Source organism: uncultured Caldilinea sp. (genome assembly GCF_937128415.1).
Lineage (GTDB): Bacteria > Chloroflexota > Anaerolineae > Caldilineales > Caldilineaceae > Caldilinea.
Map to the genome: position 1 here is coordinate 20,001 of NZ_CAKZMJ010000096.1, position 57,671 is coordinate 77,671.

The following is a 57,671-nucleotide window of genomic DNA, read 5'->3' on the forward strand; positions in this document are numbered from 1 at the left end:
CTAGGAAGGCTTATGGAAAAGATTGACTTCTCAACTCAAGGATCGTCGAGACGGCGTTTGCTTTCATGGGCGAGAGGGAGGGTGCACGCAGAGCGCTCGAAGCCCAGGCTGGATAGAGTCCAATGGTGTGTGCTGAAGCCTTCGTGCACCCTCTGAAATTACTCCACGAGCTCGTAAGTGATTTGAAGCTGCATGGTGATCCGCAATTGGCCGGGTTGCACCGGCGGCGCGCCACCACCGCCCAGTCCTAGCTGAAACGCGCTGATCGAATTGCCGTAAAAGCCGCCGCCGCTGCCGATGACCTCGCTGATGCTCAGAATTCTGCCCACCTTGACGCCGGTGAGGGCGGCCAGCTCCTCGGCATTGGCTTTGGCGCTTTCTACGGCCAGTTTGCGCGCTTCCGAGCGTGCAGCCGTCGCATCCTCGAGGAGGAATTCCACGCCATAGATATTGTTGGCGCCCGCCTTGATCGCAGCGTCGAGCACCTCGCCGACTTTGTCGAGGTCTCGAATGATCACGGTCACGGAGTTGCTGACGCGATACTGCACTTCTTCCTCGTTCTGCGGGCCGCCAAAGTAGCGCTCGGCGAAAACATTGAAGCTGCCCGTCTGGATGTCCTTCTCGTCGATGCCCAGCTCCTTCAACGTCGTCAACAGGGCGTCGACGATGCGGCTATTTTCACCGGCAGCCTCCTCGACCGAAGGCCGCACCACTTCAACGCCGATATTGGTGCGCGCCACGTTCGGCTCGACGCTGACGACGCCTTCGCCGACGACGGTGATCGTGCGCGCGGCTGCGCCGCCAGCCTCCTGAGCGCTCACCGCCGGCGTCTGCAATTGACCGGCGCCTAACCACGCGCCTCCCAGGATCAACGCCGTCGCCAGCGTCGCCGCCAACATTCGATGGATCACTTTCCCACGCATAGGCTCTCTCATACTCACTGTCCTTTCACTTTGGATTGGTTAGCGTACAGCATCAAATCGCCGTCGCCCAAGAGGACGAGAAAGCCTCGGAAAAAGTTCCGTCCCCGCTGTAAAGCATCTGTCCGTCGCCCAGAGCGATTCGTCGGTGCTATTGATTTGCGCGCTTCCCCTCTACGGACGCCCCCTGTCTTTCATCTCGGCGTAACGGCCGCGTATTCCGGCCAGGCCAAAACAAACCCCAACTTTTCTTGGAGGAGACGCTGAAAATCTTGCAGATGGTTCGGCGCATTGCGCACCTGCCGGGGAGTCGATCCGCAGTTGAGCGCGTACGCAGCCACCGCGCCCGCCGCCTCGCCGATGTTCCATTCCACCGGATGCAGGCGATAACAGCCGTTGGTGATGTGCGTGACGCCGAGATTTTTGCACGCCGGCAGCAAGTTCTCCACGCGAACAGGCAACAGCGCGCCGAGCGGAATCTGGAACGGATAGCTGCTGATGTCCACGTAGGTGCGCAGGCCAGTGCTTGGATGCAGGTCGATGCGATAGCTGCCGACGCCTACGCTGTCGAAGAAGCGCTCGGCGCGATCCAGGCCGGCCGCTCTCCGCTGTTCGACGCCGACATGCTCTTCGAGCACGGTGAACTCAGCTTGAATGCGCCGCGCCTCGCGCACGTAGACATGTTTGGCGAGGCCGTCGCTCGTGCCGACGACGTCATGGCGCAGGCGCAGCCCCGGATAGCCGTAGCCGCCGTCGTGGCGAGGCGCCTCTGTCTGCATCCAGTAGAGAAAGGAAAGGCTCAGCTGACGACACTCCTCCAGGTGCTCCGCCTTTTCTTCGGCGCTGACGCCGACCAGCGGCCCCAGCCAGTAGTCGATCTGCGGCCAGTTGACCAGGGTGATGTCGCTTGGATAGACGCCTTCCAGGAAATGTCTGCGATAGAGGATGCGGCGATAGTGCCAGAAGTCGTCGCCGTCGAGGCGGTCGGTGGGGCCGTCGAAGATGGCGCGATGGCGCGTTTGCAGCGTGATCGGGTGCACGTCGAGCCAGCCAAGCTGTTTGCCGGGCCAGAAGTCGGCCTGATAGGTGCGCCAGAAATCATACATGGCCGGACGCTCGATGACATGCTCTTCGCCGGGGAGGTAGTCGACGGCGAAGCACCAGGTCACCGCCTGTTGGTCGAGCGGGTTCGGCTCGCCGGGCAAAGCATGCAGCTCGCCGGTCTGCGCCTGGCTTTCGGCGCCGATGACATGCTCAATCTGGCCCAGTTCCAGCAGGTCGCCCAGCTCGGTGGCGTCCAACACGTAGGAGGCCTGACAGACGATCGACTCGCCCGTGTTCTCGTCGAGCAGCGTTACGCCGGCGACAGAATCGCCGTCCATCTCGACGGCCACCGGTCGATGGCGCAGCAGCACATCGAGTTGGCGGCTGGCGCGGTAGGGCGCCAGCAGTTCGTCGATGGCGGCGAGCGCCACGCGCGGCTCATGGCAGAGTGGGCTGACGTTGCCCTGTCCAGGGTTGAGATTGACGTTGTTGCGCGCTTCGAGGGTGAGCGGATAGTTGCGGCGGTAATAATCGCGGATTTTGGCGCGCAGCAGGCGGTACGAAGCTGTGCAGCCGGTGGACTCGATCCAGGGATGCTCATCGGGCGGCACCGCCTGCGCCGTCAGCTGGCCGCCCAGCCAGTCGGTCTCTTCGGTGAGGATCACGCTGCGCCCCAGGCGCAGCGCCGCCAGCGCAGCCGCCACGCCGCCCAGGCCGCCGCCAACGATCAGGATGTCGGTTCTTCGCTCTTTCATGGGAGATTGTTAACGACCTGTTAGTACGACGTTCGCACCCTGATAACAATCGGTCTCTATACTACAGCTAGCACGAAATTCGAATGGGGAGCCGGGTTTCGTGTGATCAATCTCTTCTCCAAACCACACCTCTTCGGGAGCCTCACCTCATTCCCGGCGGGAGCTCAGTCCGTATTGGTTAGCTACGGACTGAGCTTTCTGTTTGTGGCGACAGACGACCGACCGCAAGGGGCTCAAAACCTCACGGGTGAGAGGATTAGCGCTGTTCGAGGGCGATAGGGCGCCCCTCTGGATCACGCGCGTGACAGACCAACACGCCGGGCGCAGCCTCGAAAGGCGCTCCCACTTCGACGCCGCGTGCAATCAAAGCGCGGCGCGCCGCTTCAATGTCCATGACGGCGAAGACGATCATCGGTGTGTCTTCGCCGAGTCGTCGCTCGCCGCCGCTGTGCAAGGCCAGCCTGACGGCGCCGGCGTCGAAGACAACCCAACTCTCGGCGCTGTAGTCCTCTGTATCGGTCGGCTCCAACACCTCCAGGCCCAATTGGTCACGGTAGAAATGCACCATCGCCCCCATGTCCTGGACATAGAGAATCACCTCTAGCAGGCCGGCGAGCACCGGCTCTTCTTTGGCCAGCACCGCGTCCGGATCAACGGCCCCTTCCAGCTGTTCGATCAGGCGCACCAGGTCGGTGCGCGTGACGACGCCGACGACCTCCCCCTCGTCCAACACAGGCAGCAGCGTCACCTTCGGATCGAGCATCAGCTCCATCGCCTCTTCCAATGGGGTGTCCGGGGTCACCGTGGGTACGTCCGGTTCAACCATATCGCCAGCGGTGACGGCCATCGTATGGCGCAGTTGCTCGCGATAGTGGCGATGCTCTTCGAGATTGAGAGGGATATACCCCGAAAGCACGGCAAAGTAGCGCGGCTCGCGGATCGGCGCATTGCGCAAAATCAGGTCATGGTCGGTGACGACGCCGACGAGCCTGCCGGCCTCGTCCAGCACCGGCATGCCACTGATGTCATGGGCGCGCAAAAGGCGGGCGACTTCGGGAATTTTGGTGTCCGTGCGCACGGTAATGGCAGGGCTGGACATAATATCACGAACCAACATGCGTTGCCTCCATTGCAATAGGACGTCGATCGCGTAGGGTGAATCGACGCATCGAATAAAGCCTGCCTGCTAAGCAATCATGAACCTTCCATCTTTGTAGAACAACTCGCCGTCCACCCAGATTTCACTGTCCCTACGCATGTCGCAGATGAAATCCCAGTGGATGCTCGAATCGTTGCGACTGCCGGTTTCCGGATAGCCGGCGCCGAGCGCAATATGGATGGTCCCGCCGATCTTTTCATCGAACAGGATGTTTTTGGTGAAGCGTTGAATGCGGTCGTTCGTCCCGATGGCGAACTCGCCTAGATACCGGGCGCCGGGGTCGCTGTCGAGTTGGCTGAGAAGGTACGCCTCGTTCTTGGCCGCTTTGGCCGACGCCACCCTCCCTTGCGCAAAGGTGAACTCCACGCCCTCCACCTCGCGCCCTCCGCGGATGGCGGGATAGCGAAAGCGAATCCAACCTTCCACCGACTCTTCGACCGGCCCGGTGAAGATTTCGCCGCTGGGCATGTTGCGTTTGCCGTCGCTGTTGATGAACGTGCGCCCGGCAATCGAGAGGCGCAGATCGACGTCCGGCCCGTGCACAATCACCTCAGATTTACCGGCCAGCCAGTCGACCAGGCGCTGCTGCCGATCGTGCATGGCCTGCCAGGCGGCGATAGGGTCCGGCTGATCGACGAAGGTGGCGGCGTAGACGAACGCTTCGAACTCGCGCAGGCTCATGTCCGCTTCCTGCGCCAGCGCCGGACAGGGGAAGTTGGTCAACACCCAACGGTGCGCTCCTTCGGCCGAGCGACGACGATAGTGATCCAAGATCGGTTTCTGCGCCTGTTGATGGAGGCGCTGCGCCTGCGGATCGACGCCGGTCAGCGCACGCGTGTTGGAGGGTGCGCGCACGACGATGCGCGCATCGACGCGTTCGGCCATCAACGCGTCGAGTGGAGAAAGCCAGCGCAGTTGCGGTTCTGCGGCCTGACGATAAAAGACATCCTCGAGCGTTTCGTCTCGATACAACACCGTAGGATGGGCGCCTGCCTCCAATAGGGAGGCGTAAATTCGCTCGACCAGCGGTTGTGCAGCCAGGTCGCTTTGAATCGCCACCCAGTCGCCGGGACGCGCAGAAACGCAATAATTGACCAGCAACCGGGCCAGACCATCGATGCGCGGATCGGACACAGTCGATTCCCCCTGAAAAGCTGACATGCAACGATGCGATTATACTCAATCGCAAAAGGGGCGGAAAATCACGGAGTTCCTTAAGCCTGTTGCACCGTTGAGCGTTCCGGCAATTGACACAAGAGGATGGGCGTGCCAAAATCTTCATTCATGTTTGCAAGCCATTTTGGCGACAGCTAAAAACATTTGAAACTTGACGCAACGAAAATCAAAAGGACCGCAATCGCATGTCTTTTCGAACGCCTGATTGGGTGAAACACGCCGTTTTTTACCAGATTTTTCCCGACCGCTTTGCGCGCAGCCCGCGCCTGGTGCACACGCCTGGGATTCAGTTCAAGCCATGGGGCTCGCCGCCGGAGGAGCAGGGGTTCCAGGGCGGCGACCTGCTCGGCGTCGTTGACAAACTCGACTATTTGCAGGAGCTTGGCGTCAACGCCATCTACCTTAATCCGATCTTCGCCTCCGCCTCCAACCATCGCTATCACACCTACGACTACATGCAGGTGGACCCCTTGCTGGGTGGCAATCGAGCGCTGCGAGAACTGCTGGACGCGGCGCACGCTCGCAACATGTACGTCGTGCTGGACGGCGTCTTCAACCATGCCAGCCGCGGCTTCTGGGCCTTCCATCATATCCTGGAATGCGGCGGCGACTCCCCCTACATCGACTGGTTCATCGTGCGCGGCTGGCCGTTGCGCCCCTACGAACACAGCGCCGAGAAGCCCCACAACTATGACGCCTGGTGGGACCTGCCCGCCCTGCCGAAGTTCAACATCAAGAACCCCGGCGTGCGCAAATACCTGCTCGACGTCGCCCGCTACTGGATCGACTCTGGCATCGACGGCTGGCGGTTGGATGTGCCGGAGGAGATCAACGACGCCGAATTCTGGCGCGCCTTTCGCGCCACCGTCAAGGAAGGCAACCCCGACGCCTACATCGTCGGCGAAATCTGGCACGAAGCGCGCGAGTGGCTGGCCGGCGATCGCTTCGACGCTGTCATGAACTACGTTTTCAGCCGGCTGGCGCTCGGCTTTTTCGGCGCCGAGACGCTGCGCACCGACTACAAACCAGGCGGCTACACGCTGGTGACGCTCGACGCCGGCGACCTCGCCGCCGGCGTCCATCACATGCTGAGCATCTATTCCTGGGAAGTGGCGCAGGCGCAGTTGAATCTGCTGGACAGCCATGACACCGCCCGCACCTTGTGGACGGTGGGGGGCGACGAAAGTACATTGCGGCTGTGCACGCTCTTTCAGATGACGATGCCAGGCGCGCCCTGCATCTATTACGGCGATGAAATTGGCATGACCGGCGCCACCGACCCCTTCTGCCGCGGGGCGTTTCCCTGGCATGACACCGGGCAATGGAACTATGAGCTGCTTGACTTCTTCAAGCGCGCCATCCGGCTGCGCCGTCAGCACGCCGTCCTGCGCACCGGCGCTTACGAGACGATCTACGCTGCCCACGGCGTCTTCGGCTTTGTGCGTTCGCTCGGATCGCGCCACGCCGTTGTGCTTTTCAACCGAAACCGCGAGGCGCAGCAGATCGACCTGACGCTGCCGGCGCATCTTCCCACCAACAGTCGCTTTTCGGCGATTTGGAATCAGGGCGAGTACACAGCCCTGGATGGCAGACTCCATGGCGTGAAGATTCCACCGCGCGAGGCCCTCGTATTGCTCAACGAGCTGGAATTCGCCCCCCTGCCTGGCTGATCGACCCCGGGGCGTCAACACAGTTTGGCAAATGACTTCGCAGTAGGCTATACTGCGTAAAAGCCATTTTCCTCTTGTCCATTCAATCGCAGCGTCTTGTCCTGCGTTCTCTCCAGCCTGTGGCGGCAGGATGCAACCCCATCCCCCTGGTGACTCTGGGATGATGGACGACCCCACCGACGCGCTGGACATTTCAGATGGCGGCTCTCGATGTTCGCTCGAGAACGCGCAGCGTAAACGTCATTCTGAACCCCAAATTCGTTGTCCTGATGGAGGTGTTTTATGACAACTGAATATGATGTTCGTTGTAGCAGACTAACCAAGTTTGTATTGTGTGCGTTGCTCTTCATCATGGTCGGCGGCGGGGCGTTGTGGTGGGCGCACCTGGTCTATGCCCAAGATGCGCCGACGGTGACGCCTGCCCAGAGCGATTCACCGGACATCCTCGGCGGCCGCGAGGCGCAGCCCGGCGCCTGGCCGTGGCAGGTCGCCTTATTGCGGCGTCTGGAACCGAACCCATTTTTGGGGCAATTTTGTGGAGGAACGTTGATCGCCGAAGACTGGGTGTTGACCGCCGCCCACTGCGTCGAGGGCGTCGAGCCGTATTTCATTGACGTCCTCGTCGGCGCGCACCGCCTGTCCGATAGCGGGGTGCGCATTCCCATCGCTATGCTCATTCTCAATCCCGACTACGATCCATTTCGAAGCGAGAATGACCTGGCGTTGATCCGTCTGTCCACGCCGGTCACGTACACGCCGATTGCGCTTTACACAACCACCCCCGGCGAGACTGAGTTTGACTATATGCGCGGCGCCGTGATCGGCTGGGGCGCCAAAGACACAGCCTGGTGGCGAGGAAACGTCTACCCAGATGCGCTGCGCGAGGTCGCTTTGCCCCTGGTGGATCATGAAAAATGTGCGCGCAACCTCTGGTGGGATGGAGCGATCACCGAAAACATGATCTGCGCCGGCTACGAGACGCTGACGATGGGCGCCTGTTACGGCGACAGCGGCGGCCCGCTCATGGTGCAGCGCGCCGACGCCTCATGGGCGCAGATCGGGATCGTCAGTTGGGGGCCGTCCAATTGCATCGATGTAGGACGTTATGACGTTTTCACCCGCGTCTCCAAATTTACAGAGTGGATCGCGACCTGTATGAGCCAGCCGGATGCACTTTCCTGTCGCGGCGGAGACACCTTCGAGCCGGACAACGGGCCAGACACAGCCCAGCAGTTGGACGGGCCGATCTCAGCGCAGATGCACACTTTCCATGAGATGGGAGACCAGGACTGGATTCGCTTCAACGTTGAGGAGGGCAAGGAGTACCTTTTCCTCACCGCCCGCATGACCGAGACCGTTCCATTCATCAAGACGGTGATTTGGCTGTTCGGCGAAGATGGACGCACTCCAATCACCTACACAGAGACTCCGCCGGACGCCTGGTGGTGGGGAACCTGGGAGGAAACCCCTGTTCAAACGTCGGCGCAGCTGGTCTGGAAGGCGGACCGCACAGGGCCGATCTACGCCAGCATAGAACTCTTGCCGGCCTTTGTCGGACAGGTGTACAGTTCCAACACGCGCTACTGGCTGACGGTGGGCAAGCGTCACTCGAGCTTCATGCCGTTATTGTATGGGGCGGAGCAGCCGCCGCCAGAACCACAGTGCCTGGATGAGCTTGGCAACCCAGTCCCATGTCCTACGCCCCCTCCGCCGGGGTTTCCGTGGCGCCTTCCGAAATGAAAGGAAGGGGTGCAATCGGCTCTCTTCTAGCGGCTGTTCTGAAGAGACTCAACGCGGAGGCGCAAAGAGGCAAAGGCGCAAAGCAAGCGTTCGTGAGGACCTTGGCAGATTTTCATCGTCTGGAGCGTCGCCAACTTTCCCGGAAGTTTTAAGCCTCCGGGAAGGTTGGCGATGGACTGACCAGTTCCGGATGGCGACGCAGCGTTTTTCTATGCCTCCACTCTTCCACTCTCCACGGCCGCCTTCAGCTCCATCCGATGCTCATAGACCTTGCGGATGGCCGCCACTGCCTGGTCGACGCCTTCCCTGCCGGCGCGAAAGACCGACTCCGGCAGCTGAACCGCCTCTTGCTCGTAAGCGCGCGTGGCCACCGGGAATTGCATCTTTGCAAAGTCGAAATACTCCGAATAGGCGGTGGGCACAGCCAGACGCGAAAGGGATGGCTGGAAAAGTTCGTAGCGATGCATCGGCGGATAGCCCAAGCCGACATCGAGCCCTTCGGCTTCAAGCGCTGCGCACAGCACATCGTGATGAAAGCCCCACACCTCCGGGTCGATGGCGAAGATGTACAGATAGACCGAGCGCCGCGTGATGCGTGGGTCGGGGCGCAGCACGCGCACGCCTGGAATTTCGCTCAGCGCTTCGTCCATATAGGCGGCCATCGCCTCGCGGCGCCGCGTCTGCTCCGGCAGGCGCTCGAGTTGCGCCAGCGCCAGCGCAGCGTGCAGCTCGCTGCTGCGGAAGTTGGCACCCAGTGTGGTCACTTCGCTGCGCCCCTCCGCAGGGCGCCCACAGTTGACGATGCTTGCGGCTGCGTCGGCCAGCTCTTTCGTCTTGCAGATCAGCACGCCGCCCTCGCCCGAGGTCAACAGCTTCGACGACTGCAGGCTGAAGGAGCCAAAGTGCCCGATCGTGCCTGCGCCTTGTCCTTTCCACTGCATACCGTGCACGTGCGCGCAATCCTCGATCACAATGAGGTTATGGCGCTCGGCGATCTCCATCATGGCGTCCATATCCGCCATCAACGAGCCGACGTGCACCGGAATGATGGCGCGCGTGCGCGGGGTGATGGCCGCCTCGACGGCTTTCGGATCGATGCAGTAGGTATTGGGGTCGATGTCGACGATGACGGGGATTGCGCCGGCGGCCATCGGCGCTACAGCGGTGGCTTGAAAGGTGTAGGCGGGCACGATCACTTCATCGCCCCAACCCACGCCTGCTGCGCGCAGCGCGATCTCCATCGTCACCGTGCCGTTGAACGCCATGATCGCATATTGCCCGCCCTGGAATTCGAGAAACTTCTCGAGAAACGCCTTCGTGCGCGGCCCCGGGTAAGGAAATCCGCCCCATCGTCCCGAGCGAATCACCTCGGCCACCGCTTCGACCTCGCGCTCATCGTGCTCCGGCCAGGCCGGATATTCCATCGTGATCGCCTTTTCTCCACCCAAAATCGCCAGTTGCCCAGTCATTTCCCCCTCGTTATCCACAAAGTTATCCACAGGTTATAAAAAGAATCGATGCAACGCATCGTCTTAAACAACTCAAGCAATCCTCGTAGGGGCGGCTCGCAGCCGCCCATGCTCGGCAGTCCCCCAGGGCCTTGAACAATTCAAAGCAATCCTCATAGGGGCGGCTCGCAGCCGCCCACGCCCGGCAGCCCCCAGGGCCTTGGATCATTCAAGGAAGCGCAGCTGCAAGCAGCGCCTCCAGCGCAGCGGTCAGCTTCGGCCCGGCTTCGACGCCAACCGACATGCTCTCCTCATAGTGTGCGCCCGGGTTCAGCGGGTCGTCGGGGTAAAGGAACGCTTCGGCGGGCAAGATATAGCCTAACTCATCGTTGGCCAATCCCACCAACACGGCGTGACGCGCGCCGACCGCCCGCAGCATCGCTTTGTATTGCAGCCCCAACTTCGGCAACACCTCGCCCGGCATGAAAAAGATCGCGGCGTCGCCCAGCCACAGCAGGCTGGCCTCCGTCGTCAATGAGCCATCCTCGTTCAGCGGCCCCGTGAGCAGACCCACCCGCATCGCCATCTGAAAGAGCGGATTGGTCAGCGGCAGCGTGAACGAGCGACGGCGATACTCCATCTGCTCGACGGTCTGAAGAGGCGCATCCCTCAGCGCCGTCAACGCCGCCCCTCCTAAAATTGCGCCCATACGCGCAGCGTCCTCGAACGCGTGGCCCGGCATGGCGGGCGTCATCATGCCACCCAATGCGCCGACCATGCCGAGACAGGGGGCGCCTGTCGCCTGCTCGACGACGAACCGCATCATGTGCAGATAGTCGGAGGTGATGTGAGGATTGTCGTCCCACAGCACTTCTGGATGACAGGGATAGACGAGCAGCGTCGCCAGCGGACGCAGCTCGTCGCTTGCAACGAACTGAAGACAGGACAGCTCTTCGTCCAGGATGGCGGGATCGCGTGCGTTGCGCGCCACGCCGGAGACCTGGGTGGAGGCTGCGCGCATCCGCGCTGGCTGCACCGTGCGCAACGCCTTCACTGCAGTCTCGGCGATGGTCTGTTCGAGCCAATCCAGATAGCTCTCATCGACCCCGCGCGTCCACTCATTCGGGCCCCACAGCCCCAGCGTATCCGGCCCATGATGGGTGTGCGTCGCTGCGAGAACCAGTTGGGCCTCCGGCGCTGTGCGTTGCATCCCCCGTTCGATCGCCTGCGCCACATGCCTCGGCAGGCCGATCAGGTCAACGGCGGCGAGGACGAGGGAGACCTTCTCCATCTGCAGCGCCAGGGCGCGCACGTACAGATCGTCGTGCACCGACGTTGCGCGACGATTGCGCCCAAAGCCGGCCAGGTAGACTGGACGCTCCAGGGAGGGCGTGATGATCGACTCTGCATAGCCCGCAAAAAAACTCATGGGAAACGTCTCTTTCGGTTGGGATGGAGATGGATCAACTCCCATGCAGGGCGCATAGTGACGATCATCGCCGGTCGCTCATCACGCCATTCCCGTGCAAAGAGCTTCAGCGCATTTGGCAAAAGCCAGATCGCTGCGCTCATCCTTTCACCCCGGAAATGACGACGCCTTGAATGAAATAACGCTGCGCAAGGAAAAAAAGCAACACCGGCGGGATCACCATCACCACGCTGGCCGCCATGATCAGATGAGTGTTGACGGCGTACAGTGCATTGAAAGTCTGCAAACCGACAGCCATCGTCCAGTTATGGCGGCTATGCAGAAAAATCAGCGGTTCGTAGAAGTCGTTCCATGCGTACAGAAAATGGAAAATTGCCACCGTCACGATCACCGGCATCGCCTGGGGCACGAGCACATGCCAGAGCGTCTGCAATGGCGAGGCGCCGTCGATCTTGGCGGCGTCGTCCATCTCCAGCGGGATGGTCATAAGAAATTGCCGGATCAGAAAAACATCGTAGGCGTTGGCGAAGAAAGTCGGCACAATCAACGGCAGCAGCGTATCGACCCACCCCAATCGTTGGAAGAGCACGTACACCGGGATCAACGTCACCTGGCGCGGCAGCATGATGGTGCTCAGCAGAACGATAAAAAGCCAGTTCAGCCAAGGAGCACGGAAACGGGAAAAGCCGTAGGCGACCAGGGTGCAGGAGAGGAGCACGCCGGTCATGCCGACAAAGGTGACGATCAAGGTGTTCAGCAAATAGCGCGGGAAGGGCACCGCAGTCATGGCTTCGGCATAGTTTTCGGGGTGCAGTTCGATATGGCGCACCGGCGTCTGTTCGGCGATCTTCAGCGTGACGCTCTGCTCTGGATCGACCGGATCGACGAAGACGCCCATGCCGCCGGGTTGATTTTTGACCAGCGCCATTTCTCGGGTTTCGCCGTCGATGGTCACTCGATAGAGCGGCTCTCGTTTCCCTGCGACCTCCACCATCGTCGTCTCCCAGGGAATCAACGGCGGCGGCACGGCGCGCAGTTGATTTTTGCTCTTGAGCGAGGTGGAAATCATGAACAGAAATGGAATCAGGATAATCAACGCGCCTGTTGCGATCACCAGCGTGGCAATCGTACGGCCCGCCAGCGACTGCAGACGCATGCTTTGGAGGCGACTATGCGTGACGGTGGTGGGCGGTTGCATCCGTTGAGCTTCGATCGAGGCCATCCGTCGTTCACCTCTTTCTGACTTCGCCCTCATAGTAGACCCACAAGGCAGAGGAGCGAAACACCAGAAGCGTCAGCGCCAGCACAATGAGGAAGAGCACCCAGGCCAACGCCGACGCATAGCCCATTTCATTGAACTTAAAGGCGTTCTGATACAGATAGAGATTGTAGAAAAGCGTGGCGCGCTGCGGCCCACCACCGCCGCCGCTGATGACGTACGCCTCGGTGAAGTACTGAAAGGCGCCGATCAGCCCCAACACCAACATGTAGAAAAGGACCGGCGTCATCATCGGCAGCGTGACGTAGCGGAAGCGCTGCAGCGCATTGGCGCCGTCCACCCGAGCTGCGTCGTAGAGCGAGGTGGGAATGCCTTGAAGGCCGGCCAGATAGATAATTACGCCGCCGCCGACGCCCCAAAGGCTCATGATGACCAGTCCGGGAATCGCCCAATTGGGATCGGTGAACCATCCCGGCCCTTTGATCCCGAAGGTGCGTTCCAAGAACGGGTTAAGGATGCCCACCTGTGGGCTGAAGATGCGCGACCAGACGATAGCGACGGCGACGCCTGCGATGACGGAAGGAAGGAAGTAGATGGTCCGCCAGAGGCTGAGCAAAGGAACCTGCTGGTTGAGCAGCAACGAAAGACCGAAGCCGACGATCAGCCCCAACGGAAGGGACAAGGCGCCGTAATAGAGCGTCACGCGCAAAGAATGCCAGAAGAGCGGATCGCGGCCAAACGCCCGCACATAATTCTCAAAGCCGATAAAGATCGGCGCATCGACGATGTTGTAGCGCGTCAACGAGAAGAAGAACGAAAAGAGCATTGGCCCTGCTGTGAAAATCACAAAGCCGATCAGCCACGGCGCAATAAAGAACAGCGCCCACAGGTCTTCCTTTTGCGCCAGCGTTAAACGCCTGCGACGAAGCAATTGCATGATGCGCCTCCAGATGACCGGAGATCAGGGACATGCACAACCCCAACATCACCGCTGTGAGAACCCCGATCTCCGGTCCATGATCTCCCTATTGCCTTGCCCAGTACTCGTCGAGAATCTGTTGCACTTCTTGATTGGTTTGGTCGAGCACAGCTCGGGCGTCGATCGGCCCCAGATAGACGGCGCTGAAGTTGTTGTTGAGCACGTCGTTGATGCGCCCCCATTCTGGCACAAAGCTCTCATGGTTGGGGTTATCCAGATAGTCGATGGCGGCGAAAATGACATCGAGGTCAACGTTGGGATAGCGCTCGGCCAGCCGCCGTTCAAACTCCGCCTCCACAGAGCGCCGCGCGGGAAGGCACCCATAAATCAGGCAGACGTCCACAATCTGCTCCGGCGCCGTGAGCCATTTCAGCACCTCCCACGCCGCCTCCTGATTCTGAGCGTTCTTGGGAATCGTGAAGGTGTCGGCGTGGATGCGGGCGATGCGCTGACCTTTCTGGTTAAAGGGCGCCGGCGCAAAGTCGTACTCGAAGGGCAGGTCGACCAGACCTTCGGCCATGAACCAGGTGTGGCTGTAGAACATCGCCACCTGATTGCTGCCAAACGGGTCGATGCCGGCGGCGTCACGCGCCTGTTGCACCGTTGCATCCGGCACAAAGTGATCCACCCAGACCGCTCTGTTCAACCAGTCCAGCCCGTAGACCCACTCTTCGGAGTTGACGACGGCGGTTTTGTAATCTTCCGTGGTGGGCCGGCCCACATTCGGTGCGCCAAAACGGGTCAGAAAGCCGCGCGCGTCTGTCCAGGCGTCGTCGAACCCCCATTGGACAATGCGGCTCGCATCGAAATCGGGCGATTTGGCGTTGTTGCCGTTGGCGTCGAGCGTGAGCTCCATGGCGATGTCGCGCAGTTTGTCCAGATTCCAGGAGGCGTCGTCGTAATCGTGGGTGGGATAGTCGATGCCGGCGGCGTCGAACATGTCCTTATTGTAGAAAATGAACGAAGGGAAAAGACCAAGCGGCAGCCCCACTGTCTTGTCCGGATAGTGATTCAGCTCCACGGCCGGCCCGTAAAAATCGCTCGTGTCGAAAGCCTCCGCCTCGATAAAAGGCGCCACATCCGCCCAACTGTCGAAAAACTGAGCCACCGTCGAGATGCCGTTCGGGCCGACCAGCTGTGGCGCGTTGCCGCCCGCCACCATCGCCAGCAACCGCTCGCCTGCCTGTTCGTGAGGCACGATCAGGAACTCCACCTCGATGCTTTCATGGCTGCTGTTGAATTTCGCCGCCAGCTCCTCCTGCGCTTTGATTTGGTCCGGATCGGTGCCGGTGCCCAAGCCCACAAAAATCGTGACCTTGGTCTTGCCGCCTGTCGCCGCCGGCGCCGCCGGTTCCCCTGTTGGCGCCGACGGCGCAGCGCACCCGCTCAGCAGCAGGCCGGCAGAGACCACAACACTCAACAATTTCTGCAGTCGTCTCATCATCTCCTCCTTTGCAAAACAACTTGATCGACTCGCTCAAGGATGACGTGCACCTGCAGGAGCAGCGCCTTGCCAATTGCCTCTGCATTGTCCGGCAGCCGCTGGCTGCCGGCGCGCAGCTATAAGTAGAGTGATCCATCTTGGTCCAGGTGCATTGCATAAAGATGGATGCACCTCATGCAGAGCTGCAATTGAGAATGTAAGCGCTTACACACCGGGATATTGTGAGTGTATCTGACCCCGGCCTGTGGTGTCAACTCCGTTTTTTCGAGCCTTTCTCCCCTTTTCTTTCCTCTTTTTTCCTCTCCTCTCTCCTCTTTTGATTTGACACATTTCCACACCCCTTGCTATAGTGCCAGGCTAATTGCATAGAAAAGACGCTCTTATCGAGAGAGGTGGAGGGACCGGCCCGATGAAGCCTCGGCAACCCTGGCGTGCAGCGACGGCGCTGCAGGACAACGGTGCCAATTCCGGCAGAGCAATCTGAAAGATGAGAGGCGGCAGTTTGGTTTGGTCGAATGCTTCCCTCTTGTCTGCTGGCGAGAGGGATTTTTTTATCTTGATCCAGGCCCTGAAAACCTTTAGAGGAGACTTTCGATGATTGTCATGAAATTCGGCGGCACGTCGGTCGGCAGCGCCGATGCGTTCGCCCAGGTGGCGCAAATTGTCAAAGAGGCGATCGGACGCGAGTCCAAACGAGAGCGTCCTGGCGTGGTGGTGGTGACCAGCGCCATGTCCGGCGTGACGAACATGTTGATTGAGGCGGCTCAACGCGCCGAACGGGGCGATGTGAGCTTCTATCAGGCGCAACAGGATAGCCTTTTGCTCAAGCATCAGGTGGTGGCGGGGCGCTTGATCGAGGATGGCAGCGAACGCGCTGCGCTGGCGCGCGTCTTCGAAGAGCGGCTGGCCGAGTTCGATCGGCTGTGCAGCAGCATCGCGGTGCTGGGCGAGTTGACGCCCCGTGGCCTGGACGTCGTCAGCGGGTTGGGCGAGCGCATGGCCGCGCCGCTGCTGGCCGCCGTGTTGCGCGCGCATGGCCTGCGCGCCGAGGCCATCGACGCCACCGAGTTGATCGTGACCGACAACGCCTTCGGCGGCGCCGCACCGATCACACATTTGACCGAAGCCCGATGCAGAGAACGGCTGCTGCCGCTCGTGGAGATCGGCGTAGTGCCGGTGGTGACCGGCTTTATCGGCGCTACGGTGGAGGGCGTGCCGACGACGCTGGGCCGCGGCGGCTCCGACTATTCGGCGGCCATCCTCGGCGCAGCGCTGAACGTCGATGAGATTCAAATTTGGACGGACGTCAACGGCGTCATGACCGCCGACCCGCGCATTGTCCCCAACGCGCGCAGCATCCGCCAGTTAAGCTACGAAGAGGTCGCCGAGCTTGCCTACTACGGCGCAAAGGTGTTGCACCCGAAGACGGTCTTGCCGGCGATCGAGAAGAAAATCCCGGTGCGCGTGCTCAACACCTTTGAGCCGACCCATCCCGGCACCCTCATCGTCGAGAAGGTGCAGGCCGAAGCGCGCGGCACCGTGAAGGCGATCACGGCGATCCGAGGCATGAATTTGATCACGATCGCCGGTCGAGGCATGATGGGCGTCCCCGGCATTGCGGCGCGCACCTTCAGCGCTGTGGCGCGCGTGGGGGCCAATGTGCTTATGATCAGCCAGAGCAGCAGCGAACAGAGCATCTGCTTCGTGGTGCCGGAGGCCTCGGCGGAGTCGGTGATCGCCGCCTTGCATGAGGAGTTTCGCCGCGAGCTGGAGCATCGCTACATCGACAGCATCTACGGCATGCCGCACATCAACATCATCGCCGTCGTCGGCAGCGGCATGCGCGGCACGCCGGGGCTGGCGGCGCGCGTCTTCACCGCTGTGGCGCAGGCGGGCATCAACGTCATCGCCATCGCACAGGGTTCGAGCGAGGCCAACATCAGCCTGGTCGTAGTGGACGCCGACGTCACGTCCGCCCTGCGCGCCATCCATGACATTTTCGAGTTACACTTGCCTACGGAAGAGCGCGTGCGCCCACGATAAGGCATCGCCAACTCTTCTTTCCGGGGAGCTTCGTGCTTCCCGGAAAGAAGAGCATCCTACAGACCTTCATCGCGTGACTTCCACCTCATATCAAAACATCGACTCGACGGCCTATTATTTTTAATATTCAATCACGCACGTTGCGCAGAAGATGCTTGCTCTTTTGCTGCAACCGGACGTCTCCAGTCGCTCGCTTTTGCACCTTGCCCCTTGCTTCCCCTCCGCCGGCCTGGCGGCCGGGCGCTCAGAAGATCACCCCAAAGACGTGAAGACGCCAAGAAACACGAAGATTTTGCGCCTTTTTCTCTTTTGAGCGTCCTTTGTGTCTTGGCGTCTTAATGGTTCACCATCTCACCCGAACCCTGGCAGCGTCTTCAGCGATCGGAGCGAAGAATTCGCAAGCGCTGACGTTGACCGAATCGTCGGACCGCGTAAGGTGAAAACGCCTACACGACGTTTGACATCTAGCGCTTCACACGCAACAATCGATAGGCAACTTGCATTCCATCGCACACCACGCATCTGCACCTTGATCACGCTATCTGTTATGGAGGAAACATGCAAAAGATCCATTTCGCCAGACTGAATCGACGATTTCCGGTCGTCCTATGCGCTTTGGTGTTCGTGTTGAGCATTCTCCCTCAAATCACAGCGCAGGCGGCTCCATCCCTTCAAATGGAGGCGACCCGCATTCTCCTGGGAGAGTTTACGCAGGCGTCGCTGGACGAGGGCGAAGAAATCGCCTATGTCATGAATTTCCCCATTGACGGCGTCTACACCTTCGTATTTACGGGCGAAGATGATCCAGCTTCCTTCACCTTCACGCTGCTCGACGCCGAAGGCAATGAACTGTACAACGGCGCCATGCAATCGGAGGTCAATCTAGAACTCAGCGCCGGCGAGCATCTTTTGCTCTTCACCGCCGAGGCTGCAGCCGAACTCGATTTTGTCGTCGGCATCGAAGCCGGCTCGATGAGCACCGATCCAGACAATCCGGGAGAACTCTTCAACGGCGCCACGTTCCTTGCAGAAAACGTCGCCGAACCCCTCTACGCCCGCCTCACCGTGGAATCTTCCCCCTATCCGCAACGACTGGGGGTGCTTGTACAGGGCGGCGAAGGAGATGTGTATCAGGCCGAATTGACAGAACGGGATAGCTGGGAGTCTGCAAGCATTTCCACGGACGAGACCGACTTCCTGCACATCACCACCACTGGAGGCGAGTACGATCTCGTCGTTGCGCCAATCGAAGGCGGAGCCTCTTTGCAAGTGAGCATCTTCCTCAGCGGCCCGGCGCCAAAGCTGGAGCTGGGCGTCGAAACCGAAGGAGAGCTGACCGGCCTCGATGATACAGACGTCTATCAATTTACGGTCGCCGAGGCCGGCACGGAAGTGTTGGTCACAGTGGCAGCAGATGCGACGATCATGATGAACGTCGGTCTGGAGCCTGGAGAAAGTCTGTGGTACGCGACCGCCTACGAAGACGAGGCGGGCGAGCTTGCCTTTGTGGCGCCCCACGCCGGCGTCTATTACCTAGAGCTAAGCACCGACGCCGAGGACGGCGCAACCTACACGGTGCTCGTCGAAGAGGTGGGGCAGGCTGAAACGTTGCCGCTCAACGAGCCGGTGCGCAGCCAAGTCAAGGCGGGCTCGAACGTCAACTACATTGTCAGGGTGGAGGAGCCGGAACAATTTGTGCTTGTCGTCATAGTCGGCCCGGACGACAGCGACATCGATCTCACCTTGCGACGCTTCCAGGAGGGTCAGGAGGTCGCCTACGACAACAGCTACCTGCCGAGCTCGCGCGAAATTGTGGCGCTCTATGCAGACGAGCCGGCGGATTACTTCGTGACCGTGCAAGGGAGCTGGCTCACCGAGGATGCAGAATTTGTGATCATGGCCTCCACGGGCGCCGTAACCGACTTGATGGGCTTGCTTGGCGAAAACGGTGCAGCAGGAGAGAGCGAAACGGCGGCGCCGAGTGCGGAGGAAACCGCCGGTGCGCTCGAACAGTGGGTGAGCGCAGCCGAAGCGTCGAGCCAATACAGCGACGACGCCTGGTCTGCCCAGCAGGTGATCGGCGAGCCGGACACGCCGGAGCCCGGGGATTTCTACACCGCCTGGGCGGCGAGCGACTCAGACGCCCAGATCGAAACGCTGACGCTCACATTTGAGCAGGCAGTGATTCCAATCGCCATCGAAATCTACGAGAGCTACAACCCCGGCGCCGTGGTGCGGATCGAAGTGCTCGACCCCAACACCGATGAATGGGTGGTGGTGTGGGAAGGCGTCTCCGACACCGTCGGACAAGAGATCGCCGTCTTTCGTCCAGAGCTGCAACCGGTCGACTTCGCCACCAATCAGGTGCGCCTGACCATCGACGAGCCGAGCGTGGTCGGCTGGAACGAAATCGACGCAGTCAAATTGATCGGCCTGCCGGGAAATTAATTTTTTGAAACGCATCGTTTCGTCCTGCGCGTTTCTTTGCGGATTAGAAACAGAAATCCACAAAGGGACGCGCAGAAACGGTCTTGAGGAACGCGAGCAAGCGCAAGGGGCCCTCACCCCCTCATCCCCCAACCCCTCTCCCAAGGGTGGGAGAGGGGGGAAGGGAACGTCGTAGGTGCGGCTCCCAGCCGCACGCTCTCGATCACCCGCACGGTCTTAGAAATAAGAGAAAGCGCAGCTACGCCTGACAGGCTATTCGATAAAAAACCTTTGCGTCTTCTTGTCTTCGTGACTTTGTGGTGAAAAACATACACTGCCTCATCTTTACTTTAAGGCTCGCTGAAAATGGAAGTCCGATCACGCAACTCTCGGCGGAGTCTGCTACGATCGGCATCGACTTGAACTTTCTTCTCCTGTGCTGGGTGCGCCGCGAAGGCGGCGAGCGAAGCGTTCTTGTTCATCGTTATTCGATATTTGAAAAAAGTGCAGGAGGTGAAACATGAGTCGAATCTGGAATACCACCAAAACGACGTTGTTGCTGGCGACGTTGACCGCATTTTTTGTTGTGATCGGCGGCGCGCTCGGTGGCTCCGGCGGCATGGTGATTGCTCTGCTCTTTGCAACGGCGATCAACATGGCGGCCTGGTGGTTCTCCGACAAAATGGCGCTCAAGATGAGCGGTGCGCGCGAGGTGACGCCGGAGGAAGCGCCTGAACTGCATCGCCTGGTCGAGACGCTGGCCAATCGGGCGGGCATTCCCAAACCGCGCGTGCACCTGATCGACAGCCCCACGCCGAACGCTTTCGCCACCGGGCGCTCGCCATCGCACGGCGCTGTGGCGGCGACCACCGGACTGTTGCAGATGCTCAATCGGGATGAGGTGGCCGGCGTGATGGCGCACGAAATTGCGCACATCAAAAACCGTGACACGTTGATCAGCAGCATTGCGGCGACCTTCGCCGGCGCCATCAGCATGATCGCCGACATGGCGTTCTGGAGCGCCCTCTTCGGCGGCGGGGACGAGGAGGAAGGCGGCGGCGCAGGCGGGTTCCTGATGCTCTTTCTGGCGCCGATCGCCGCCCTGATCATTCAGTTGGCCATCTCGCGCTCGCGCGAGTTCGTGGCCGACGCCGAGGGCGCCCGCATCTTGGGCGACCCGAAGCCGCTGGCCGACGCGCTGCGCAAGCTGGAAGCCGGCGTCCGCCAACAACCGATGCAGGTTTCACCGGCGACTTCGCATCTCTATATCGTCAATCCGGTCTTCGGCGGCCTGGCGGGGCTCTTCAGCACGCACCCGCCCACGGAAAAGCGCATCGCCAAACTGGAAGAACTGCGCCGCGCATTCCAGCCCGCAGCGAAGACCTCGGCGGCGTGAAATAGACCCTCACGCAGGTTATTGTCTCCGTCATGACGCAGCACAGCCGCCGGTCAAAAATCGGCGGTTGTGCTCCTGTCTTCCTCACAGAATTCCTAAATCTTCCACCCGCGCACGCGCCACAAAACGCCGATACGCGCGCACTTCGGCGAGCAGCGCCTCGAACTCCGCTTTCACAGCTTCCAGCTCAGACTGACTTCCCTGCGCATCTCCGGCTTCGATACGGGCGCAGTCGCCATCCAGCCACTCGACCAACCGCACGATGCCTTTCCCCTCTAACAGCAGCAGCGCCGTGCGGATCACCGCCTCCGTCTGCCCCAGCCGCGCCGCCATGCGCCCGATGTCGATGGTCTGCTCGCGGTTCACCGCATATTTGACCATGCGCGCCACGTCCCTGATCACGGCGGCGGGCGCATCGTCCGCGGTGGCGCGCGCACAGAGGTGCACCGTTTCGCAGCCGCTGCTCTCCACCAGCCAGTGCAACAGTTCGCCCGAAGGCGGGATGCTCCACAGGACCAGAGGACGACCAGGCCGCGCAGAGGCCTCGAAACGCGGCGCGTAGGCGACGCCGGGGCTGCTCGCCTCCAGCAAGGCGCCCTCGGCGTACCAGACGGCTTCCGCAGGCAACTGAGGCAACGGGTCGGCGCTGCGCCGCAGGTCCACCACCTGGACACGGCGCATTTTCTCCGGCGTCACTTCGAGCGTGCGGGGCTGCGCTGGCCGATGCGCCACATACAGCAGCTGCAAGGCTCTCTCCCCGCGGTAATCGTTGACGCCCAGCGTGTAGACGACGTCCAGTGCGCCGGTGGAAAGTTCGGCGTCGCCGCCGCCGAACCAGAGCAACTCGTGCACCGGCCCCTCGTCGCCGACGGCGCAAATCTGCAACTTGCGATGGCTGCCGTCGGCGCCCATGCGGCGATCGGAGACGACGTTGACGCCGAAGGTGACAAAACGGGGCTGGGGGTTGCCTTGCCCAAAAGGCGCCAATCGCGCCACTTCCCGCTCCAGTTCCAGCGAAAGATCGCTCAAGCGCGCCTCGGCGTCGATCTGCAGGCCCGGCTGCACGGCGGGATCGCGATGCAACTCCACCTGGCGGCTCAGCTCGCGGCGAAAGGCGTCGATGTTCTCCGGCAGCAGAGTCAGGCCGGCCGCGCCGGGATGGCCGCCGTAGGCGATCAACAGATGGCTGCAGGCGGCGATGGCGGCGCCGATGTCCACGCCGGGTGCGCTGCGCGCGCTGCCGCGCGCCGCCTCGCCGGGCGGCGTGAGCAGCAGCACCGTCGGCTTGCCGTAGCGCTCCACCAACCGCGAGGCGACGATGCCCACCACGCCGGCGTGCCATTGCGGGTGCGCCAGCACCAGTGCGTTGAAATCGAGCAGGCTGGGGTTGCGCTCGATCATCTCCTCCGCCGAGCGGGTGATCTGGCTGGTGAGCACGCGACGCTCCTGGTTGAGCCGCTCCAGTTTGGCGGCAAGCTGACGCGCGCGCAGCGGATCGCGCGTGGAGAGCAGCTCGACGGAAACGGTGGCGTCGTCGAGACGCCCCAACGCATTCATGCGCGGGCCAAGCTGAAACCCGATCGACTCAGCGGTCAGCTTCGTCGGATCGACGCGCGAAATTTCCATCAACGCCATCAGGCCCACGCGGCGGGTGTTGCGCAACTTCTCCAGGCCGCGCTGCAACAGATAGCGAGCGTCGTTGACCTGTTCGGCGACGTCGGCGACAATGCCCAACGCCACCAGGTCGAGCATCTCCTCTTCCTCGCCGCCGCGTCCCGCCAACGCAAACAGTCGCTGCACCAATTTGTAGGCCACGCCGACGCCGGGCAGCGTGCGCAACGGATCGCCTTCTGGCAAAAATTTGGGGTTCACAATGGCGTTGGCGCGACGCACGCTCTCGACGCCTGCCGCCTCGGCGCTCAGCCCCCACAGCGCATCGACGCCGGGCTGCAACCCGCGGAACTCTGCAGAAAGGTCATGGTGATCGGTGACGATGACGGTCATCCCTCTCTCGCGCGCATAGCCGATCGCCGCCCCCTCGGCGATGCCGGTGTCGCAGGTCAACAGGACGTCGGCGGGATGCTCCGCCAGCTTTTCCTGGAGTTTCGTCAGCCGGATGCCATGTCCTTCCTCAAAACGATTGGGGACATGGAAACGCACCTGTTCGTCGCCGGCCAGCATGCGCAGCGCCGTGACCAAAAGCGCCGTGCTCGTCTGTCCGTCGACGTCAAAATCGCCCCAAACAAGAATTTTTTGCCGCTTGCGGATCGCATCATGCAAGAGCGCCGCCGCCTCATCGACGCCGAGCAGAGCAGAAGGAGCCGCCGGCGTATAGCGCTCTGGATCGAGGAAGGGGATGGCCTTCTCCGGCGTGTCGATCCCGCGCTGCGCCAGCAGCTGCGCCACCAGCGGATGCCCGCCGACGGCGGCGACCAATGCAGACGAAGGCTGGACCGGCGGTTTCAGAATCCATGGCAGGGGCGTAGTCATAAAGGCAGTTGAGGAGAAAAGGACGTTCTATGCTGCATGCACACACTGAATTATAAGCTGTGCAAGCGGAACGCTCCAAAAAGCCCCCCGCATCTCCCCACCCTATCCTTGCGCTCCTTTCCGGTTTTGTCATACACTTTTTCAGCCTGTATGCCTGGCGAAAAGGAGATTGTGGACGTGAAAGTCCATCGTTCATGAAAGGAGATTCGCATGTCAACGACGGTTGAGCGACTGCGCGCCAGCCTTGCTTCGGTCTACGGCAGCGCCACCGCCGGAGAAATTCTTGAAAAATTGCTCCCGCGCATAGAACAGGTGCGCGCCCTGCGCGCTGCACGAAAAGGCGCCGACGCCTCGATGGATTCTCCCAATCCAATGCCATTGCGCGCCTTGCCCGATCAACGGGAAGTGATCCTGATCACCTACGGCGACCAGATTCGAGAGGAGGGTCAGCCGCCGCTGCGCACGCTCGCAGAGGTGTTGGAGACAACGGTGAGCGATGCGATCAGCGGCGTCCATCTCTTGCCTTTCTATCCGTACACCTCTGACGATGGCTTCTCTGTGGTGGATTATCGTCAGGTCGATCCGGCGCTGGGCGACTGGGAGGATATTCATCGCCTGGGCCGGCGTTTCCGCCTGATGTTCGACGCCGTGATCAACCACATTTCGGCGTCCAGCCCCTGGTTTCAGGCTTTTCTAAGAGGGGAGGCGCCTTACACGGAGTATTTCATCACCGTCGATCCCTCCGTCGATCTCTCATCGGTGGTGCGGCCGCGCACGTCGCCTCTGCTGACGCCGGTCGAAACCGTCGAGGGCGTCCAATATGTGTGGACGACCTTCAGCGCAGATCAAGTCGATCTCAACTATCGCTCGCCTGCGCTGCTCTATGAGATCCTTGACCTGTTGCTTTTCTATGTAGAGCAAGGCGCGCAGCTGCTTCGGCTGGACGCCGTCGGCTTTCTGTGGAAGGAGATCAGGACGCCGTGCATCCACCTCCCGCAGACGCATGCGCTGATCCAGGCCATGCGCGCCATGCTCGACCTGGCTGCGCCCGACGTCCTGCTCATCACCGAAACCAACGTGCCGCACCAGGAGAACATCAGCTACTTTGGCGACGGCTACAACGAGGCGCAGATGGTCTACAACTTCACCCTGCCGCCGTTGACGCTGCACACCTTCCATACGGAGGACGCCTCGCTGCTTTCAGAGTGGGCGGCCAGCCTCTCGACGCCTTCAGAGCAGACGACTTTCTTTAACTTTATGGCCTCTCACGACGGCATCGGCGTGCGGCCGCTGGAAGGCATCCTGAGCCGAGAAGCGATCGACGCCCTGGTGGAGCGCACGCTCCGGCATGGCGGCCTGGTCAACTATCGCGCTGCGCTCGACGGCAGCCAGCTTCCGTATGAGTTAAACATCGTCTATTTCGATGCGCTCAACGATCCAAACGCCGACGAGCCGCTCGCCTTACAGGTTGACCGATTTTTGGCCAGCCAGGCGATCCTACTCAGCCTGGCGGGCGTGCCCGGCGTCTACGTCCACAGCCTTTTCGGCAGCCGCAACTGGCGCGAAGGGGTGGAGCGCACCGGACAAAATCGCACCATCAACCGGCGCAAATTTCGCCGCAGTGAATTGGAAGCGCTGCTCCACGATCCAACTTCGCTGCCGCATCAGGTCTTCACGCGCTATCGCCGCCTGATCGTCGCACGCACGAGCGAGCCAGCGTTCCATCCGAATGCGCCGCAGCAGATCGTCCATGTTGATCCGGCGCTCTTTGCGCTCGTGCGCACGCGCCTCGACGGAACTCGTCGCGTGCTTTGTCTGCATAATGTTGCGAACCGGGAAGTGCGCCTGCGAATCGATGTTGCGGCGCTGGGGTTGACGCCGACGGAGCGTTTTGTCGACCTGATCGCCGGCGGGGAGTCATCGTCGAAATATGGAATTCTGGAACTGCGCCTGCCGCCTTACGGCGTCCACTGGCTGGCGGAAGGCGACGCACCCCTGGGAGCTTAATCGGAGCCTCTGAAAACGGCGCTATTCCCTTCCAGAAAGCTGCGAACTTTCGCAAAATCGTAGGTGCGGCTCCCAGCCGCACGTTCTCAACGGAGCCGGGTAGGCCCTCACCCCCTGGCCCCCTCTCCCAAGGGTGGGAGAGGGGGAAGGAAGCGCCGCTACGAGCAGCGCCTACGTCAATTCCTCGGCTTCCCCCTAGGTGCGGCTCCCAGCCGCACGGACTCAACGGAGCCGGGTAGGCCCTCACCCCCTGGCCCCCTCTCCCAAGGGTGGGAGAGGGGGAGACGTTCTCGACGAACCCAGGAGCCGGGGGAGAAACAACGCCCTACGCTGCGCGCTTTCCTTCGTTGTTGCGCGCCATTGCCATCCGCTCCACGACCAATACGAGCGCAACGCCGAGCAATGCCGCCGCCAATGCAAACACAATCTCCATATTGACGGAGCCTTCGACGAAAAAGGGCGGAATAAAATTACGCTGAATCAACGGCACCTCCTCGCCGTGACGGTCGATCATGGTCGCCACCGTCTCCTTCCACGGCCATACCTTGCGCAGGCTGCCGATCATCAACCCCGTAAGGGCGGCGACCGTCAGGTCATGATAGCGGCGAAACAACCACGAGAGCACCTGTGCGAAGGTCACCAAACCGATGGCCGCGCCGATGCCTGCGAGGGCGATGCTCACCAGGTCGCGTTGATTGACCGCGTTGATAAAAAATTGATATTTCCCTAGCAAGACCAAAATGAACGAACCGGAGATGCCGGGCAGAATCATGGCGCAAATGGCGATGGCGCCGCTGAGCATCAGAAACCACCACTCCTCCGGCGTCTGCACCGGCGTCAGGCCGACCAACCAGTACGCGCCGACCACGCCGGCCGCCAGGGCCACCCACCGACTGATCGACCAGACTTTGACCCGCGGCGCCACCAGAAGGATCGACGCAAGCACCAGCCCGAAAAAGAAGCTCCAGATGATGATCGGCTGATGAACCAGCATCCATTCGATGCCAGGCGCCAGCAAGACAATGGCGGTGGCAATGCCGGCGAGCAGCGTCAAGAGGAAGGCGAGATTGATCAGCCGGATCGCCTCTCTCCACTGCAAACTCAGCAGCGCCCGCCAAAAAACGGGCTGCCCAATCATGCGAATGCTGCCGATCAGCTCTTCGTAGATGCCGACGATAAAGGCGATCGTGCCGCCGGAGACGCCGGGCACGACGTCGGCGCTGCCCATGGCAAAGCCCGAAGCGTAAACGCCCAGATAATCCTGGAGGCGTTTGCGCTCCTGCACAAACTCAGGCGTCTTATGAATCGTTTTCACAGCCGAAGTTTTCATATCCATCGTTCCTTACGTTTCAAATCGCACGACACAACCTTCTCAAGTCGCATGTGGCAACTGCCCTCACATCTCATCGATCCCCCGCATCTCATCGCTCAAGGTCATGAGAGCGCCAGCGCATCGCCGGTCGCCGTTTCCGCGTCGTGATCGGCCAACAATACATCCACCTCGCGAATCGCGCGCACCAGATAGCCTACGACGCCGGCGGAGACGCCCAAAATGCCGACGATGACGATCAACAGCGCCATGCCTGCGCCATGACCCGCGCCGAAAAATGGCGCCAGAAGAGGATGGAGCGCGCCGCCGGGTCGCATCGCAGGTTCAAAGAGGCGGTCGGCCAGCGGGCCCGCCAGCAAGATGCCCAGGGGGCCGCTGATCTGAGCGATCAAACGGCGAGTCGCAAAGACGCGTCCCTGCACATCAGGAGGGACTTTGGCCTGCCAGAGCGCCTGATTGGAGGCATTGGTGATCGGGAAGAAGAAAAGCAACCAAAAAGCGCCGATGGCCCACACCGTTGCGTTCCGGCCTAGCCCAAGCGGAATCAGCCCCAGCAGGCTGCTCCCAATGAAACCGAGCAGCACGCCGTGCACCCGATGTTTGGGCCCGCCCCAAACGGTCATCGCCAGTCCGCCGACCAGCCCGCCGATTCCCATCGCCGACTGAACGGCCGCCAGCGCCAACTCATTGGAAGCCGTGCGCGCCAGCACCATCGGCGCAATCAACACCATGCCGATGCTGGTGAAAAAATTGCTGATGGCGAAAGTGAGCTGCACGCCCAACAGGCTTTTGCGCCGCCAGATGTAAACAAAACCGTAGAGCGCTTCTCTCCAAATGTTGCTGGCTGCTGCAGTCCCCTCCGCCGAACGCTGTGGCTGAGGAACAACCACCATCAACACCGCCGTAACGGCAAGCGTGAATGTGACAATGTCGATAGTCATCACGCCGGCGACGCCGATCATGCGCAAGAGAATGCCCGCCAACACCGGCGCTGCAATCGCAGCCGCCGACTCCGCCAACGAGAGGAGACCGTTGGCGCGGCCATATTGCGCCTTGGGCACGAGCACACTCATCGCTGCGGAAAAGGCCGGAAATTGAAAGGACTCAAAAATGCCGGCGAACGCCCCCGCCACGTAGAGATGCCAGACCTCCAGCCGACCGTTGACGTAGAGCAGCAAAATCACAATCGTCGCCAGGCCGGCTGCTAAATCGCTTAAAATCATCACCAGTTTGCGATTCCAGCGGTCCACCAGCGCGCCGGCGATCGGGCTGAAGATGACCAGAGGCGCAAAGGAGAAGAAACCCACCAGCGCCAGCGCCGTCGCTTCTCCGGTCTCCTGGAAGGCCCAGATGGTCAGCGCAAAGCGCGTCATCGCCGTGCCCAGCAAAGAAAAAACCTGACCGAGCCAGATCACAACGAACGCCGTCATTCCTGTGGGCGCCTGCAACTTTGGTGCATGCATGAGATGATTGCTCCTGAAAGCCTTGCGCTTGAAAGTGCGCAAAGCATCGACAAATGTGAACTATCATACAACGCTCGCACCGACTTTCGAGAAAAATCAAGGCAGCGTTTATACAGTGCGATATAACCTTCACTGAATGCAGGTTCATTTTGTTTTTTAGTTCTCTAAAACTCGCACACCAGTTTGAGGGAGAAAAAATTATGCCTAAGCTCACTGTGGAAAATTTTGGAACCTTCGAGGTGCCTGCCGGCAAGCGCCTCGTGCTCGCCTTGATCGACGAAGCCGGCGTCGATCAGCTTCACGCTTGCGGGGGCAACTGTCGATGCACAACCTGTCGCGTGGAGTTTATCGAGGGGGAGCCTGAAATGATGACCGAGGCGGAGAAAAATAAACTGGCGGAGCGCGGTCTGACCGGCGTGCGGCTTTCCTGTCAGATCCTCTGCGACCATGACATGACCGTACGCGCCATCAGTCGCCTGGAGGGCAGCGGACGCCCTGACCCCGGGCCGCGACCGGCGCCGGAGATCCACCCCGAGCCGGTGTGGGTCAAAAAATAGCCGAACAGACATCGCAAAGCGGCAAGCCAGGGACGCAAAGAGGCCGGGGGAAGGAGTGTATCCTGTGCGTCTTTGCGTCCTTTTTCATTGGTTCTGCACAAATCTTCGAGGCGGATGGATTAAAAGAAACTGCGCCTCCGAATCTAGGTTCCGGCGCCCAGAGGCCCACATCGTTCGGATGAGAAGGCTCTGCCTGGAGCGCTTGTGATATACTGAGAATGCGCAAGATCATTGCGCGAAGTGTGGAAGAACGGAGGTCGAGCATGATGAGCGCACGCGCCCCGATCCTATCAGACATCCCTGCCTCTGCGCGCATGTCTGCCGAGGACTATCTCGCTGCGCCGCAGAGCGAGCAAAAATCCGACCTGATTGAGGGGGTTTTTGTCATGGCCTCGCCGGCCACCCGAATTCATGAGATTCTTGTGACATTTCTTGCTGCAATCTTTCGCAATTTTGTCGGCCATCACAAACTCGGCGAAATCACCGGGCCCAATGCGGCCTATCGACTCAATGATGAAAATGTCTATCAGCCCGATCTGGCGTTCGTCGCCTCAGGTCGTTTGAATAAAGCGGGAGATGTGTACTTTGACGGCGCGCCGGACCTGGCCGTTGAGATCGTCTCGCCGAGCAGCCGACAATACGATCTGGTGGAAAAACGCATCAACTACGGCCGCTTTGGCGCCAAAGAGTACTGGCTGATTGACCCCATCGATCGCACCGTAACGCTCTACGTCAACGTCAACGGGGAAATGACCCCGCTTCCGCCGGAGGAGGGCGCGCTGCGCTCGCGCGTGCTGCCTGGTTTTTGGCTGCGGCCGGAGTGGATCTTTCCGCCGGAGGGCGTCGAACGGCCGACTGAGCTGGAGATTGCACGGCAACAGGGACTGATATGAAACGCGTGCTTGCCCCGGAGGAAATTCCCGCCGACGTGCTCGAAAAGGCGGAGGCCTGGCAGGCCCGACGCCGCAACTTCGACCCTGCGCGCGAGGCGGCCACCCTTTACGCCATCTTTCAGGAGGTGCGCGCCGTGCCGGAAAGCGAATGGGACGAGCGCACCAGCCTGCAGCGCATCCTGCTGCGTCATCCCAAACAGAATCGGGAGCTGTACTCCAAAGCCAACCTCGTCGCCGGCTATCGCCACCTGGTGGCGGAAGGCGACATCGAAGCCGACCCCCTGATCGAAAAGCGCATCCGCATGAAACCGATGCGCACACAAAGCGGCGTCGCGCCTGTGACCGTCTTGACGGCGCCTGCAGGCTGCCCCGGCAAATGCATCTTCTGCCCGGACGACTGGCGCATGCCCAAAAGCTACATCTACGACGAACCGGGGTGCCAGCGCGCCGAACGCGACGGCTTTGACCCGTTCAAACAGACGCTGGGGCGCATTCAATCCTTTGAAAGCATCGGCCATGACGCCAGCAAGGTGGAGCTGCTGATCCTCGGCGGCACCTGGAGCGCCTACAGCCGGGACTACCGGGAATGGTTCGTGCAGCGCTGCTTCGACGCCATGAACGCCGCCGGCGATCCGTCGCTGGGAACCTCCGCTTCTCTCGCCGAGGCGCAGGCGCGCAACGTCACCGCCCGCCACCGCAACGTCGGCCTGGTGATTGAGACGCGGCCAGACTGGATCACACCGGAGGAGATCGTCCACCTGCGCAAACTGGGCGTGACCAAGGTGCAGATCGGCGTGCAGAGCCTGGACGACGAGATTCTGGCGCTCAACAAGCGAGGGCATGACGTCGAGGCTGTGCGTCGCGCCCTGGGGCTGCTGCGCACCGCCGGCTTCAAGCTGCACCTGCACTGGATGCCAAACCTCTACGGAGCCACGCCGGAAAGGGATCGCGCCGATTTTGCGCGCCTGTTCAGCGACCCCGCCATTCGCCCCGATGAGCTGAAAATCTATCCGTGTTCGCTCATCGCCGGCACAGAACTCTATGAACGCTATCTCGCCGGAGAGTATCGCCCCTACAGCGAGGAGGAGCTGGTCGCCTTGCTGGCCGACGTCAAGCCGACCATCCCGCCTTACACCCGCGTCAACCGTCTCTTCCGCGACATTCCGGCGCATCATATCCAGGCGGGCGTCAAGCTGAGCAACCTGCGTCAGATTGTGCAGGAGGAATTGGCGAGGCGCGGTCAGCGTTGCGGCTGCATCCGCTGCCATGAAATCCGCCGTCGCGAGGTGCGGCTCGATCAGCTCGAGTTGCGCGTGTACAGCTACGCCACCGACCTCACCCAGGAGCACTTCCTGCACTTTGTGACCAACCAACGCTATCCCGAACCGGGGTTGATCGCCGGCTTTCTGCGGTTGAGTCTCCCCAACCACGCGCAGGTCGGCAGCCGCGCCTTCCTCCCCGAAATCGCCGGCCATGCGATGATCCGGGAAGTGCACGTCTATGGGCCGGCGCTGGGCATCGGCGCAGAGAGCAACGGCCAGCCGCAGCACGCAGGTTTGGGCACGCAGCTGATCGAAGCGGCCCGTCGCATCAGCCGGGAGGCGGGTTTCCGCCGCATCAGCGTGATCGCCGCCACCGGCACGCAGGCCTACTACGCGGCGCGTGGCTTCGAGCGGGGCGAGCTCTACATGTCCGGCGACACGGCGTAACCGCCGAATTTATCTCGCCATGCGCGGGTCGAGCGCGTCGCGCAAACCATCGCCCATCAGGTTGAACCCCAACACCACCAGCATGATGGCCAGACCGGGAAAGACGACAATGTGGGGTGCGGACAGGATATAGGTGCGCCCCTTCTGAAGCATGTTGCCCCATTCCGGCACATCCGGGGGAGCGCCCAGGCCGAGAAAGCCGAGCGCGGCCGAAGCCTGGATCGCCACGGCGATCTGCAAGGTGGACTGCACGACGATGGGGGCGATGGTGTTGGGCAGCACGTGGCGCGTCAGGATATGATGAGACGGCGTTCCCACCGAACGGCTGGCCTCGATATAAAGCTCCTCCTTGATGCTTAGCGTAGAGCCGCGCATCAGGCGGGCGTAGACCGGGATCGAGACCACGCCGATGGCGATCATGGCGTTGGTCAGGCTGGGACCAAAGGCGGCCACCATCAGGATCGCCAGCAGGATGCTCGGGAAAGCCAGCAAGATGTCCATCAACCGCATAATCACCTGATCCACGCGGCCGCCGGCGTAGCCGCTGATCAATCCCAGCGGCGCCCCGATCAGCACGCCGATCCCCACCGAGATCAGGCCGACCACCAGCGAGAGGCGCGCGCCGTAGAGGAGGCGGGAAAGCAGATCGCGGCCCAGCTCGTCGGTGCCCAGCCAGTGCTCGGCGCTCGGCGGCTGGCGCACCTTGACGAAATCTGCGGCCTCGAAATCATAGGGGGCAAGCACAGGGGCAAAAATCCCGATCAGGATAAACATGGCGACCAGGGTCGCTCCAAGGATGGCGCCGGGGCTGCGCGAGAGACGACGCAACGTCATGCTGAGGTTCGAGCGCGGGGCTCGCAGTGCAACGTCGCCGCCCTGTCTTGCCGTGATGGAGCCAGAAGACGCTGTCATGGTTGGAACCTTAACCGATTCTCAATAAAAATTTACGTGTAACGGATGCGCGGATCGAGATAGGCGTACAGCACATCCACGAGAATGTTCACCAGCACGAACCCCACCGTGATCACCAGCACCGTCCCTTGAATCACCGGATAATCCCGGTAGCCGATCGAATCCACCAGCAGCCGACCGATGCCGGGCCAGGCGAAGACGGTCTCCGTCAGGACGGCGCCGCCCAGCAATGTGCCGAACTGCAGGCCGATGACCGTGACGATGGGAATCAAGGCGTTGCGCAAGCCATGGTTGTAGACAACGGAAAATTCGGGGACGCCCTTGGCGCGGGCAGTGCGAATGTAGTCAGAGCGCAGCACCTCCAGCATGGAAGCGCGCGTCATGCGCGCCTGGATCGCCATCGAATTGGCTGCGAGCGCAATGGTCGGCATGACGAGGTGTTGCCAGGTGCCGGCGCCGGTCGGCGGTAAGATCGGCTGGTTCAAGCCCAGCCAGGAAGGAAGCGTCAGCGCGAAAAAGACGATCAGCATGAGGCCAAGCCAGAAGATAGGCATCGAGACGCCGAGCAAGGCGAAGATCATGCTCAGCGCGTCGATCCAGGTGTTGGCGCGCGTGGCGGAAAGCACGCCGATGGGGATGCCGATGGCGGCGGCGAAAAGAAGGCTGAAAAAGGTGAGCTGGAGCGTGCGCGGGAGGCGAATACGAATCTCCTCGAACACCGGCAGCCCGCTGCGCACCGACGTGCCCATATCGCCGCGCAACATGCGTCCCAGATAAATTCCATATTGAATCGGCAGCGGCTGATCCAGCCCAAGTTCGGCGCGCACTTTTTCGACCAGTTCAGGCGTCGCCAGCTCTCCGGCGATGGCGATGGCCGGGTCGCCGGGAACCCAGCGAATGCTCCAGAAGACCAGAAAGGAGGCGCCCAAGAGGACAGGGATCGCCCACAAAAAACGACGAAGAATATACTGAGTCATATCGAGCCAGAATCCAGAAATGGATCAGAATCAGAAGATGTGACGCCGTTGCAGACCACCAACAGATCGTCTGCAACGGCGTCGAGCGTTTTTGGGAACGACCTACTTCTTGTCGGCGTAGGTGGCGATCAGGCGCTCATTGGGATGCACGATGAAGCCCTCGACGTTGGTGCGAATGGCCGTCAGCTGCACTTCACTGTAGAGGAAGAGCCAGGGCGCCTCCTCCCAGATGATGTCGATGGCCTGCGCGTAGAGCTCGCGGCGCACTTCCGGATCGACGGTGGTGCGCGCCTCGTCGAGCAAGCGATCCACCTCTGGGTTGCTGTAGAAGGCGCCGTTGAATCCCGGCGGGTGTTCGCTGGAGTGGAAGAGCGCATAGAGCGCGTAGTCGGCGTCCATCGTCGGCGTCGACCAGCCAAGCATGGCGAATTGCACCTGGTTCTCCCCGGCGGGCGCGCGCACGAAGGGCACATACTGTGGCCACTCCAGCGTGCGCAGCTCGACCTCCAACCCCACCTCGCGCAGCTGGGCGCGCACGGCGTCGGCCACCAGGGCGTCCTGCACATAGCGTCCCGTGGGATGGTAGAGGACAAGAGAGGTGCCTTCGGGCACGCCGGCCTCCGCCAACAGCGCGCGCGCCTTTTCCAGGTCGCGGGCGTAGGGCGGGTTCGGCTTGTAGCCGAAGATCGGCGGCGCAAAAGGTGCATCGCTCACGCGGGCGGCCCCGTTGAAGAGCTGGTTCACAATCGCCTCGACGTCGACGGCGTAGTTGATTGCCTGACGCACACGCACGTCGTCGAACGGCTCGCGCGTGACGTTGAAGAAGATATAGATGGTGCGCAGGCCGGGCGTGGTGATGACATCGACATTGGGGTTGGCGTCGACGCGCGCGGCCTCCGCAGGCGGCACGCGCACAGCAACATCCACCGTGCCGGCCTCGACCTCCACCAGGCGGGCGCCGTCTTCTTGCACGACCTTGAAGACCAGGCGATCGATGGCGGGCGGGTCGCCCCAGTAGTTCGGGTTGCGCACAAGGGTGACGGACTCGGCGCGATCCCAACGCTCCAACATGTAGGGGCCGGTGCCGATGGCGTTGTTGGCGAGGAAGTCATTGCCCTGCTCCAGGGCGCTGGGGGCGACCATCGCCAGCGCGCCGTGCGAGAGATGCGCAGCCAGGGGCGCAAAGTCGCTGTCCAGGATCAGCTTGACCGTGTAGTCGTCGACGACTTCGATCTCCTGAATGCGGCTGATCAGGAAGGCGAAGGCGCTGCCGTTGTCCGGGTTCAGGACATACTCCAGGTTCATCTTGACCGCTTCGGCGTTGAACGGCGTGCCGTCGCTAAAGTTGACGCCCTGGCGCAGCTTGAGGATGAAGGTGTGCTCTTCTTCGCCGGGTTCAAGGCTTTCCGCCAGCAGAGGCTCCAGTTCACCCTCAGGGTTCATATAGAAGAGCGTTTCGTAGATGTGCTCCAACACCGAGAACGAAGGTGAAGAGGTGACCCGATGCACATTCATATTTTCAATGTCAGTGCCTGAGGCGATCGTGAGCGTCTTGGGGCCAACGGCCGGAGCAGGGGCGCCGGGCGCTTCGACGGCGGGCATGGGCGCTACGCATGCGCTAAGCGCAAGCCCCATCAGCGTGAGTAACACGATCCAGAAGCGAGTTGTACGCATGAGATTCTCCTTTCTGTAACGCATCTTTGCGCTGGATTATGGATTCGGCGAAATGGGAAACCTTCATGCGCATCAGGTCGCCGTCCATTGTACCGCGAGACGCGCCCGGCAACAAGTCTGACGAAGGAGCCAGATTGACGGAGTGATTTGTGAGAGGGTCGCCGCTTCACCGCCGAGTTTTTTAGGGGATGCGCTGCGCCTACTCGATCAGAATTTCAACGCGCTCCCCTCTGTCCTCGTCGAGCACGTCGACCAGGCGCCCTGTGAAGCTATTGCGAATCGCCTCTCGGATCGTTTCGGGGTCGAACCTGTCGTTGACGGGGAGGAACCGCAGCCCGAATTCGACCACGCCCAGCGGGAGCGTGATGACGGCCTTCTCCTGTCCGGTGGCGATATGCGTAACGCGTACGCGCAACTGCCGACCACCCGAGTCGGGAGTTTCGACGTCGGCTATGGCGTCCTCATCCTGCGTTCCCAGCGCCGCCAGCAGGCGGGCGCCCTCCTCAGGGGTGATCTTCCCTTCTTCAATCATCTGTAGAACTTTGCGTCGCTCTTCATGAAAGGCCATGACGATTTCTCCTGAAAACTTGTCGGATCGTTTTATCGGCGCGAAGAGATTTTAAAACGCTCATCCGCGCTTGCCGCCGCTCAGCGCGGCGAGGAGCTGCTCCGCCTGTTCGACCGAGAGTTTGCCCTGCTCGACCATGCGCAGAATCATCATGCGCTCCTCCTCGGTGACAGGAGGGCGCTTGGGAGGCGTCGATGGCGCCGGCGGCGTCGGTGAAGAGGGCCAACCGCCCTTGCGGCGTCGGCTCTCCCGCTCTTGCGTGCGCTGCTCCATCCTGCGCAACGCCTCGGTCAGGCGCTCCTCGGCGCGACGCATGGCCGCCTGCACGCGCTCCTGGATCGATGCAGAAAGCGCGTCGTCTACGTTGAGTTGCGCCAGCTTGCTGTCGAGCTGACGAGCCAACTCGTTGACCTGCGCCTCGATCTGCGCGGTGATCTGTTGCGTCAGCTCCGCCGTGCGCAGGTTGAGCTCCTCCTCAAGGGTGCTGACGAACTCTTTTTCATCGATTGGGCGCAGCTGCACCCCGCGCAGGTGGATGCTTCCTTCTGCAACAAGCGTCAGCCGGGCGTGAGCCGGTTCACGTTCAAAGATGAGCTCGCCCGCCACAACTTTGCGATTTTCGCCCAGATCGCTGACGCGGATGGCGCCGTCCGCTTTCAGGGAAAATACAGCGCCGACATCGCGCGGCACCTCACAAAGGATGCTGCCTTCCGCTTGGACGGTGCATTGCTGCCCCGGCGCAAGCGGCGTCCGCACCCGCGCGCTGCCCTCCACGCTCACCTGAATATCGCCGCCGACCTCCTCCAGGTTGAGAGAGCCTTCAACCCTCTCGATCCGCACATCGCCCGCCGCCTTGACGATCTGGGCGTTTCCCTCCACCACGCCCACGCGCAGGTCGCCCGCCACCAGGCGCGCGGTGAGATTCCCTTCGACGTGGTCAATCTCCACGCCGCTGACGCTGTGCAACGCAACGTTTTCCTCAACGTCGCCGATGCGAAGGCTGCCAAGCAGGAGATTGATCGACGCGTTCTCCTCCACCTGCTCGATGATGAGCGTAGATTGCACCGGCACGCGCAGCCCCAGGTCTTCTTCACAGGAGATCGTCAGCGCTTCGGCGCTCTGATCGATTTGCAGAGACGCCGCGTCCCCCCGCGTGCGCACTTCCACTTCCGGTCGATCCCATCCGCTCACAGAGAGATTGCCGGAAACGCTGCGCACGATCAGGGTTGGAGTAGGGCCGGTCTGAAAAAGCTGTAAGACGCTCATGCATCGCTCCCTTGCAGTTTCTGCATCGCCTCCTCGAAAGAGATCAGCCCGGCTTCAAGATCGGCGAGCACCTGCTTGCGGTCGACGGCCGACGCCTCTTCCTTGCCCGGCTCATAGCCCATTGCGCGGATCACGTCGTGCAGACGGCTGCGAAGGGTGGGATAGGACAGCCCTAGCTCGTCCTCGAGACGATTCAACTTTCCTTCGTTGCGCACAAAGGCTTCCACAAACCGGAGCTGCTCCGGCGTCAGCCGGGCGAACGGCGGTTCGGCCACAGCGAACTGACCTTCGATGGTCACGTTGGCGTCAGGGCAATAGATGCGCGTGACGATGATTTCTCCGCCGGTCAGCGGACAACGCGTAGGAAGCGGCAACATACAAACCATTCCTTTATCTGACTCCAATCAACTTTTCTTGTGCACGTAGAAACCACCAACGCCTTGAGCAATGACTCGCATCGATGCGGCATCATCGAGACGCCGCATCGATGCTCCGATCAAACTGAATCCATCTGCGCCGCGGCGCTGCGCTCCAACCGCTGACCGTATTTCACCATCGAGCGCCCCAGCGCAGCCAGCATCGCCGCACCCCACGCTCCGCGGCGCATGCGACCGCCGCGGAACAATCGCTCGCTGCGCGCTTCCCGCATCAACTTCTGACGCCGCTCTCGTGCGGTCTCCACCATCAACAACTCATTCTGCGGAAACATATAGGGAAACATAGCTTCCTCTCCTTGAAACTGGTGCAAAGCCGCAACGAATCCTGCTTACACCGACGAACAACGTTCTGCAGCCGAAACGCACCTGGCGAGCGGATTGAATCCATCAAATCCGAACAGTGCATTCTACGATTAGAGTTTAGCACAAAAAATCAAAATTGTCAACACCAAATCTCAATATTTTCAAAGTAAATATTGAAAAAATGAAATATTTACGTGTGAAATTTTTGATTATATCAGTCTTGCTCCATCAAGACTTGAATTTTCCATACACGATGCGAAAAAAACAGCAAAATGCTCTTCGACAAGGCGCACCCCTTCAGATCACCAGGGTGAAGGCGAGGCGAAAAAGAAAACTCCGATGAGCCTCATCGGAGTTTTCCAGAGGATGGGCAGGTTTTGAACGTCAGGCGCGTGCGCTGCTCGCTACAGCCAGTTCTGGTCGCGCAGGAAGCTGGTCAGCCCAGGGATGGCGAAACGCCGTCCCTTGTACGCCTGCAAGCCATAGTACAGAAGCAGCCCAATGCCGACCAGGAAATAGATCGGCGTCAGGCACATCAGGGCAAAAACGCCGATCAGCCAGCCCAGCACCGGAATAATCTGAAGTACGCCGATGGCGATGCTGGCTGCGATGAAGACGAGCCAGAAGAGCAACACAAAGGCCAGGCTCTGCACGGCGTGATAGCGCTGGAAGGGGCGCTTTTTGCTGCTTTCGCTCAAAAGGACGATGAGCGGCATCACCACCGGCAGCACGAGCTGCGTGACATAGCTCAGCATGGCGATCAGGCGATCGTCGCTGTCGGCGAGCGGGTCCACCTGCGACTCCTGCAAGAGCTCGCCACGGCGAAAGGCGTTGGCCGCCTCCCCTGCCTGGGCGTACACCGTGCTGGCCATGCGCTCCACCGGCGTTTGCTCGACATTGCCTTCCTGTTCCTGCGGCTGAGCGCCTTCAGGCCCTCGATCGGGTTGATGGATCGATTCGTTCGTCATAGGATGCTTTCTCCTTCTCGCAATCGGCGAGATGCATTTTTTATTGGTATAGCGACGGGCGATCATTCTGGGTGATGACGAACCACCCCAAAATGTCCTGTGGTTCGCGCTGCCTGAGCTTCCACCCCGAACTATAACATTCCCGAACTATAACATTTCAGTCGTTCGCCCATACGTACATCAATACGCAGGAATTCGACAAAAGTCGCGCTTCAACTCTCTTGCAGCGCCTTCCTGGGGCCGAGCAACAACTCTCCGGGCGCCTGAGATTCGTCTCCACGATGAAGTGAATATACAATGTTCGTCATGATGCTCAATGCACGTGCACGCATTCTTTTTATGGGGACGCCACAGTTTGCCATCCCATCCTTACGCGCCCTGGTGGAGGCAGCCCCGCGCACGGGCTGGCAGGTCGTGGCTGTAGCTACGCAGCCGGATCGTCCGGCGGGGCGGGGCAGGCAGATGGTCAGCAGCCCGGTCAAGCAGATGGCGACCGCCTTCGGCCTGCCGGTGCTCGAGCCCGTCTCTTTCCGTAAAGACCCTTCAGCGGTGGAGGCGCTGCATCGGCTGGCGCCCGACCTCATCGTGGTGGCGGCCTACGGGCTGATTTTACCGGCCGGCGTGCTGGAGATTCCCACGTTTGGCTGCGTCAACGTCCACGCCAGCCTGCTGCCCGCCTATCGCGGGGCCTCGCCGATCGCGGCAGCCATTCTCGACGGCCTGGCGCAGACCGGAGTGACCATCATGCTGATGGATGAAGGGCTGGACACCGGCCCGGCGTTACGACAGGCCGTGCAGCCCATCCATCCCGACGACACGACCGCGACGCTGAGCGAGCGGCTGGCGCAGCAGGGCGCCGAGCTGCTCGTCGAGACGCTGGTCGACTGGCTGCAGGGCGTTGCAGCCCCGATCGACCAGACGCTTCTGCCCGGCGAGCCGTCGACCTGCCGCCAGATCCAAAAGGAAGATGGCCTCATCGACTGGACGAAGCCGGCCGTCTACATCGAACGCATGACGCGAGCGTACACTCCCTGGCCCACCGCCTACACATTCTGGAAGGGCGAGCCTTTCAAGATTTTGAGCGCAGCCGTCCTAGACGGAGAATCCCCGCCAGGGCTGGTGGAGCGCACGCCGGAAGGGCCGACGGTCGGCGCCGGCGAGGGGCGCCTGCTGTTGCGCACCGTTCAGCCGGCCGGCAAGCGACCTATGGACGCGCGCAGCTTTCTCAACGGCGCGCCGGACTTCATCGGCGCCACGTTGCCATCCTGACAGAGTGCGTCATCGACCTGAATGCATTCGCCGCTTTCCGGCATTTGTTTCACCTCTGCGGTCATGCTATACTGTTTTTGTTTAGACAGTCTTGTGTTTAGACGGTGCAGCAGGGTTCAACTCGGGGCGTAGCGCAGCCTGGTAGCGCACTTGAATGGGGTTCAAGAGGTCGGAGGTTCAAATCCTCTCGCCCCGACCAAAGAAGGCAAAGGCTCCCGCAGAGAAATTCTGTGGGAGTTTTTGCACCACCGGAAGTCGATACGGCCGGGTCTTGTAACGTTCTCGAACAACGTCTGTTCGCCACCAACGATGGACGCCGAAGTCAGTATAGCAGCAGGACTTACGCCTGCCGACATTGAGTTGCTGCAGAAGATTAAAGCCGGCCTGCCGATTACGGCGGACGTCAGCCGTGCGGACATATTGCTTTGCCTGCCTTACGAGAAGGACAAGGCTATCGTCTGGTTTCACGCCATTCCCCACTCCATTTCATCGCTCTATCGCAAAGATGCGACAGGACGCATCTTAAATGCGGAAGAGCAGCCTCTGTTGATGCAGGCGCTCAAAAGCGGCAGCGGCGGCCGTCGTCAGCGCGAAGTGCTCAGCAACGGCGCGCCGGTCATCCAGGACGTCTTCCCCATCCATAATCAGGACAACAGGGTGATCGGCGCCATGCTCGTAGAGACAAACATGATCGCGCATGAGCGCCAACGCCGCCGCAATCGTCACTTTCGCCAGGCCGTCGTCTGGCTGCAGGAGATGTGCGTGCGCGGAGAGCTGGAGAGCGCAGCGACGCTGAGTCGCTTTTCGCTCTATGACGGCGTTTATATGGTCGATCCGACGCGCACGGTGGTGTATATGAGCGGCATCGCCGCCAATCTCTTTCGCAGCATCGGAATCACGCCCGAGGTGCACGGGCAGCAGCTTGCGTCCCTGGAGCCTTGCGACGTGGAGCTGGTGGAGCGAGCCTTTGCCACGAATCTCTGCCAGTCCGCGCGCGTCGAGAGCGAGGACGGCCGCATCTGGGTGCGCTCCGCCATTCCGCTGCGCATGCCGCCGATCGGCTGGCGGCACTACTGGTTGGCGTTGCCGTGGACGCCCTTCTCTCCCCATCCCGGCGAACATGGGGTGGACGCCGTGCTCGTGCTGCTGCACAACGCCACCGAGGCGGTGCAAAAAGAGCGCGAGCTGAACGTCAAATCGGCGATCATCCAGGAAGTCCATCACCGCGTGAAGAACAATCTGCAGAACATCGCAGCGATTTTGCGCATCCAGGCGCGACGCGTGCAGAGCGAGGAGGCGCGCCAGCACCTGACCGACGCCGTCAACCGCGTCCTCAGCATGTCGGTCATCCATGAATTTTTGAGCCAGGACGAGCATCGCCCCATCAACATCAAAGATGTCTGCCAGCGCATCGCCAACCAGGTGACGGAGGTCTCCGCCCGGCCCGACCAGGAGATCGCCATCCAGGTGCAAGGCTCCTCGGTGCGCCTGCCCGCCAGCCAGGCGACGCCCCTGGCCATGGTGGTCAACGAGCTGCTGCTCAACGCCGTCGAGCACGGTCTCAAGGAGCGAGCGCGCGGAGAAATCCGCATTCTCCTGGAAGACCTGGGCGACGCTGTTGTCATCAAGATCGAAGACAATGGCCCCGGCTTGCCGGCGGACTTTAATCCGGCCCACGCTTCGCACAGCCTGGGATTGCAGATCATCAACACGCTGGTGACCGATGATCTCAAAGGGACCTTGCAGATGGAGTCGATTTACGAGGAAGGAGAGGGAGGCCATCGTGCGATCGGGGCGCGAGCTACGGTGACGCTGCCGAAACGCAGCGCGTGGGCCAGCTGAGTCAATTCGTTCTAACGATCGGATGGACTTTCAAGCGTACGGCCAGGATGGGTTCAACTCTGACGTTCAGCCTCCAAAGACAATTAGAGCGTCCATTCAGGATGAAAAGTTTGCGTAGATGTCTCTTGTGGGGTAAAACTAAATTTCGGGTGCAGGACAAGTCATCATTTTCCCGTTCGGTGCAAGACGTCAGCAGCATTGCGCACCGAAGTTCATAGAGGTCGAGCTGAAGGAGTTGTGGCGTGGAGCGGACACGAGTCATTATCGCTGACGATGAATCCTTAATCCGCATGGACTTGCGGGAAATGCTCACCAATCTGGGCTATCTGGTGGTGGGCGAAGTGGGAGATGGCCGCAGCGCCGTCAACCTGGCGCGCGAGTTGCGCCCCGATATCGTGATCATGGACATCAAGATGCCGGACATGGACGGCATTGAGGCGGCCAGAATTCTCACCGAGGAGCGCGTGGCGCCCGTTTTACTGCTCAGCGCCTACAGCCAGCAGGACTTGGTGCAGCGCGCCCGTCAGGCCGGCGTCGCAGGCTATCTGGTCAAGCCCTTCCGCGAAAGCGACCTGACGCCCGCCATCGAGGTGGCGCTGGCCCGCTTCAGCGAATTTCGCACGATGGAGCGGGAGGTCAGCAATCTACAGGACGCCCTGGAGACGCGCAAAGCCGTCGATCGCGCCAAAGGCATCCTAATGGACACGCAGGGGCTGACCGAGGCGGAGGCTTTCCGCAAGATTCAGAAGATGAGCATGAACAATCGCAAACCGATGCGCGCCGTCGCCGAGGCGATCATCCTGGCGCATCAGGCCAGCGAACAGTAGGACTGCCGTCGATCAGGTGCTGTTTTGAAGCTCTCGATTGTGATGCCCGTCTACAATGAACGGGCCACGCTGGAAGAAATTGTTCGCCTCGTGCGCACCGTCGACCTGACGGTGGATCCGACCGGCGCAAACCCCAACCTCAACGGCCCGATTCAGGTGGAGCGCGAGATCATCCTGGTGGATGATGGCTCCACCGACGGCACGCGTGAAATTCTGCTCGCCTGGCAGAAAGACCCCCAGCCGGACATGAAGATCATCTTTCATGAAGTGAACGGCGGCAAGGGGGCGGCGCTGCGCACCGGTTTTGAGCACGCCACCGGCGACATCATCGTGATCCAGGACGCCGACCTGGAGTACGATCCACGCGATTACGTCAAACTGCTCGAGCCAATCCTGGAAGGGCGCACGCCGGTCGTCTACGGCAGTCGCTTTCTAGGCGGCCCGCGCATGGCGATGAGCCTGAGCCATACAATCGGCAACAAGCTGCTCACGCTGATCACCAACCTCTTCTATGGCACCTCGCTCTCCGACATGGAGACCTGTTACAAGTGCTTCCGCCGCGACGTGATCGCAGACATGCCGCTGCGCAGCCGACGCTTCGAGATCGAGCCGGAGCTGACCGCCAAAATCCTCAAGCGCGGCTACACCATTTTTGAAGTGCCCATCAGCTACAACGGCCGCGCCTTTCACGAAGGCAAGAAGATCACCTGGCGCGATGGCTTCGCTGCGCTGACGACGCTGGTGAAGTATCGCTTCGTCGACTGATCATGCTGGCCGCCGACACAGCGACGTCTTGCCCAGGGCGCAGCGCCCGACGCCTGAGCAGCCTTCTCGCCGCCTTGCATAATGTTCGCATCCTTCAAATCGGCATCGTGTTGGCGGGCTTCGGGCTGCGCCTGGGGATGCTTGAGGGCTTCGCCTTGCATCCAGATGAGGCGATCTACGCTTACTGGGCGCTCTATGGGCTGCGCGTCGACCCTCTCTTTTTGCAGGTTTGGCCGGACAAGCCGCCCCTTTTTCTCTGGCTGCTCGGCGGCTTTTTCATGGTCTTCGATGCAAGCGCCACGGCGGCCCGCATTCCCAACATTTTGTTCAGCACGCTTTCAATCGTCCTGGTCGCCGCGCTGGCGCGGCGCTGGTGGGGCGCGCGCAGCGCTCTGATTGCCGCCGCCGCCATGGCGATCAATCCCTTTGCCATCAGCTTTGCGCCCACGGCTTTCACCGACCCGCTGATGGTGATGGCCTGGCTGCTGGCGCTGTATGCCGCAGCGCAAGGACGCCCCCTGTGGGCCGGCCTCTGGTGCGGGGTCGCCATCATGACCAAACAGCAGGGGGCGCTGCTGGCGCCTGCCGTGCTGCTTCTGCTTTGGGAGACGCAGCGCAGAGGCGATTGCGTCGCTTTCTCCCGGCGAACATGCCTACAACTTGCCGCCGCCGAGACGGCGCGCTGGCTGGCCGGCCTGCTGCTGGTCGTCGCCCCCATTTTTTACTGGGACAGCCTGCGCTGGGCCGTGGCTCCTTCGCCGTGGGACCTGGGGGCGCGCAACGCCGCCGGCTTGGGCCTGGCTGCGCCGGAGACGTGGCCGTCCAGGCTGCTGGCGTGGGCGGGACTGCTGCGCTATCTGCTCGGCTCGGAGGGGACGTGGGTTCTGGGCGCAACCGTCCTACTTGCAGCTGCGCTCGCCTTGTTTCGGCGGCGTACGGTCTTGCGTCGAGCGCCGGCTGCGCTCCTGGCGCTCTGGGGCGCAGGATTTTTGGCGCTGCACCTTGTCTCCGCCGTGCAGGTGTGGGACCGCTACCTGCTGCCCCTGGCGCCCATCGTTGCGCTGTTGACCGGTTTCGGCGTCGGAGAATTGCTTGAGAGGCGACGGATCAACGCAGAGACGCAAATACATAGAGGCGCAGAGGTGGAGCGAGATCGGCGTGCACGCAGGGCCGTGCTCTTGGTTGTTCTCTGGCTGTTGGTCAGCGTCGGGCCGGCGCTGCACGCGGCGCAAGGGCGACTGCCGATCGGCGGGGATCGGGGCGGCTACACCGGCGTCGAGCAAGCGGCGGCGTGGCTGGAAGTGCAGGCCCAGGACGCCCGCCCCGTCGTCTATCACCGCTCGCTCGGTTGGCACCTGCAGTTTCTGCTCTTTGCGCCTCTTCAGGAGGGACGCATCGAGCTGCGCTGGGTTCCGAGCGCAACCCAACTGGCCGACAACGCCGCCAAGACGCCGCACCGCCCGCTTTACTGGGTGGAGGCGGAGTGGGCGCCGGAGGGCAGCCTGGCCATGCACCTGGCCACGCGCAGGCTGGCGCTTCAAGAGCGCCAGCGCGTGGGCCGTTTTACGGTGTACGAAATTCAGCGTCAGGAAGCAGGCGACGCCGCCTGGCGTCTGTGCCGTATGGCGAGACCGCCCGCATGGACGACGATCTTTTCCTCGGCGGCGTCGGCGGAGGTGAATCGATGACGCCACCGCCGCGCCTAGGTTTTCGTTCGTTTCTCGCCCGCCATGGGCCGCCTGCCGCGCTTCTGGCCGGCTTTGTCTTGCTCCTCTATGGCAGGCTGCTCTTCACCAATCGCGTGCTGGCCGGCGGCGATATTCAACTCTATTTTTACGCCTACTGGGACTATGTCGGCGCAACGCTGCGCGAGGGAAGGATTCCGTTTTGGAATCCCTATCTTTTCCTCGGTGCGCCGTTGCTGGCGAATCCACAGGCCGCCGTGCTCTATCCGCTGCACTGGCCCTTGTTTGCCGCAGGCGGGGACGCGTTTCCGGTCACCAAACAGCTCTACTGGAGCGCCGCCTTGCACACCTGGCTGTTGGGGCTTGGGGCCTATGCGCTGATGCGCTTCTGGGGCTATGCCACCGCCCCGGCGCTGGTGAGCGGGCTGACGCTGGCCGGCAGCGGTTTCGTCGGCGGTCTGATCGGCCACATCAACCAGCTGAACGCCTCCGCCTGGCTGCCGTGGGCTGCGCTCTGCCTGGCCTGGGCGCGGTCTCACGCATCTGGAGAGATCAACTGGCGCATCAGCCTGCGCGCCGCCGCAGTTTTCGGGCTTCTAACTGCGCTGATGCTCCTGGCCGGACACACGCAGAGCGTCTTCATCAACCTCTTTACGCTCGGCGTGTGGAGCCTGTGGCCGCACAGGATAGAGCGTCATGACTTAGAAGCGCAGAGCGCCTTCTCGGCGCCCAAATGCAAACGGTTCTCCGCCCCCCGCCTGTATTTGCGCTCCGTCTCTCCTCTGCTTCTGGTCTACTTTCTGGGAATCCTGCTTGCAGTTCTGCTGGCCGCGCCGCAACTTTTGCCCACGTTGGAGCTGAGCCGTCTGGGGCTGCGCAGCGGCGGCCTCACCTTCGCCGAGGCGACCAGTTTCAGCCTCCAGCCGTTGGCGCTGGGTTGGACGCTGCTGCCATCCTACGGCCTGGTCGATCTCGGCGCCGCGTTCGATTCTCCGGGATACACCGAGTTCGTGGCCTACGTCGGCCTGCCGGGCCTGGCGCTGGCGATCCTGGCAGCGTGGAAAGGGAGCGGGCCGGCGCGCAGCTTTGGACTGTTCTTTGCAGCGCTAGGGCTTTTTCTGGCGGTAGGACGCTGGAATCCTGTGTATTTTCTGCTCTATCATGGGGTTCCCGGCTTCGATCTCTTTCGCGCGCCGGCGCGCTGGATGATGTTGTACACCTTCGGGGCTGCGATGCTAACCGGAGCAGGGTTCGCCCTTCTGACGCAGCAGCGTCCTCGCCTGGCTTCCTCTGCGCCGACGACGGTTCTGATCGGGCTGATTGCGGTCGATCTGCTGCTGGCCGCGCGCAGCCTTCCCCATGCGCATCCGACTGCGCCGCAGGCCGTCTTTGAAGTGCGCACTGCGCCTGCGCATCTGCTCACCGACCCTGCGCGCCTCTCCTCCGAGCCGGCGGCGGCGCCTCGCTTCCTGGGCATGAGCACGATCACCTACGATCCCGGCGACATGGTGGACTATCGCCGGGCGTTTCTGGAAAGCGACCCGCCTCAACTCGACGCGCGCACTTTTCATGATCTGGTGATCGCGCAAAAGGTGCAGGAATTGCTCGTTCCGAATCTGCCGCTTTTCTGGCGCATTCCGGCGGTGGATGGCTTCGACGGCGGCGTGTTGCCGCTGCAGCGCTACATTCGCTTCGCCGAACTGCTCATTCCGCCGGAGCGCCTGGTGCCCGATGGCCGGCTGCGCGAGCAGATCGAGACGATGCCGGACAGCCGCCTGCTCGCAATGCTCAACGTCGCCTACGTCATCACCGACAAGGTGCGCGACCTCTGGTTCGAGGACGTTTTCTATGACCGCCAGATCGGCGCCGACCTGCGCCGGGTGAACGGGGCGTTGACGATCGAAGCCCCCCTGCCCTTTGAGGCGACGCACGTGGACCTGATCGGCTACGTCGCAGGCGACGCGACGGCGCTGGCCGGCGCGCTGCGCACGGTCGCCTGGCTTGACGTCGTCGCTCGAGACGGGGACATGCAGCGCATTGCGCTCACCGCCGGCGACGTCGAGGGCGCGCACTTCGCCGATGCGAGGCTGGACAGCCCACTGGCGGCGCGCAGCCGCGCCGTCGTCGCCTATCGAGACGTCGAAGGGGGGCGCCAGGAATATCGGGCGCGGCTGCCGCTGGCGACGCCCACCGAGGTCGAGGCGCTGCGCGTCGAGCCGGTCGCCGGCCCGGTCAGCCTGGTGGTGCAGGCGGCGACGCTCTATGACACCCGCACGCGCATGTTCACGCCGCTGCTGCCGAGCGATCGTGGACGCTTCCGGTTGGAGCACAGCGGGGACGTCAAGGTGTACCGCAATCTGGACGCGTTGCCGCGCACCTATCTTGCCGGCGAGATGATGGCGGTGGACAATTTCGAGGCTGCGCTCGCTGCGCTGCGCAACCTTGCCGGTCGCGTCGCCGTGGTCGAAGGGACGCTCGACGGCGCCCAACCCGCCGGCGCGCAGGATCGCGCCGAGATTGTCGAATACACGCCCGAACGCGTGCGCATCCGCACACAGAGCGCGCAACCGGCGTTGCTTGTGCTGAGCGACAGCTTCTATCCTGGCTGGTCGGCGACGGTGGACGGCCGGCCGGCGTCGATCAAAGCGGTGAACGGCCTCTTCCGCGGGGTGGTTGCGCCGGCGGGCGTGCATGAAGTTGTCTTCACCTACGAGCCGACCGGCTGGCGGTTGGGGCTGGGGTTGGCGATGGTCGGCGCTGCGCTGCTGGCGATGTTGCTGGGAGGGTCGGCGCTTGTTCGCAGCCGCGAGGTGTAAGCTTCGCCGTTTTGCAACCGTCAGCGCTCAGCCGCCAACGCCGTGCGAGGATCGCCGCTTCGACGCGGCGTTCGAGGCGCGATATAATCCGGCCTGGGGTCGGAGAAACCGAAAGGGCTATCGACATGAATGCATTGAACCGACTCGTCGCCACTCTGCTCTGGCTGACGCTGCTGCTGGCGATTTGGGCCGCCGCCATCGCCCCTTTGGAGATCATCGCCTGGCTGCAGCGCGGCCTGAGCGAGCTGGCGGCCTGGCTCACCGCCGTGCAAATGGAGAATCCGGTCTATTTCATCGTCGGGCAGGCGGCGGTCGGCGTCGGCGCCCTCCTGATCCTGGGCTCATTGCTCTTCTTTGAAGTGATGACGCTGCGCAGGCGCGGGGTGCGCATCCGCACGCCCGATGGAGGCGTCGCTGAGCTGGACACCCTGAGCGTGGCGCGCAGGCTGCAATGGAGCCTCGATGGCCTTGCCGACGTGATCACCGTGGCGCCTTCGGTGCGGCCGCGCGGCAACGCCGTCGACATCCGTCTGGAGATCGAAACGGCGCCCGACGTCGACATCCCCATGAAGACCGACGAGGTGGTCGAAGCGACGCGCGCCATCGTCGAGCAAGACATGGGGCTGCGCCTGGGCAAGCTTGACGTGCACATCCGCTGCGCGCCGTTCGAGACAGAGTAGCGTGGAGATGGAAACAGGGAGTGTGGAAATTCAGGCCGCCGCGCGGCTGCAGTCGCAGGAAGCGTTGCAGCCGGCGCTGGACATCGCCGCCAGGACAGCGGAGCGCATCCTCACCGCAGAGAGCGAAAGCGGGGAGCTGCTCGTGCGCGTCGGCGACGTCGCATTGCCGCTGTTGAGCGCGCTGGAAAGCCTGCTCTTCGTCGCCGATGCGCCGGTCGAGGCGGCGCAGCTGGCGCGCGTCGTCAACGCGCCGGTCGAGGTCGTGGAACGTCATTTGCGCGCATTGGGGGAAATGCACCGTGCGCAGCGTCGCGGCCTGCGCATCGCCGAACGCAATGGGCGCTTCCAGATGGTGACCGCGCCTGAGGCGGGGGAGCTGATCGAAACATTTCTCAACCTGGATGCAACGACCCGCCTGAGCGCGCCTGCGCTAGAGACGCTGGCCATCATCGCTTACCGCCAGCCGGTCACGCGCGCCCAGATCGAAGCCGTGCGCGGGGTGGATTGCTCCGGCGTGCTGCGTTCGCTGCTGCAGCGAGGGTTGATCGAAGAAATCGACCGTCTCGATGCGCCCGGCCGCCCGGTTCGCTATGGCGTGACCGACCTCTTTCTGCAGCATTTTGGCCTGACCAGCCTGCAAGAGCTTCCTCCGCTAGAGCCCCAAGAAGCTGAACAGATCGACGCCGCCATCGCAGCGATGCAGAGAAGCGCGTCGACGTCGTGAGCGGCGCTTTCCGCTTGTCCTCCTGGAATTGCCTTGCGCTTTCCCAAAGCCACCGGCACAGTTGTTCTCCGCCAGACGGCCATCGGTCAAATGATTGGGTGTCAGCTTCTTTGTTGGTACAATGTAAGTCAATGCGATCGGTGGTACACTCTTTGTTAAAGGAGAAGAGAGCGCATCAAGATCGCGTAAATAGAAGTTCCATAGTTCGGTGAAGTTTTCTCATAGAATACAACTCTCAGGAAAGCTGGCTGGAATTGACAGTTGGTATTGAATTGTCCGCAAGATTGCTATACAAATAGACCCTTGGAGGGAAGACAAGATGCGCGCCCAGTATCGCTGGATTTGGCTGCTGTTGACGGCGCTTCTGTTCAGCATTTGGTTTGTTGCGCCAACCTCGCCGGCCAGCGCCGCCGAGAAGAGCATCGTCTGGGAACGGTTCGACGTGGACATTCAGGTCAACGAAGACGGCTCCTTCGACGTAGCCGAGCATCAGCGCATTCGCTTCATCGGCGGGACGTTTCGAGAGGGATACCGGGAAATTCCCAGACGCAACTTCGGTTACCTCTCGAACTGGTCTGTGACCGACGCCGACGGCAACGTCTACATGCAATCTTCCGGCGGCGAACTTCCGTACACCTTCATCGTCGACGAGCTGGGCAGCCGCTACATGCTGCGCTGGTTCTTTCCACCGACCGACCGAACGCAGACTTTCACGCTGCGCTATCGAGTGCACGAAGGGCTGCGCTACTATCCTGGCGGCGAGCAGCTCTGGTGGAAAGCGGTCTTCGGCGATCGCCAGTTTCCGGTGTTGGAATCGCGCGTGCGCGTCTTCGTTCCTGCTCCGGCCACCATCGACGAATGGGCCGCCTACATCAATGGCGGCGACGCCCGCGAGGCAGTGACGGTGGAGCGGCTGGACGACGATCGCGCCATCGTCTTTACGACGCAGCGCACGCTGAGCGCCGGTGAAGAGCTGGAGGTGCGCGTGCAGTTCACGCACGGCGTCGTGGCCGGTTCGGCGCCTGCCTGGCAGGCCGACGCCGACGCCGAGGCCGCGCGGCTAGAGGCGGAGCAGGCTTTCCGCGATCGGTGGGGGCCGGTGGCGACCGTCATCCTCGGTGTATTCACGCTGGTGTTGCTGTTGGGCGGGCCGGCGCTGGTCTATCTGATGTGGTACAACTACGGCCGCGACAAGCCGGTGGCGCGTATCGCCGACTATCTGCCGGAGCCGCCCGATGACCTGCAGCCGGGGCTGGCCGGCGTCCTGCTCGATGAAAGCGCCGACATGCAGGACATCGTCGCCACCATCGTTGATCTGGCGCGACGCGGGGTGATCAGCATCACCGAAGTCAAAGAAACCGGCTTTTTCCGCATGGGGACGGATTTCATCTATCGGCTGGAGCAAAAAGATGCGCCGTTGGCGCCTTTTGAGCAAAAGCTGGTGGACGCTATCTTTGGGACAAAGAACGAGCGAAAACTCTCTGAACTGAAGAACAAGTTTTACAAAGACATCCCCAAGATCAAAACTGCCATGTACGAGGCGTTGGTTGAACGCGGCTACTATCGCTCCAACCCCGAAAGCGTGCGCACGCAGTTCGGATGTCTGGGCGGCGTTGCGATGGCGGCGGCGATCGGCCTCTCGTTCTTGCTGATAATCTGGTTGATTGATTTGACCCCGGCGGCGCTCTGTCCGGGCATCGGCCTCTTCGCCGTTGCGATCTCGCTGCTGATTGCAGCGCGCTTCATGCCGCGCAAGACCGATGCAGGCGCCGAAGCCGCCGCGCGCTGGAAGGCGTTCAAAGAGTATCTGCAGAACCTTGAAAAATACACCGACGTCGAGGCGCAGAAAGAAATTTGGGATCGCTGGCTGCCTTACGCCATCGCCTTCGGCGTCGATAAGGCGTACATTCGCAAGTTCGAGGCCGTCAACGCGCCGGCGCCCGGCTGGTACATCCCGGCGCCACAGCCCCACCACCCCGACGCCTATGGGCCGCGACCGCCCCGCCCAGTCGTCATCCTGGGCGGCGGGGGAGTCGGCGGTGGCGGCGAGACCGGTTCGCCTGCAGGCGGCTTGGGCGGCGGACTCAGCGAGGCCTCACGCGGGATGGGCGCCAGCTTAGCCTCCATGAGCGCAGGCCTGGGAGCGCTGCTCTCCAGCACCAGCGCCACGTTCACCAGCCGACCGAGCAGCTCCAGCGGCGGAGGCGGCTGGAGCGGCGGCGGCTCATTCGGAGGCGGTGGCGGCGGCGGTGGAGGCGGCGGCTTCCGATAGCGTATGACCTGGCTCGGTGATGGGGGCGTGTTCGTCACGCCCCCATCACCGAAAGGCGTCCAGAGCTTTCGGCCGCTGGATGGTGCACGCAGGCGCCGGAGGGAGCGGCGGAGGCGCATACCCCCGGATCACCACGACCGGGCGCCCCTCGTTGCTCTGCCCCATCAACAGGCTGGCGGCGGCGGCCAGTTCATCGACAATGCACTCCTCGCTGGAGACCAGCTCATAACCGAAGAGATCGCGCAGGCCGCGCTGGTTCCACACCGGCGGCAGGCCGGCGCAGCCGATGGCGACGCCGACCGTGCCGATGCGCCAGGCGCGACCGTGGCTGTCGTTGATGATGACGCCGGGGGCTACGCCGCTCAGCTCGGCCAGGCGACTGCGAATCGCCTCGGCGCTGGCGTCAGCGTCGGCGGGAAGCAGCGCAACCCAATCACTTTCATCATCCGGCTGGATGTTGCTGCGGTCGACGCCGGCATTGGCGCAGACCCAGCCGCTGCGCTGCTCCACCACCAACAGACCGCGACGCACGCGCAGAACCTCCTTGCTGTCGTCCAGCACCACCTGGACGACGCGCGGATCCTTGCCGACGATGGCCGCATATTCGAGCGCCAGCGGCCCCGGCTGCACGTCCGCCAGACGCACCAGCCGGCCCTCCGCCTTGCTGACGATCTTCTGCGCAATGACGAGAATGTCGCCCGGTTGCAGCGACTCGCCCATCGCCGCCAGGCGATCGACGATCAGCGCCGCCAAGTCGTCGCCGGGGCGGATCGACGGCAGCCCCGCGACGGTGAACAGATGCATGGAGGTCATGGCTTCCCTTTTCGTTGTTGCGCCAGCCACATCAGGATCGCCTCCAGCGCACCCCCGCCGATGGCGAGCGATTTGTCGGAGACGGTGAAACAATAGGCGACCTCGGCGCGCGGGTCGAGGTCGCCGATCTTCATGCCGGCGTGGACAAAGACGTCAGGATGCATCAACCCGCGCAGCACCCCGGAAAACGGCGCCAGGATGGGATGCTCTGCACCCGTCTCATCCCTCACGACGGCCAGCTCAGCGCCTTCCGCAACGCGCTCTCCAATGGTATAACGGCCGATGACATGGCCTGCGGCGGGCGCGCGCAAGACGCGCGAGGCGCGGCGCCCGACGCCTGGCAGTTCGCCCGGCTCCCCCGTGTCCGGCGCCGCGCTCCCCTGCCAGATCACCCGACCCAGATTGTGGCCGCGGTCGGTCTCGATCACGGCGTGACAGTCGACGCCCGCCGTGAAGCCCGGACCTAACGCCACCACAAGCGGGGCATCCTCCCGTCGAGTTCCGGTGTTGCGCTTCGCCATGATGGCGTCGACGACGACAGGCGGCCGCAGGCGGCGGATCGTCTCGCCATGCGGATCGACGACGACCGCAATTTCGTCCTGGGCGATCACCGCCGGCGCCTCCCCGATGAGGCAGCGCCGGCCGGTCACCTCCTCCACCCGGCAGACGCCGTCGAACACAGCCTGCGCAAAGGCCACGGTGCGACGCACCGCCAGCGGCCGTTCGATTTCGGTCATCACCACCGGAAAGCCGCTGCGATGCAGACGGACGGCGACGCCGCTGGCCAGATCGCCGGCCCCGCGGATCACAACCAGAGGAAAATCGCTTCTCATGGCGAAATTCTACCGCAGATGCATCGCCGTCGGGAAGCGACGACGAATTCCAGAAGATAAAAAATGGAAAGACCTGCACCTTGTGATCAACTTGTGAAAAATGTCCCAAACTTCTCAGGACACCTGTCACCTCACCTGCACGCCAATGCACGCTATGCTCTAAGTGTGACTGAATGCAGCGAATCTGACTGAATGCATCGAATGCAGTGAATGCATCTTCAGATGGAGTCAAAGAAAACATGACCGAATTTCTGACGACCCGGCAACTCCAAGAGATTTTGCACGTCGACCGCACGACGATCTACCGGATGGCGGACGATGGGCGCATCCCTGCGGTGAAGGTCGGCAATCAGTGGCGTTTCCCGCGACGCTCCATCGAAGGGTGGCTGAAGACGCAGAGCCCCGTCGGCGCCACGGTGCATGAGCGGACGACGACCGCCGCTTCCGACCTGCGCCACCTGATTCCGGTCGATTGCGTGCAGCGCATCCAGGACGTTTTCGCCGACCTGCTGGGCGTCATGCTCGTGATCACCGACCTGCAGGGCGAGCCGGTGACGGCGCCGAGCCATGCGTGCCCCCTCTTTGCACTGGCCGAGCGTTCACCCACTGCACGCCAGCGGTGTCGGCAGGAGTGGGCGGCGTTGGCCCAGATGCCGGACCTGCAGCCCAGCTTCAGCCGCAGCCATCTCGGCCTGCTGCACGCGCGGGGGCTGATCCGCGTAGGCAGCGAGCTGAAGGCGATGCTGGTCGTCAGCGGCGTCGCGCCCCAGCCGTGGCCGCCGAGCGCAACGGAGATTGCCCGGTTGGCCGAGTATCTGGACGCCTCTGAGGAGGAGGTGCGGAGGGCGATGGCGGCGGCCTTCGTGCTGAACGAGCTGCAGAAACAGCAGGTGTTGACCTACCTGCAGCGCATCGCCGACATCATCGCTCACATTATGACCGAGCGCAACCTGTTGTTCTCGAAACTGCGCACCATCGCAGAATTGACCCAAATCTAGTGAGGACTTGAAAGTGCGGGTAAAACGCCTGTAGCTGATAAGAAACGTCAATCAAAGGAGTTTAATATGAAACGTCTGTTGATTCTTGGCGGCGGCACCGCCGGCACAATGGTCGCCAACCGACTGGTGCATGAGCTGGATATGAACGAGTGGCATATCACGGTCGTGGATCAGGACGAGATTCACTACTACCAGCCGGGATTTCTGTTCATCCCGTTCGGAACTTACGGCAAGGCGGACGTAATGCGCCCGAAGCGCGACTTCCTGCCGCGGGAGGTGGAAGTGATCATCTCCGAGGTGCGCCTGATCGAGCCGGAGAAAAATCTGGTGCACCTGGTCAAAGAAAATCGCACCTTGCGCTACGATTATCTGATCATCGCTACCGGCTCGCGCATTGCGCCGGAGGAAACGCCCGGTTTGATGGAAGACGAATGGCGCAAGTCGATCTTCGACTTCTACACGCCGGATGGCGCGGTGGCGCTGCATCGCTTCCTGCGCACATGGCAGGGCGGCCGCCTGGTGGTCAACGTGGCGGAGATGCCGATCAAGTGCCCGGTGGCGCCGCTGGAGTTCCTCTTCCTGGCCGACGCTTATTTTCACGATCGCGGCATGCGCGATCGCGTCGAAATCGTCTATGCGACGCCGCTTTCGGGCGCCTTCACCAAGCCGATCGCCAGCCAACAGCTCGGCGACCTGCTCGAACAGAAGAACATCCAGCTGATCACCGACTTCAACATCGCCAGCGTCGATGTAGACAAGAAGGCGATCGTCTCCTACGACGACCAACGCGTCGAATTCGACCTGCTGGTCTCCATCCCCACCAACATGGGGTCGGAGGTGATTGCACGCTCCGGCATGGGCGACGATTTGAACTTTGTGCCGACCGATAAGCACACGCTCAAAGCGCGCGACTACGACAACATCTTCGTGCTGGGCGACGCCACCAACCTGCCCAGCTCCAAGGCAGGCTCCGTGGCGCACTTCCAGGTGGATGTCTTCATCGAGAATTTCCTGCGCTACATCGATGGGTTGGAGCTGTTGCCCACCTTCGACGGCCACGCCAACTGCTTCATCGAGTCAGGGCACGGCAAAGGATTCCTGATCGACTTCAACTACGACGTCGAGCCGCTGCCCGGCATGTTCCCGATGCCCGGCATCGGTCCCTTCAGCCTGTTGCGCGAGTCGCGCATCAACCACTGGGGCAAGATGATGTTCCGCTGGGTTTACTGGCACATTCTGCTGAAGGGACGGGAGATGCCTATCCCGGCGCAGATGAGCATGGCCGGCAAGTGGCAACGTTGATGCAGGCGCTCACAATGCATCATCACGCAACAAGGAGGCAGCGATGAGCACAGTGGTTATGGATGCAGACCGGCCGGCGGCGCGCAGCGAACAACTGGCCGAGATCAATCAAAAGCTCGACCTGTTGGCGCAGAGCATCGGCGTGTTGGGCGCTCAGGTCAACTACCTGATGGAGCGGGCCGAGGCGGAGCGACGACGTCAGCAGATGTGGGATGACCTCTTTGCGGATCTGAAGCCGGTGCTCAACGACATGTACGCCGCAACGGAGGAGCAGCTCAGCGAGATGCAGCAGTTCGTCACGCTCGACGACATTCTGGAGCTGGTCAAGCGGTTGGCGCGCAACACGCGCACACTCAACGAAATGCTCGACCTGTTGGAGAGCGCCCACGACTTCGTCAAGGACGCTTCGCCGTTGACCAAAGAGATGGTGACCGAGGCCACGGATCGCCTGGCCGAGCTGGAGCGGAAGGGCTACTTTGGCTTTGCACGTCAGAGTTTCTACGTCATCGATCAAATTGTCACCTCGTTCAGCGAGGAGGATGTCAAACAGCTCGGCGACAACATCGTGCTGATCCTCAACACCGTCAAGGCGTTGACGCAGCCGCAGATGATGACGCTGCTGAACAACCTGACGCAAGGCTTCCACGAGGCCGAGGCAGAAGCGCGGGCAGGCAAACTGGACATCGGTTACCTGGCGCTGCTCCGGAAGATGCGCGATCCAGAAGTGCGCCGCGGCCTCGCCATTACGTTGGAGACGCTGCGCCGAGTTTCGGCGCAATCGCCGAAAGGGTAAGAGTGTAGTGCGTGGCGCGTGTTTCGTAAAGGTGCGCACCACGCCATACGCAACACGAGATAAAGAGCATGCGTTTCAAACCAGTGAATTGATGAAAGGATGGTTGTACTATGGCGACGAAAGAATTGAATGTCTCCCTGGACGCCGAAGGCTTCCTGACGGATCCGAATCAGTGGACGCCCGAAATCGCCGAAGCGATGGCGGAGGAAGAGGGCATTGCGCCGTTGACCGAGCGCCACTGGAAAGTGATCAACTGGGTGCGCGAAGAGGCGGCGCGCACCGGCGAGTTCCCTTCGTTGCGCGCCATCAGCAAGCGCTCGGGCGTGGACACCAAGGAGCTGTACGAGCTCTTCCCGAAGGGGCCGGCGCGCAAGATTGCGCGCTGCGCAGGCTACCCCAAGCCGAAGGGATGCATTTAAGAGAGGGGGAGCGTTGAGCAAGGCCGGGGGGCGGCGGCGATGGCAGACCCGGCCCCCTCGCCTCTCAACGCCCGGCATGAACTGAATTTTTCGCAACTGGATTCAACGCAAGGAGAGCGATTATGTCTGGAGAACGCAAACTAGCGATCATCTGCTCCAAGGGCAGCCTGGACATGGCCTATCCCGGCCTGATTCTCGCCAACGCCGCCCGCATGATGGGCATCGAGGCCGATCTCTTTTTCACCTTCTGGGGCATGGACATCATCACCAAGGACAAGGTCGATCACCTGAAGGTGACGCCGGTGGGCAACCCGGCCATGCACATGCCGCAGTTCGTCGGCGGCCTGCCCGGCATGACCGACATGGCGACGGCAATGATGAAGCGGGAGCTCGAGAAGCTGGACATTCCCCCTGTGCGCGAGTTCCTGCAGATGGTGCACGACGCCGGCTGCGGCATCTACGCCTGCAAGATGGCCGCCGAGATGATGCACCTGAAGCGCGAGGATCTGGTCGACGAGGTCGATGACATCATCGGCGCCATGGAGTTCCTCGAGAAAGCGGAAGGCGCGCAGTTGCTCTTCATCTGAGCTTATCGCGGAGGCCTGAGCGCTTTGGAAAGCAAGTCAGACCTCCGAAGCAAGGCTCCTCTTCTCAGGAGGGAGAAGGATTGACGCCGGAAGATTGAAACGCGTAGCGCAGGGTTCCGTCGGGCAGGGGAGCGTAATGGCCGAAGAAAAAGGGGCCTTCCAGCGCCCGCGGCAACAGTTCAAACAGATCATCGACCAATGGATAATCGGCGAGCGCATCTACGGCCACCCAGGTCAACGTTCCCTCTGCGGACGGCCAAAAGGTGCGCTCGGTCGTTTCGCCTACAAAGACGAACATGAGGATGCCGGGGCGTCTTCCAAACTCATCGAAGCCGGCGTCGATGGTGACGACGCCCCGCAGCGACAACGCCTTGACTTCAAGGCCCGCTTCTTCCCAGACTTCTCGCACTGCGGCGGCGTAGACATCCTCCGTCGGCTCGACGTGGCCGCCCAATCCGTTGTATTTGTTCGCCCATAGTCGTTTGGTCGGCGCGCCTTTCAGCAACAACACCTCGCGCGCGCCGCTTTCCGGATTGACGGAGGTCAGAAAGACCAGCACGCGCGGAACGACGAGATGGCGCGCGCTCGACTCCCTTGCGCCTTGTTCAGCAACGTTCATGCACTCACCTTTTTTCTCTGCGCC

46 protein-coding genes, 1 tRNA gene and 1 riboswitch are annotated in these 57,671 nt (G+C 61.8%); of the genes, 24 read left to right on the top strand and 23 right to left on the bottom strand.

The genetic code is table 11. The annotated features are described in order from the left end of the window. Positions 1 to 158 precede the first annotated feature (158 nt). The 4 genes from Q0367_RS18550 to Q0367_RS18565 all read right to left on the bottom strand — a co-directional run bounded on the left by Q0367_RS18550 (position 159) and on the right by Q0367_RS18565 (position 5,012). The gene (locus Q0367_RS18550) at positions 159 to 935 is read right to left on the bottom strand and encodes an SIMPL domain-containing protein (RefSeq protein ID WP_298984054.1); all 777 of its coding nucleotides are present in this window, start codon (positions 933 to 935) and stop codon (positions 159 to 161) included. Between the two features lie 179 nt (positions 936 to 1,114). Continuing rightward, positions 1,115 to 2,719: an FAD-dependent oxidoreductase gene (locus Q0367_RS18555; RefSeq protein ID WP_297629556.1), complete on the bottom strand. Its 1,605-nt coding sequence runs from the start codon at positions 2,717 to 2,719 to the stop codon at positions 1,115 to 1,117. Between the two features lie 256 nt (positions 2,720 to 2,975). Further along, positions 2,976 to 3,836 (bottom strand): CBS domain-containing protein, encoded by an 861-nt coding sequence (locus Q0367_RS18560; protein WP_298984056.1) that lies wholly within the window; start codon positions 3,834 to 3,836, stop codon positions 2,976 to 2,978. 69 nt (positions 3,837 to 3,905) lie between these two features. After that, positions 3,906 to 5,012, bottom strand: a complete 1,107-nt coding sequence (locus tag Q0367_RS18565; protein ID WP_298984058.1) for an aminopeptidase — start codon at positions 5,010 to 5,012, stop codon at positions 3,906 to 3,908. A gap of 227 nt (positions 5,013 to 5,239) precedes the next feature. Here Q0367_RS18565 and Q0367_RS18570 point away from each other — a divergent pair, with 227 nt between their 5' ends. Then, the gene (locus Q0367_RS18570) at positions 5,240 to 6,724 is read left to right on the top strand and encodes a glycoside hydrolase family 13 protein (protein ID WP_298984060.1); all 1,485 of its coding nucleotides are present in this window, start codon (positions 5,240 to 5,242) and stop codon (positions 6,722 to 6,724) included. 282 nt (positions 6,725 to 7,006) lie between these two features. Further along, on the top strand, positions 7,007 to 8,464 hold the full coding sequence (locus tag Q0367_RS18575) for a serine protease (protein WP_298984062.1): 1,458 nt from the start codon (positions 7,007 to 7,009) through the stop codon (positions 8,462 to 8,464). 209 nt (positions 8,465 to 8,673) lie between these two features. Here the strand turns inward: Q0367_RS18575 and Q0367_RS18580 are convergent, their stop codons facing one another. The 5 genes from Q0367_RS18580 to Q0367_RS18600 form a co-directional block, all read right to left on the bottom strand. Beyond that, positions 8,674 to 9,933 carry a DegT/DnrJ/EryC1/StrS aminotransferase family protein gene (locus Q0367_RS18580; protein ID WP_297629566.1) on the bottom strand — a complete coding sequence of 420 codons (1,260 nt, stop codon included), beginning with the start codon at positions 9,931 to 9,933 and terminating at the stop codon, positions 8,674 to 8,676. Between the two features lie 208 nt (positions 9,934 to 10,141). Then, complete coding sequence (locus Q0367_RS18585; RefSeq protein ID WP_298984064.1) at positions 10,142 to 11,341, bottom strand: hypothetical protein; 1,200 nt, start codon at positions 11,339 to 11,341, stop codon at positions 10,142 to 10,144. Positions 11,342 to 11,480: 139 nt separating this feature from the next. Next, positions 11,481 to 12,563 (bottom strand): carbohydrate ABC transporter permease, encoded by a 1,083-nt coding sequence (locus Q0367_RS18590; protein ID WP_298984066.1) that lies wholly within the window; start codon positions 12,561 to 12,563, stop codon positions 11,481 to 11,483. A gap of 7 nt (positions 12,564 to 12,570) precedes the next feature. Beyond that, positions 12,571 to 13,497 (bottom strand): carbohydrate ABC transporter permease, encoded by a 927-nt coding sequence (locus tag Q0367_RS18595; RefSeq protein WP_298984067.1) that lies wholly within the window; start codon positions 13,495 to 13,497, stop codon positions 12,571 to 12,573. Positions 13,498 to 13,585: 88 nt separating this feature from the next. Then, a complete protein-coding gene (locus tag Q0367_RS18600; RefSeq protein WP_298984069.1) occupies positions 13,586 to 14,983 on the bottom strand; it encodes an extracellular solute-binding protein in 1,398 nt (465 codons plus the stop codon). A gap of 377 nt (positions 14,984 to 15,360) precedes the next feature. After that, positions 15,361 to 15,477, top strand: a riboswitch (SAM riboswitch). A 100-nt stretch (positions 15,478 to 15,577) separates the two neighbouring features. Here Q0367_RS18600 and Q0367_RS18605 point away from each other — a divergent pair. The 3 genes from Q0367_RS18605 to Q0367_RS18615 all read left to right on the top strand — a co-directional run bounded on the left by Q0367_RS18605 (position 15,578) and on the right by Q0367_RS18615 (position 20,849). Next, complete coding sequence (locus Q0367_RS18605) at positions 15,578 to 17,026, top strand: aspartate kinase (protein ID WP_298984071.1); 1,449 nt, start codon at positions 15,578 to 15,580, stop codon at positions 17,024 to 17,026. Between the two features lie 558 nt (positions 17,027 to 17,584). After that, a complete protein-coding gene (locus Q0367_RS18610; protein ID WP_298984073.1) occupies positions 17,585 to 19,474 on the top strand; it encodes a hypothetical protein in 1,890 nt (629 codons plus the stop codon). A gap of 499 nt (positions 19,475 to 19,973) precedes the next feature. Next, positions 19,974 to 20,849: a zinc metalloprotease HtpX gene (locus Q0367_RS18615; RefSeq protein WP_297629581.1), complete on the top strand. Its 876-nt coding sequence runs from the start codon at positions 19,974 to 19,976 to the stop codon at positions 20,847 to 20,849. Positions 20,850 to 20,933: 84 nt separating this feature from the next. On the opposite strand, the gene Q0367_RS18620 is transcribed toward Q0367_RS18615, so the two are convergent. After that, positions 20,934 to 23,339: a DHH family phosphoesterase gene (locus tag Q0367_RS18620; RefSeq protein WP_298984075.1), complete on the bottom strand. Its 2,406-nt coding sequence runs from the start codon at positions 23,337 to 23,339 to the stop codon at positions 20,934 to 20,936. A gap of 210 nt (positions 23,340 to 23,549) precedes the next feature. Between Q0367_RS18620 and Q0367_RS18625 the strand changes: the two genes are divergently transcribed. Beyond that, positions 23,550 to 25,346, top strand: a complete 1,797-nt coding sequence (locus Q0367_RS18625; RefSeq protein ID WP_298984077.1) for a sugar phosphorylase — start codon at positions 23,550 to 23,552, stop codon at positions 25,344 to 25,346. Positions 25,347 to 25,671: 325 nt separating this feature from the next. Here Q0367_RS18625 and Q0367_RS18630 read toward each other — a convergent pair whose 3' ends face one another. Next, the gene (locus Q0367_RS18630) at positions 25,672 to 26,676 is read right to left on the bottom strand and encodes a DUF368 domain-containing protein (protein ID WP_297629588.1); all 1,005 of its coding nucleotides are present in this window, start codon (positions 26,674 to 26,676) and stop codon (positions 25,672 to 25,674) included. Positions 26,677 to 26,780: 104 nt separating this feature from the next. Then, complete coding sequence (locus Q0367_RS18635; protein ID WP_298984079.1) at positions 26,781 to 28,139, bottom strand: MFS transporter; 1,359 nt, start codon at positions 28,137 to 28,139, stop codon at positions 26,781 to 26,783. 200 nt (positions 28,140 to 28,339) lie between these two features. Between Q0367_RS18635 and Q0367_RS18640 the strand changes: the two genes are divergently transcribed. From Q0367_RS18640 to Q0367_RS18650, 3 genes are all read left to right on the top strand, one after another. Next, positions 28,340 to 28,696 (top strand): 2Fe-2S iron-sulfur cluster-binding protein, encoded by a 357-nt coding sequence (locus Q0367_RS18640; RefSeq protein ID WP_297629595.1) that lies wholly within the window; start codon positions 28,340 to 28,342, stop codon positions 28,694 to 28,696. A gap of 263 nt (positions 28,697 to 28,959) precedes the next feature. Next, complete coding sequence (locus Q0367_RS18645) at positions 28,960 to 29,589, top strand: Uma2 family endonuclease (RefSeq protein WP_297629598.1); 630 nt, start codon at positions 28,960 to 28,962, stop codon at positions 29,587 to 29,589. Beyond that, positions 29,586 to 31,298 carry an elongator complex protein 3 gene (locus tag Q0367_RS18650; RefSeq protein WP_297629601.1) on the top strand — a complete coding sequence of 571 codons (1,713 nt, stop codon included), beginning with the start codon at positions 29,586 to 29,588 and terminating at the stop codon, positions 31,296 to 31,298. Before Q0367_RS18645 ends, Q0367_RS18650 begins: the two co-directional genes overlap by 4 nt. Before the next feature lie 9 nt (positions 31,299 to 31,307). On the opposite strand, the gene Q0367_RS18655 is transcribed toward Q0367_RS18650, so the two are convergent. From Q0367_RS18655 to Q0367_RS18690, 8 genes are all read right to left on the bottom strand, one after another. Next, positions 31,308 to 32,210 (bottom strand): ABC transporter permease, encoded by a 903-nt coding sequence (locus Q0367_RS18655; protein WP_297629604.1) that lies wholly within the window; start codon positions 32,208 to 32,210, stop codon positions 31,308 to 31,310. A 32-nt stretch (positions 32,211 to 32,242) separates the two neighbouring features. Then, the gene (locus Q0367_RS18660; protein WP_297629607.1) at positions 32,243 to 33,187 is read right to left on the bottom strand and encodes an ABC transporter permease; all 945 of its coding nucleotides are present in this window, start codon (positions 33,185 to 33,187) and stop codon (positions 32,243 to 32,245) included. Positions 33,188 to 33,289: 102 nt separating this feature from the next. After that, positions 33,290 to 34,861 (bottom strand): glutathione ABC transporter substrate-binding protein, encoded by a 1,572-nt coding sequence (locus Q0367_RS18665; RefSeq protein ID WP_298984082.1) that lies wholly within the window; start codon positions 34,859 to 34,861, stop codon positions 33,290 to 33,292. Between the two features lie 199 nt (positions 34,862 to 35,060). After that, positions 35,061 to 35,429 (bottom strand): SHOCT-like domain-containing protein, encoded by a 369-nt coding sequence (locus tag Q0367_RS18670; protein WP_298984084.1) that lies wholly within the window; start codon positions 35,427 to 35,429, stop codon positions 35,061 to 35,063. A gap of 60 nt (positions 35,430 to 35,489) precedes the next feature. Next, positions 35,490 to 36,695 carry an SHOCT-like domain-containing protein gene (locus tag Q0367_RS18675; protein ID WP_297629617.1) on the bottom strand — a complete coding sequence of 402 codons (1,206 nt, stop codon included), beginning with the start codon at positions 36,693 to 36,695 and terminating at the stop codon, positions 35,490 to 35,492. Beyond that, positions 36,692 to 37,072: a DUF2089 domain-containing protein gene (locus Q0367_RS18680; RefSeq protein ID WP_298984086.1), complete on the bottom strand. Its 381-nt coding sequence runs from the start codon at positions 37,070 to 37,072 to the stop codon at positions 36,692 to 36,694. The genes Q0367_RS18675 and Q0367_RS18680 overlap by 4 nt, the downstream gene beginning before the upstream one ends. A 119-nt stretch (positions 37,073 to 37,191) precedes the next feature. Then, positions 37,192 to 37,416: a hypothetical protein gene (locus tag Q0367_RS18685; RefSeq protein WP_297629623.1), complete on the bottom strand. Its 225-nt coding sequence runs from the start codon at positions 37,414 to 37,416 to the stop codon at positions 37,192 to 37,194. A 423-nt stretch (positions 37,417 to 37,839) separates the two neighbouring features. Continuing rightward, on the bottom strand, positions 37,840 to 38,403 hold the full coding sequence (locus Q0367_RS18690; RefSeq protein WP_297629626.1) for a DUF4870 domain-containing protein: 564 nt from the start codon (positions 38,401 to 38,403) through the stop codon (positions 37,840 to 37,842). Positions 38,404 to 38,700: 297 nt separating this feature from the next. Here Q0367_RS18690 and fmt point away from each other — a divergent pair, with 297 nt between their 5' ends. The 10 genes from fmt (at position 38,701) to Q0367_RS18740 (ending at position 51,283) form a co-directional block, all read left to right on the top strand. Continuing rightward, entirely contained in the window at positions 38,701 to 39,672 is a 972-nt protein-coding gene (gene fmt, locus Q0367_RS18695; protein WP_297629629.1) for a methionyl-tRNA formyltransferase, read from the top strand. Between the two features lie 122 nt (positions 39,673 to 39,794). Further along, a tRNA-Pro gene (locus Q0367_RS18700) sits at positions 39,795 to 39,871 on the top strand. Between the two features lie 110 nt (positions 39,872 to 39,981). Next, positions 39,982 to 41,514 (top strand): sensor histidine kinase, encoded by a 1,533-nt coding sequence (locus Q0367_RS18705; RefSeq protein ID WP_297629632.1) that lies wholly within the window; start codon positions 39,982 to 39,984, stop codon positions 41,512 to 41,514. A gap of 242 nt (positions 41,515 to 41,756) precedes the next feature. Continuing rightward, positions 41,757 to 42,341, top strand: a complete 585-nt coding sequence (locus tag Q0367_RS18710; RefSeq protein WP_083857447.1) for an ANTAR domain-containing response regulator — start codon at positions 41,757 to 41,759, stop codon at positions 42,339 to 42,341. 42 nt (positions 42,342 to 42,383) lie between these two features. Next, positions 42,384 to 43,106 carry a glycosyltransferase family 2 protein gene (locus Q0367_RS18715; RefSeq protein ID WP_363325893.1) on the top strand — a complete coding sequence of 241 codons (723 nt, stop codon included), beginning with the start codon at positions 42,384 to 42,386 and terminating at the stop codon, positions 43,104 to 43,106. 2 nt (positions 43,107 to 43,108) lie between these two features. Next, complete coding sequence (locus Q0367_RS18720) at positions 43,109 to 44,794, top strand: glycosyltransferase family 39 protein (RefSeq protein WP_298984090.1); 1,686 nt, start codon at positions 43,109 to 43,111, stop codon at positions 44,792 to 44,794. Continuing rightward, positions 44,746 to 47,607 (top strand): YfhO family protein, encoded by a 2,862-nt coding sequence (locus tag Q0367_RS18725; protein WP_297629643.1) that lies wholly within the window; start codon positions 44,746 to 44,748, stop codon positions 47,605 to 47,607. The genes Q0367_RS18720 and Q0367_RS18725 overlap by 49 nt, the downstream gene beginning before the upstream one ends. A gap of 125 nt (positions 47,608 to 47,732) precedes the next feature. Then, the gene (locus Q0367_RS18730) at positions 47,733 to 48,287 is read left to right on the top strand and encodes a hypothetical protein (RefSeq protein ID WP_297629646.1); all 555 of its coding nucleotides are present in this window, start codon (positions 47,733 to 47,735) and stop codon (positions 48,285 to 48,287) included. A gap of 7 nt (positions 48,288 to 48,294) precedes the next feature. Beyond that, positions 48,295 to 49,011 (top strand): SMC-Scp complex subunit ScpB, encoded by a 717-nt coding sequence (scpB, locus tag Q0367_RS18735; protein ID WP_297629649.1) that lies wholly within the window; start codon positions 48,295 to 48,297, stop codon positions 49,009 to 49,011. 319 nt (positions 49,012 to 49,330) lie between these two features. Then, positions 49,331 to 51,283 carry a DUF2207 domain-containing protein gene (locus Q0367_RS18740; protein ID WP_297629652.1) on the top strand — a complete coding sequence of 651 codons (1,953 nt, stop codon included), beginning with the start codon at positions 49,331 to 49,333 and terminating at the stop codon, positions 51,281 to 51,283. 45 nt (positions 51,284 to 51,328) lie between these two features. Here the strand turns inward: Q0367_RS18740 and cofE are convergent, their stop codons facing one another. Together cofE and yqeB are read right to left on the bottom strand one after the other, a co-directional pair. Then, on the bottom strand, positions 51,329 to 52,096 hold the full coding sequence (gene cofE, locus Q0367_RS18745) for a coenzyme F420-0:L-glutamate ligase (RefSeq protein WP_297629656.1): 768 nt from the start codon (positions 52,094 to 52,096) through the stop codon (positions 51,329 to 51,331). Continuing rightward, on the bottom strand, positions 52,093 to 52,929 hold the full coding sequence (gene yqeB / locus Q0367_RS18750) for a selenium-dependent molybdenum cofactor biosynthesis protein YqeB (RefSeq protein WP_297629659.1): 837 nt from the start codon (positions 52,927 to 52,929) through the stop codon (positions 52,093 to 52,095). Before yqeB ends, cofE begins: the two co-directional genes overlap by 4 nt. A 239-nt stretch (positions 52,930 to 53,168) precedes the next feature. Between yqeB and Q0367_RS18755 the strand changes: the two genes are divergently transcribed. The 5 genes from Q0367_RS18755 to Q0367_RS18775 all read left to right on the top strand — a co-directional run bounded on the left by Q0367_RS18755 (position 53,169) and on the right by Q0367_RS18775 (position 57,028). Then, complete coding sequence (locus tag Q0367_RS18755) at positions 53,169 to 53,927, top strand: PocR ligand-binding domain-containing protein (RefSeq protein WP_297629662.1); 759 nt, start codon at positions 53,169 to 53,171, stop codon at positions 53,925 to 53,927. Between the two features lie 66 nt (positions 53,928 to 53,993). Then, a complete protein-coding gene (locus Q0367_RS18760; RefSeq protein ID WP_297629665.1) occupies positions 53,994 to 55,229 on the top strand; it encodes an NAD(P)/FAD-dependent oxidoreductase in 1,236 nt (411 codons plus the stop codon). Between the two features lie 43 nt (positions 55,230 to 55,272). Then, complete coding sequence (locus tag Q0367_RS18765; RefSeq protein ID WP_297629669.1) at positions 55,273 to 56,022, top strand: DUF1641 domain-containing protein; 750 nt, start codon at positions 55,273 to 55,275, stop codon at positions 56,020 to 56,022. A 110-nt stretch (positions 56,023 to 56,132) separates the two neighbouring features. Further along, a complete protein-coding gene (locus Q0367_RS18770; protein WP_297629676.1) occupies positions 56,133 to 56,441 on the top strand; it encodes a TusE/DsrC/DsvC family sulfur relay protein in 309 nt (102 codons plus the stop codon). 122 nt (positions 56,442 to 56,563) lie between these two features. Further along, a complete protein-coding gene (locus tag Q0367_RS18775) occupies positions 56,564 to 57,028 on the top strand; it encodes a DsrE/DsrF/DrsH-like family protein (RefSeq protein WP_297629679.1) in 465 nt (154 codons plus the stop codon). A 64-nt stretch (positions 57,029 to 57,092) separates the two neighbouring features. On the opposite strand, the gene Q0367_RS18780 is transcribed toward Q0367_RS18775, so the two are convergent. Beyond that, on the bottom strand, positions 57,093 to 57,647 hold the full coding sequence (locus Q0367_RS18780) for an NUDIX domain-containing protein (protein ID WP_297629682.1): 555 nt from the start codon (positions 57,645 to 57,647) through the stop codon (positions 57,093 to 57,095). Positions 57,648 to 57,671: the final 24 nt, after the last annotated feature.

Bases quoted from the DNA above. Each gene is read 5' to 3' on its own strand.
- Q0367_RS18550 (WP_298984054.1), bottom strand. From the start codon at position 935: ATGAGAGAGCCTATGCGTGGGAAAGTGATCCATCGAATGTTGGCGGCG.
- Q0367_RS18555 (WP_297629556.1), bottom strand. From the start codon at position 2,719: ATGAAAGAGCGAAGAACCGACATCCTGATCGTTGGCGGCGGCCTGGGC.
- Q0367_RS18560 (WP_298984056.1), bottom strand. From the start codon at position 3,836: ATGTTGGTTCGTGATATTATGTCCAGCCCTGCCATTACCGTGCGCACG.
- Q0367_RS18570 (WP_298984060.1), top strand. From the start codon at position 5,240: ATGTCTTTTCGAACGCCTGATTGGGTGAAACACGCCGTTTTTTACCAG.
- Q0367_RS18575 (WP_298984062.1), top strand. From the start codon at position 7,007: ATGACAACTGAATATGATGTTCGTTGTAGCAGACTAACCAAGTTTGTA.
- Q0367_RS18580 (WP_297629566.1), bottom strand. From the start codon at position 9,933: ATGACTGGGCAACTGGCGATTTTGGGTGGAGAAAAGGCGATCACGATG.
- Q0367_RS18585 (WP_298984064.1), bottom strand. From the start codon at position 11,341: ATGAGTTTTTTTGCGGGCTATGCAGAGTCGATCATCACGCCCTCCCTG.
- Q0367_RS18590 (WP_298984066.1), bottom strand. From the start codon at position 12,563: ATGGCCTCGATCGAAGCTCAACGGATGCAACCGCCCACCACCGTCACG.
- Q0367_RS18595 (WP_298984067.1), bottom strand. From the start codon at position 13,497: ATGCAATTGCTTCGTCGCAGGCGTTTAACGCTGGCGCAAAAGGAAGAC.
- Q0367_RS18600 (WP_298984069.1), bottom strand. From the start codon at position 14,983: ATGATGAGACGACTGCAGAAATTGTTGAGTGTTGTGGTCTCTGCCGGC.
- Q0367_RS18605 (WP_298984071.1), top strand. From the start codon at position 15,578: ATGATTGTCATGAAATTCGGCGGCACGTCGGTCGGCAGCGCCGATGCG.
- Q0367_RS18610 (WP_298984073.1), top strand. From the start codon at position 17,585: ATGCAAAAGATCCATTTCGCCAGACTGAATCGACGATTTCCGGTCGTC.
- Q0367_RS18615 (WP_297629581.1), top strand. From the start codon at position 19,974: ATGAGTCGAATCTGGAATACCACCAAAACGACGTTGTTGCTGGCGACG.
- Q0367_RS18620 (WP_298984075.1), bottom strand. From the start codon at position 23,339: ATGACTACGCCCCTGCCATGGATTCTGAAACCGCCGGTCCAGCCTTCG.
- Q0367_RS18625 (WP_298984077.1), top strand. From the start codon at position 23,550: ATGTCAACGACGGTTGAGCGACTGCGCGCCAGCCTTGCTTCGGTCTAC.
- Q0367_RS18630 (WP_297629588.1), bottom strand. From the start codon at position 26,676: ATGAAAACTTCGGCTGTGAAAACGATTCATAAGACGCCTGAGTTTGTG.
- Q0367_RS18635 (WP_298984079.1), bottom strand. From the start codon at position 28,139: ATGCATGCACCAAAGTTGCAGGCGCCCACAGGAATGACGGCGTTCGTT.
- Q0367_RS18640 (WP_297629595.1), top strand. From the start codon at position 28,340: ATGCCTAAGCTCACTGTGGAAAATTTTGGAACCTTCGAGGTGCCTGCC.
- Q0367_RS18645 (WP_297629598.1), top strand. From the start codon at position 28,960: ATGATGAGCGCACGCGCCCCGATCCTATCAGACATCCCTGCCTCTGCG.
- Q0367_RS18650 (WP_297629601.1), top strand. From the start codon at position 29,586: ATGAAACGCGTGCTTGCCCCGGAGGAAATTCCCGCCGACGTGCTCGAA.
- Q0367_RS18655 (WP_297629604.1), bottom strand. From the start codon at position 32,210: ATGACAGCGTCTTCTGGCTCCATCACGGCAAGACAGGGCGGCGACGTT.
- Q0367_RS18660 (WP_297629607.1), bottom strand. From the start codon at position 33,187: ATGACTCAGTATATTCTTCGTCGTTTTTTGTGGGCGATCCCTGTCCTC.
- Q0367_RS18665 (WP_298984082.1), bottom strand. From the start codon at position 34,861: ATGCGTACAACTCGCTTCTGGATCGTGTTACTCACGCTGATGGGGCTT.
- Q0367_RS18670 (WP_298984084.1), bottom strand. From the start codon at position 35,429: ATGGCCTTTCATGAAGAGCGACGCAAAGTTCTACAGATGATTGAAGAA.
- Q0367_RS18675 (WP_297629617.1), bottom strand. From the start codon at position 36,695: ATGAGCGTCTTACAGCTTTTTCAGACCGGCCCTACTCCAACCCTGATC.
- Q0367_RS18680 (WP_298984086.1), bottom strand. From the start codon at position 37,072: ATGTTGCCGCTTCCTACGCGTTGTCCGCTGACCGGCGGAGAAATCATC.
- Q0367_RS18685 (WP_297629623.1), bottom strand. From the start codon at position 37,416: ATGTTTCCCTATATGTTTCCGCAGAATGAGTTGTTGATGGTGGAGACC.
- Q0367_RS18690 (WP_297629626.1), bottom strand. From the start codon at position 38,403: ATGACGAACGAATCGATCCATCAACCCGATCGAGGGCCTGAAGGCGCT.
- fmt (WP_297629629.1), top strand. From the start codon at position 38,701: ATGTTCGTCATGATGCTCAATGCACGTGCACGCATTCTTTTTATGGGG.
- Q0367_RS18705 (WP_297629632.1), top strand. From the start codon at position 39,982: ATGGACGCCGAAGTCAGTATAGCAGCAGGACTTACGCCTGCCGACATT.
- Q0367_RS18715 (WP_363325893.1), top strand. From the start codon at position 42,384: ATGCCCGTCTACAATGAACGGGCCACGCTGGAAGAAATTGTTCGCCTC.
- Q0367_RS18720 (WP_298984090.1), top strand. From the start codon at position 43,109: ATGCTGGCCGCCGACACAGCGACGTCTTGCCCAGGGCGCAGCGCCCGA.
- Q0367_RS18725 (WP_297629643.1), top strand. From the start codon at position 44,746: ATGGACGACGATCTTTTCCTCGGCGGCGTCGGCGGAGGTGAATCGATG.
- Q0367_RS18730 (WP_297629646.1), top strand. From the start codon at position 47,733: ATGAATGCATTGAACCGACTCGTCGCCACTCTGCTCTGGCTGACGCTG.
- scpB (WP_297629649.1), top strand. From the start codon at position 48,295: ATGGAAACAGGGAGTGTGGAAATTCAGGCCGCCGCGCGGCTGCAGTCG.
- Q0367_RS18740 (WP_297629652.1), top strand. From the start codon at position 49,331: ATGCGCGCCCAGTATCGCTGGATTTGGCTGCTGTTGACGGCGCTTCTG.
- cofE (WP_297629656.1), bottom strand. From the start codon at position 52,096: ATGACCTCCATGCATCTGTTCACCGTCGCGGGGCTGCCGTCGATCCGC.
- yqeB (WP_297629659.1), bottom strand. From the start codon at position 52,929: ATGAGAAGCGATTTTCCTCTGGTTGTGATCCGCGGGGCCGGCGATCTG.
- Q0367_RS18755 (WP_297629662.1), top strand. From the start codon at position 53,169: ATGACCGAATTTCTGACGACCCGGCAACTCCAAGAGATTTTGCACGTC.
- Q0367_RS18760 (WP_297629665.1), top strand. From the start codon at position 53,994: ATGAAACGTCTGTTGATTCTTGGCGGCGGCACCGCCGGCACAATGGTC.
- Q0367_RS18765 (WP_297629669.1), top strand. From the start codon at position 55,273: ATGAGCACAGTGGTTATGGATGCAGACCGGCCGGCGGCGCGCAGCGAA.
- Q0367_RS18770 (WP_297629676.1), top strand. From the start codon at position 56,133: ATGGCGACGAAAGAATTGAATGTCTCCCTGGACGCCGAAGGCTTCCTG.
- Q0367_RS18775 (WP_297629679.1), top strand. From the start codon at position 56,564: ATGTCTGGAGAACGCAAACTAGCGATCATCTGCTCCAAGGGCAGCCTG.
- Q0367_RS18780 (WP_297629682.1), bottom strand. From the start codon at position 57,647: ATGAACGTTGCTGAACAAGGCGCAAGGGAGTCGAGCGCGCGCCATCTC.